59 protein-coding genes are annotated in these 57,671 nt (G+C 31.9%); 16 read left to right on the plus strand and 43 right to left on the minus strand.

The genetic code is table 11. From position 1 onward, the window contains the following. Positions 1 to 400: 400 nt before the first annotated feature. The 10 genes from CD035_RS01730 to CD035_RS01775 form a co-directional block, all read right to left on the minus strand. Positions 401 to 1,051 carry a KinB-signaling pathway activation protein gene (locus CD035_RS01730; RefSeq protein ID WP_048540107.1) on the minus strand — a complete coding sequence of 217 codons (651 nt, stop codon included), beginning with the start codon at positions 1,049 to 1,051 and terminating at the stop codon, positions 401 to 403. A 15-nt stretch (positions 1,052 to 1,066) separates the two neighbouring features. Next, complete coding sequence (locus tag CD035_RS01735; RefSeq protein WP_048540105.1) at positions 1,067 to 2,128, minus strand: Mrp/NBP35 family ATP-binding protein; 1,062 nt, start codon at positions 2,126 to 2,128, stop codon at positions 1,067 to 1,069. A gap of 129 nt (positions 2,129 to 2,257) precedes the next feature. Further along, positions 2,258 to 3,727, minus strand: coding sequence for an MDR family MFS transporter (locus CD035_RS01740; RefSeq protein WP_048540103.1), 1,470 nt, complete (start codon positions 3,725 to 3,727; stop codon positions 2,258 to 2,260). A gap of 70 nt (positions 3,728 to 3,797) precedes the next feature. Beyond that, on the minus strand, positions 3,798 to 4,265 hold the full coding sequence (locus tag CD035_RS01745) for a SepA family multidrug efflux transporter (RefSeq protein WP_048540101.1): 468 nt from the start codon (positions 4,263 to 4,265) through the stop codon (positions 3,798 to 3,800). A gap of 32 nt (positions 4,266 to 4,297) precedes the next feature. Then, on the minus strand, positions 4,298 to 5,638 hold the full coding sequence (gene sdrM, locus CD035_RS01750; protein WP_048540099.1) for a multidrug efflux MFS transporter SdrM: 1,341 nt from the start codon (positions 5,636 to 5,638) through the stop codon (positions 4,298 to 4,300). Positions 5,639 to 5,641: 3 nt separating this feature from the next. Then, a complete protein-coding gene (locus tag CD035_RS01755) occupies positions 5,642 to 7,231 on the minus strand; it encodes an amidohydrolase (protein ID WP_048540097.1) in 1,590 nt (529 codons plus the stop codon). Positions 7,232 to 7,341: 110 nt separating this feature from the next. Next, positions 7,342 to 7,743, minus strand: a complete 402-nt coding sequence (locus tag CD035_RS01760) for a TipAS antibiotic-recognition domain-containing protein (protein WP_048540096.1) — start codon at positions 7,741 to 7,743, stop codon at positions 7,342 to 7,344. Between the two features lie 130 nt (positions 7,744 to 7,873). Next, the gene (locus tag CD035_RS01765; protein WP_048540094.1) at positions 7,874 to 8,116 is read right to left on the minus strand and encodes a hypothetical protein; all 243 of its coding nucleotides are present in this window, start codon (positions 8,114 to 8,116) and stop codon (positions 7,874 to 7,876) included. Between the two features lie 9 nt (positions 8,117 to 8,125). After that, the gene (trhA, locus tag CD035_RS01770; RefSeq protein WP_048540092.1) at positions 8,126 to 8,824 is read right to left on the minus strand and encodes a PAQR family membrane homeostasis protein TrhA; all 699 of its coding nucleotides are present in this window, start codon (positions 8,822 to 8,824) and stop codon (positions 8,126 to 8,128) included. 14 nt (positions 8,825 to 8,838) lie between these two features. After that, positions 8,839 to 10,026 (minus strand): UTP--glucose-1-phosphate uridylyltransferase, encoded by a 1,188-nt coding sequence (locus CD035_RS01775; RefSeq protein WP_048540090.1) that lies wholly within the window; start codon positions 10,024 to 10,026, stop codon positions 8,839 to 8,841. A gap of 180 nt (positions 10,027 to 10,206) precedes the next feature. Here CD035_RS01775 and CD035_RS13855 point away from each other — a divergent pair, with 180 nt between their 5' ends. Then, the gene (locus CD035_RS13855; protein ID WP_167388692.1) at positions 10,207 to 10,359 is read left to right on the plus strand and encodes a hypothetical protein; all 153 of its coding nucleotides are present in this window, start codon (positions 10,207 to 10,209) and stop codon (positions 10,357 to 10,359) included. A 50-nt stretch (positions 10,360 to 10,409) separates the two neighbouring features. On the opposite strand, the gene CD035_RS01780 is transcribed toward CD035_RS13855, so the two are convergent. Further along, positions 10,410 to 10,901: a metal-dependent hydrolase gene (locus tag CD035_RS01780; RefSeq protein WP_048540088.1), complete on the minus strand. Its 492-nt coding sequence runs from the start codon at positions 10,899 to 10,901 to the stop codon at positions 10,410 to 10,412. A 276-nt stretch (positions 10,902 to 11,177) separates the two neighbouring features. Then, a complete protein-coding gene (locus CD035_RS01785) occupies positions 11,178 to 11,906 on the minus strand; it encodes a hypothetical protein (protein WP_048540087.1) in 729 nt (242 codons plus the stop codon). A gap of 157 nt (positions 11,907 to 12,063) precedes the next feature. Between CD035_RS01785 and hutG the strand changes: the two genes are divergently transcribed. After that, on the plus strand, positions 12,064 to 13,053 hold the full coding sequence (gene hutG / locus CD035_RS01790) for a formimidoylglutamase (protein ID WP_048540085.1): 990 nt from the start codon (positions 12,064 to 12,066) through the stop codon (positions 13,051 to 13,053). A 3-nt stretch (positions 13,054 to 13,056) separates the two neighbouring features. Beyond that, positions 13,057 to 13,968 (plus strand): EamA family transporter RarD, encoded by a 912-nt coding sequence (gene rarD, locus CD035_RS01795; protein WP_103354167.1) that lies wholly within the window; start codon positions 13,057 to 13,059, stop codon positions 13,966 to 13,968. A gap of 60 nt (positions 13,969 to 14,028) precedes the next feature. Here rarD and argF read toward each other — a convergent pair whose 3' ends face one another. After that, a complete protein-coding gene (argF, locus tag CD035_RS01800; RefSeq protein WP_048540081.1) occupies positions 14,029 to 15,030 on the minus strand; it encodes an ornithine carbamoyltransferase in 1,002 nt (333 codons plus the stop codon). Positions 15,031 to 15,256: 226 nt separating this feature from the next. Here argF and CD035_RS01805 point away from each other — a divergent pair, with 226 nt between their 5' ends. The 3 genes from CD035_RS01805 (at position 15,257) to CD035_RS01815 (ending at position 16,729) form a co-directional block, all read left to right on the plus strand. Continuing rightward, the gene (locus CD035_RS01805) at positions 15,257 to 15,523 is read left to right on the plus strand and encodes a SunI/YnzG family protein (RefSeq protein ID WP_025904965.1); all 267 of its coding nucleotides are present in this window, start codon (positions 15,257 to 15,259) and stop codon (positions 15,521 to 15,523) included. A gap of 145 nt (positions 15,524 to 15,668) precedes the next feature. Next, positions 15,669 to 16,391 (plus strand): SDR family NAD(P)-dependent oxidoreductase, encoded by a 723-nt coding sequence (locus tag CD035_RS01810; protein ID WP_048540079.1) that lies wholly within the window; start codon positions 15,669 to 15,671, stop codon positions 16,389 to 16,391. Positions 16,392 to 16,402: 11 nt separating this feature from the next. Beyond that, complete coding sequence (locus CD035_RS01815) at positions 16,403 to 16,729, plus strand: heme oxygenase (RefSeq protein WP_048540077.1); 327 nt, start codon at positions 16,403 to 16,405, stop codon at positions 16,727 to 16,729. 55 nt (positions 16,730 to 16,784) lie between these two features. Here the strand turns inward: CD035_RS01815 and CD035_RS01820 are convergent, their stop codons facing one another. Next, complete coding sequence (locus tag CD035_RS01820; RefSeq protein WP_048540075.1) at positions 16,785 to 18,143, minus strand: YjiH family protein; 1,359 nt, start codon at positions 18,141 to 18,143, stop codon at positions 16,785 to 16,787. A 359-nt stretch (positions 18,144 to 18,502) separates the two neighbouring features. Here CD035_RS01820 and CD035_RS01825 point away from each other — a divergent pair, with 359 nt between their 5' ends. Further along, the gene (locus CD035_RS01825) at positions 18,503 to 19,660 is read left to right on the plus strand and encodes an MFS transporter (RefSeq protein WP_048540073.1); all 1,158 of its coding nucleotides are present in this window, start codon (positions 18,503 to 18,505) and stop codon (positions 19,658 to 19,660) included. A gap of 44 nt (positions 19,661 to 19,704) precedes the next feature. On the opposite strand, the gene CD035_RS01830 is transcribed toward CD035_RS01825, so the two are convergent. From CD035_RS01830 to CD035_RS01875, 10 genes are all read right to left on the minus strand, one after another. Beyond that, positions 19,705 to 20,217, minus strand: coding sequence for an Asp23/Gls24 family envelope stress response protein (locus CD035_RS01830; protein ID WP_048540072.1), 513 nt, complete (start codon positions 20,215 to 20,217; stop codon positions 19,705 to 19,707). 61 nt (positions 20,218 to 20,278) lie between these two features. Further along, the gene (locus CD035_RS01835) at positions 20,279 to 20,506 is read right to left on the minus strand and encodes a DUF2273 domain-containing protein (protein ID WP_369919472.1); all 228 of its coding nucleotides are present in this window, start codon (positions 20,504 to 20,506) and stop codon (positions 20,279 to 20,281) included. Between the two features lie 21 nt (positions 20,507 to 20,527). Beyond that, positions 20,528 to 21,067 carry an alkaline shock response membrane anchor protein AmaP gene (gene amaP / locus CD035_RS01840; RefSeq protein WP_048540111.1) on the minus strand — a complete coding sequence of 180 codons (540 nt, stop codon included), beginning with the start codon at positions 21,065 to 21,067 and terminating at the stop codon, positions 20,528 to 20,530. 179 nt (positions 21,068 to 21,246) lie between these two features. Beyond that, positions 21,247 to 22,263: a FecCD family ABC transporter permease gene (locus tag CD035_RS01845; protein ID WP_048540071.1), complete on the minus strand. Its 1,017-nt coding sequence runs from the start codon at positions 22,261 to 22,263 to the stop codon at positions 21,247 to 21,249. Then, positions 22,260 to 23,264 carry a FecCD family ABC transporter permease gene (locus CD035_RS01850; RefSeq protein ID WP_048540068.1) on the minus strand — a complete coding sequence of 335 codons (1,005 nt, stop codon included), beginning with the start codon at positions 23,262 to 23,264 and terminating at the stop codon, positions 22,260 to 22,262. Before CD035_RS01850 ends, CD035_RS01845 begins: the two co-directional genes overlap by 4 nt. Positions 23,265 to 23,278: 14 nt before the next feature. Then, a complete protein-coding gene (locus tag CD035_RS01855) occupies positions 23,279 to 24,082 on the minus strand; it encodes an ABC transporter ATP-binding protein (RefSeq protein ID WP_048540067.1) in 804 nt (267 codons plus the stop codon). A gap of 207 nt (positions 24,083 to 24,289) precedes the next feature. Continuing rightward, positions 24,290 to 25,126, minus strand: coding sequence for a YitT family protein (locus CD035_RS01860; RefSeq protein ID WP_048540065.1), 837 nt, complete (start codon positions 25,124 to 25,126; stop codon positions 24,290 to 24,292). A 671-nt stretch (positions 25,127 to 25,797) separates the two neighbouring features. Continuing rightward, positions 25,798 to 26,751: an L-lactate dehydrogenase gene (locus CD035_RS01865; RefSeq protein ID WP_048540064.1), complete on the minus strand. Its 954-nt coding sequence runs from the start codon at positions 26,749 to 26,751 to the stop codon at positions 25,798 to 25,800. Between the two features lie 23 nt (positions 26,752 to 26,774). Beyond that, a complete protein-coding gene (locus CD035_RS01870; RefSeq protein ID WP_048540063.1) occupies positions 26,775 to 28,373 on the minus strand; it encodes an L-lactate permease in 1,599 nt (532 codons plus the stop codon). A gap of 284 nt (positions 28,374 to 28,657) precedes the next feature. Next, a complete protein-coding gene (locus tag CD035_RS01875; protein WP_048540061.1) occupies positions 28,658 to 30,379 on the minus strand; it encodes an ABC transporter ATP-binding protein in 1,722 nt (573 codons plus the stop codon). 185 nt (positions 30,380 to 30,564) lie between these two features. Here CD035_RS01875 and pbp4 point away from each other — a divergent pair, with 185 nt between their 5' ends. Both pbp4 and CD035_RS01885 read left to right on the plus strand, forming a co-directional pair. Continuing rightward, on the plus strand, positions 30,565 to 31,932 hold the full coding sequence (gene pbp4 / locus CD035_RS01880) for a penicillin-binding protein PBP4 (protein WP_048540059.1): 1,368 nt from the start codon (positions 30,565 to 30,567) through the stop codon (positions 31,930 to 31,932). A gap of 88 nt (positions 31,933 to 32,020) precedes the next feature. Further along, a complete protein-coding gene (locus CD035_RS01885) occupies positions 32,021 to 32,770 on the plus strand; it encodes a M50 family metallopeptidase (RefSeq protein WP_048540058.1) in 750 nt (249 codons plus the stop codon). A gap of 204 nt (positions 32,771 to 32,974) precedes the next feature. Here CD035_RS01885 and CD035_RS01890 read toward each other — a convergent pair whose 3' ends face one another. Next, positions 32,975 to 33,625: a metal-dependent transcriptional regulator gene (locus CD035_RS01890; protein WP_048540055.1), complete on the minus strand. Its 651-nt coding sequence runs from the start codon at positions 33,623 to 33,625 to the stop codon at positions 32,975 to 32,977. 144 nt (positions 33,626 to 33,769) lie between these two features. Between CD035_RS01890 and CD035_RS01895 the strand changes: the two genes are divergently transcribed. Genes CD035_RS01895 through mntC form a run of 3 tightly spaced genes read left to right on the plus strand, consistent with a single transcriptional unit; the run spans position 33,770 to position 36,232 of the window. Continuing rightward, on the plus strand, positions 33,770 to 34,483 hold the full coding sequence (locus CD035_RS01895; RefSeq protein WP_048540053.1) for a metal ABC transporter ATP-binding protein: 714 nt from the start codon (positions 33,770 to 33,772) through the stop codon (positions 34,481 to 34,483). Continuing rightward, the gene (locus CD035_RS01900) at positions 34,480 to 35,304 is read left to right on the plus strand and encodes a metal ABC transporter permease (RefSeq protein ID WP_048540051.1); all 825 of its coding nucleotides are present in this window, start codon (positions 34,480 to 34,482) and stop codon (positions 35,302 to 35,304) included. Before CD035_RS01895 ends, CD035_RS01900 begins: the two co-directional genes overlap by 4 nt. A 10-nt stretch (positions 35,305 to 35,314) precedes the next feature. After that, complete coding sequence (gene mntC, locus CD035_RS01905) at positions 35,315 to 36,232, plus strand: manganese ABC transporter substrate-binding lipoprotein MntC (RefSeq protein ID WP_048540049.1); 918 nt, start codon at positions 35,315 to 35,317, stop codon at positions 36,230 to 36,232. Positions 36,233 to 36,391: 159 nt separating this feature from the next. On the opposite strand, the gene CD035_RS01910 is transcribed toward mntC, so the two are convergent. The 8 genes from CD035_RS01910 to CD035_RS01945 are packed head-to-tail and all read right to left on the minus strand — an operon-like array spanning position 36,392 to position 42,853. After that, positions 36,392 to 36,883 (minus strand): Na+/H+ antiporter subunit G, encoded by a 492-nt coding sequence (locus CD035_RS01910; RefSeq protein ID WP_025906003.1) that lies wholly within the window; start codon positions 36,881 to 36,883, stop codon positions 36,392 to 36,394. Continuing rightward, positions 36,861 to 37,154, minus strand: coding sequence for a monovalent cation/H+ antiporter complex subunit F (locus CD035_RS01915; RefSeq protein ID WP_078355149.1), 294 nt, complete (start codon positions 37,152 to 37,154; stop codon positions 36,861 to 36,863). The genes CD035_RS01910 and CD035_RS01915 overlap by 23 nt, the downstream gene beginning before the upstream one ends. Further along, positions 37,154 to 37,636, minus strand: a complete 483-nt coding sequence (locus CD035_RS01920) for a Na+/H+ antiporter subunit E (protein WP_048540046.1) — start codon at positions 37,634 to 37,636, stop codon at positions 37,154 to 37,156. Before CD035_RS01920 ends, CD035_RS01915 begins: the two co-directional genes overlap by 1 nt. Positions 37,637 to 37,638: 2 nt before the next feature. Continuing rightward, positions 37,639 to 39,135, minus strand: coding sequence for a Na+/H+ antiporter subunit D (locus CD035_RS01925; protein WP_048540044.1), 1,497 nt, complete (start codon positions 39,133 to 39,135; stop codon positions 37,639 to 37,641). Continuing rightward, the gene (locus CD035_RS01930; protein ID WP_048540042.1) at positions 39,128 to 39,475 is read right to left on the minus strand and encodes a Na(+)/H(+) antiporter subunit C; all 348 of its coding nucleotides are present in this window, start codon (positions 39,473 to 39,475) and stop codon (positions 39,128 to 39,130) included. The genes CD035_RS01925 and CD035_RS01930 overlap by 8 nt, the downstream gene beginning before the upstream one ends. Continuing rightward, positions 39,472 to 39,897: a monovalent cation/H+ antiporter subunit B gene (locus tag CD035_RS01935; protein ID WP_025906014.1), complete on the minus strand. Its 426-nt coding sequence runs from the start codon at positions 39,895 to 39,897 to the stop codon at positions 39,472 to 39,474. The genes CD035_RS01930 and CD035_RS01935 overlap by 4 nt, the downstream gene beginning before the upstream one ends. Next, a complete protein-coding gene (locus CD035_RS01940) occupies positions 39,884 to 42,283 on the minus strand; it encodes a DUF4040 family protein (protein WP_048540041.1) in 2,400 nt (799 codons plus the stop codon). Before CD035_RS01940 ends, CD035_RS01935 begins: the two co-directional genes overlap by 14 nt. Before the next feature lie 18 nt (positions 42,284 to 42,301). After that, positions 42,302 to 42,853: a tyrosine-type recombinase/integrase gene (locus CD035_RS01945; protein ID WP_048540039.1), complete on the minus strand. Its 552-nt coding sequence runs from the start codon at positions 42,851 to 42,853 to the stop codon at positions 42,302 to 42,304. 136 nt (positions 42,854 to 42,989) lie between these two features. Between CD035_RS01945 and CD035_RS01950 the strand changes: the two genes are divergently transcribed. After that, positions 42,990 to 43,199, plus strand: coding sequence for a DUF1659 domain-containing protein (locus tag CD035_RS01950; protein ID WP_025906021.1), 210 nt, complete (start codon positions 42,990 to 42,992; stop codon positions 43,197 to 43,199). A gap of 31 nt (positions 43,200 to 43,230) precedes the next feature. Continuing rightward, complete coding sequence (locus tag CD035_RS01955) at positions 43,231 to 43,446, plus strand: DUF2922 domain-containing protein (RefSeq protein WP_048540037.1); 216 nt, start codon at positions 43,231 to 43,233, stop codon at positions 43,444 to 43,446. A 54-nt stretch (positions 43,447 to 43,500) separates the two neighbouring features. Here CD035_RS01955 and CD035_RS01960 read toward each other — a convergent pair whose 3' ends face one another. Then, entirely contained in the window at positions 43,501 to 43,830 is a 330-nt protein-coding gene (locus CD035_RS01960; RefSeq protein ID WP_048540035.1) for a MarR family transcriptional regulator, read from the minus strand. 263 nt (positions 43,831 to 44,093) lie between these two features. Here CD035_RS01960 and CD035_RS01965 point away from each other — a divergent pair, with 263 nt between their 5' ends. Further along, positions 44,094 to 46,274 carry an AraC family transcriptional regulator gene (locus CD035_RS01965; protein WP_048540033.1) on the plus strand — a complete coding sequence of 727 codons (2,181 nt, stop codon included), beginning with the start codon at positions 44,094 to 44,096 and terminating at the stop codon, positions 46,272 to 46,274. Positions 46,275 to 46,353: 79 nt separating this feature from the next. Here CD035_RS01965 and CD035_RS01970 read toward each other — a convergent pair whose 3' ends face one another. From CD035_RS01970 to panD, 9 genes are all read right to left on the minus strand, one after another. Next, the gene (locus tag CD035_RS01970; RefSeq protein WP_048540032.1) at positions 46,354 to 47,316 is read right to left on the minus strand and encodes an LCP family protein; all 963 of its coding nucleotides are present in this window, start codon (positions 47,314 to 47,316) and stop codon (positions 46,354 to 46,356) included. Positions 47,317 to 47,563: 247 nt separating this feature from the next. Beyond that, on the minus strand, positions 47,564 to 47,854 hold the full coding sequence (locus tag CD035_RS01975; protein WP_048540031.1) for a hypothetical protein: 291 nt from the start codon (positions 47,852 to 47,854) through the stop codon (positions 47,564 to 47,566). 418 nt (positions 47,855 to 48,272) lie between these two features. Further along, the gene (locus CD035_RS01980) at positions 48,273 to 49,124 is read right to left on the minus strand and encodes a MurR/RpiR family transcriptional regulator (RefSeq protein WP_048540030.1); all 852 of its coding nucleotides are present in this window, start codon (positions 49,122 to 49,124) and stop codon (positions 48,273 to 48,275) included. A gap of 5 nt (positions 49,125 to 49,129) precedes the next feature. Continuing rightward, positions 49,130 to 50,566 (minus strand): PTS transporter subunit EIIC, encoded by a 1,437-nt coding sequence (locus tag CD035_RS01985; RefSeq protein WP_048540028.1) that lies wholly within the window; start codon positions 50,564 to 50,566, stop codon positions 49,130 to 49,132. Positions 50,567 to 50,585: 19 nt separating this feature from the next. Beyond that, positions 50,586 to 51,470 (minus strand): N-acetylmuramic acid 6-phosphate etherase, encoded by an 885-nt coding sequence (gene murQ, locus CD035_RS01990; protein WP_048540027.1) that lies wholly within the window; start codon positions 51,468 to 51,470, stop codon positions 50,586 to 50,588. Beyond that, entirely contained in the window at positions 51,471 to 52,520 is a 1,050-nt protein-coding gene (locus CD035_RS01995; RefSeq protein ID WP_048540024.1) for a MupG family TIM beta-alpha barrel fold protein, read from the minus strand. It lies immediately after the preceding gene. A 552-nt stretch (positions 52,521 to 53,072) separates the two neighbouring features. Then, positions 53,073 to 55,502 carry an MMPL family transporter gene (locus CD035_RS02000; RefSeq protein WP_048540022.1) on the minus strand — a complete coding sequence of 810 codons (2,430 nt, stop codon included), beginning with the start codon at positions 55,500 to 55,502 and terminating at the stop codon, positions 53,073 to 53,075. A 186-nt stretch (positions 55,503 to 55,688) separates the two neighbouring features. Next, positions 55,689 to 56,048 (minus strand): DUF1304 domain-containing protein, encoded by a 360-nt coding sequence (locus CD035_RS02005; protein WP_048540020.1) that lies wholly within the window; start codon positions 56,046 to 56,048, stop codon positions 55,689 to 55,691. A gap of 12 nt (positions 56,049 to 56,060) precedes the next feature. Further along, positions 56,061 to 56,444 (minus strand): aspartate 1-decarboxylase, encoded by a 384-nt coding sequence (gene panD / locus CD035_RS02010; protein WP_025905023.1) that lies wholly within the window; start codon positions 56,442 to 56,444, stop codon positions 56,061 to 56,063. A 194-nt stretch (positions 56,445 to 56,638) separates the two neighbouring features. Here panD and CD035_RS02015 point away from each other — a divergent pair, with 194 nt between their 5' ends. Then, the gene (locus tag CD035_RS02015; protein ID WP_048540018.1) at positions 56,639 to 57,472 is read left to right on the plus strand and encodes an aldo/keto reductase; all 834 of its coding nucleotides are present in this window, start codon (positions 56,639 to 56,641) and stop codon (positions 57,470 to 57,472) included. Positions 57,473 to 57,671: the final 199 nt, after the last annotated feature.

The following is a 57,671-nucleotide window of genomic DNA, read 5'->3' on the forward strand; positions in this document are numbered from 1 at the left end:
AAGCTCATTTTTGATTGGTTAAGCCAATCACTCTGAAGTACTTTCAGTACTCAAATATTGGAATTAACGTTGACATATTGTCATTCAGTTTTCAATGTTCATCTAATTTGCGTCTAAACAATATTGTACTAAAAACAATGTTTGTTTTCAACTAATTTTGTTAACTTATTTTTAACACGTTTATAAATATATAACATTTATTTCGTATTAACAAGAGTCAATTTTACACTTTCAAGAAAAAGTTTTGATAACTTTTTTCGTTGTTGTGCTGTCGTTTTCAGCGACTTTTATATAATATCAAGCGAGATTTTAAAAGTCAACACTATTTAGCATCTTTTTTAACAAAAAATTAAAAAGCACAAGATTAAGGTGTAAATAGAATTTAATCTTGTGCTTTTTATCATTTCTTCAATGATTTACTGTCATTATTTAACTTTGATTTCTTTGCTTTTCTCTCTTCAAGAGACAACGCATTATATTTAGGTAATGTAATTAATTGATAAGCATTACATAATAATAATCCAAAGATTGTAAGATAAATCCAACTTGTATCTTCCACTCTTAAAAATGGTATAAGTTCTACAGTTGTCATAACAACCATAAAAAACATAGATGGAATCCATAAATTCTTTTTAGATTGTTTGTTTTTTATATTACTTGTGATGATTGCAAAAATAACAACAACTATTGGTAGCCATATAAATGATATGATTTGATCTGTTCCACCAAATCTTAAAAATCTAAAATACACTAAATCAAATATAGCAAATACAGTTACAACGATTTGTACATGTGGCCATATCTTTCCAAAGATACCTATGCCTAATTGATTAATGAATAAATAGATGAAATATGCAAGCTGACTTATAGTTGCTACAAGTAGTCCTACAACTAAGAACCATATTGAAGCTGCTATAAACTCACCTATTTCTCCAGCAAATAAATATTTCGTTACTTTATCATATCCAAAGATAAGTGACGCAATATATGTCACAACTACACCTATTAAAAGTGTATTTCTGTAAAATTGAATTAAATATTTTAAAGTCACTTGCTTACCTCCGCACTAATCTTCCTCTGTTATATTAATGATATTCTTAGCAATTTGACTATAAACTTTACCTAAATCTTCATGTTCTTTATAGATTGAAGGTGAAAAGTTATTTTCATCCCACTCAGGTTGACTTAATGGAAGTTCACCTAATAACGTCGTTTGAAGTTCTTGTGCTAATTTTGCACCGCCGCCTTTACCGAATACATATTCTTTATTTCCTGTTTCTTTACTTTGGAAGTAAGACATATTTTCGATTACACCTAAAATAGAATGTTCTGTATGTTTAGCCATTGCACCAGCTCTTGCCGCAACAAATGCTGCAGTAGGATGAGGTGTCGTTACAATAATTTCTTTGCTTGAAGGTAACATTGTATGTACATCTAAAGCTACATCACCAGTACCTGGTGGTAGATCAAGTATTAAGTAATCTAATTCTCCCCATTTAACTTCTGTAAAGAAACTTGTGATCATTTTTCCTAGCATTGGACCTCTCCAAATGACAGGCGCATTTTCTTCGACGAAAAATGCCATAGAAATAACTTTAACACCTTCACGCTCAACAGGAATAATTTGTTCGCCCTCGACTTCTGGCTTTTCTTGTATGCCCATCATATCTGGAACACTAAATCCATAAATATCAGCATCAACAAGTCCTACTTTCTTACCTTCTCTTGCAAGAGATACAGCTAAGTTAACAGCTACTGTTGATTTACCAACACCGCCCTTACCTGAAGCAATCGCAATAAATTCTACTGGATTATCTTTAGATAATAATCCTTCTATAGTTTGTTCTTCCATTACACCTTTGAATTTTTCTAATGCATCATCAGATAATTCGTCAAATCTTATCCCAACAGTTTTCGCACCATTCTCTTTTAAGAGATCTACAATTTCCATTTGTAAATCAAGTTGTGGTTGCCCACCTAGTTTAGCTATGGCAACTTTAACGCTCACATGTTCTTTTTCTTCTTTAATGCTAACTTCAACTATGCCGCCTGTTTCTTTAAGTGGTACATCTACAATCGGATCATATAACGCTCCCACAAGTTCTTTAACCTGTTCTACTGATAACAAAATCTACGACTCCCCTTCTAAAATAATTATCTACTTATCATTATATTAAGTGTAACAAAAAATTTAAACATACAGGTAGTTTATTGTTCAAAAAAAGGCTGAGATCATAATCTCAGCCTTTAAATCTACTTATTTTGAATGATTAGGTATTCTTGTGTTGCGATGTTTATTTTCTGATTTAATAAATATAGATAAGACAACTCCGAAAAATACAATAACAGTCAATACTAAGAAAGCAATATTGATACCGTGAATCATTGCTTCAGATTGTAATATCTTCGCAGTATTACCAGCATTGGCATGTTCTAATTGTGTTTTTGAAGGTTCAAAATTCTTAGCACCAATTGACATAATTGTTACTAATATACCTGTACCAATTGAACCAGCGATTGTTCTTAGTGTATTCATCATCGCTGTACCATGAGATAACACTTCGTTTGGAATTGCATTTAATCCTGCAGTATTAACAGGCATCATAATCATAGAAACACCAAACATTCTAATTGAATAAACAACTATTAAATACAATAATGACGTACTATCATTTAGAAATGCAAGCATGAACGTTGTCACTGTAATGATTGTAAAACCTATGATTGCCAACCATTTCGCACCATATTTATCGAATAAACGACCTGTCACAAGTGACATAACACCTGTAATGATTGCACCTGGCAACAATAGTAAACCAGAGATTAATGCTGAATAACCTCTTGCATCTTGCATATACATCGGCATTAATAAAGATGGTCCTATTAAAGATACCATTGAGAACACACCAATGATTGTTGTTAGTGCAAATGTTTTATACTTGAATACTCTTATATTTAATAATGGGGTTTCTAATTTTAACTGTCTAAATACAAAGATTACTAACGTTACAATACCAACAATTAAAGTAACGATAACAATTGGTGATGTGAATCCTAGAGATCCTGCGCTACTGAACCCATATAATAAAGATCCAAATCCTACTGTAGATAGAATAATAGATGGTACATCTAAGTGAACATCTTTTGGTTTAGAAATATTCGTTAAGTATTTCGCACCAAAAGCTAATGCTACAACCGCGAATGGAATGATTGTGTAGAATGGACTTCTCCAACTAAAGTTATCAACGAGATAACCAGACAATGTTGGACCTAATGCTGGGGCGAATGAGATAACGAGACCTGCCATACCCATCGCAAAACCACGTTTCTCTTTAGGGAATAAATTAAAGAGTACAAATTGCATAAGAGGCATCATAACACCTGCACCCATTGCTTGAAGTACTCTTGCTAACATTAATATTCCGAAGTTAGGCGATAAAGCGGCAACTAACGTACCGATTGTAAATGATAACATCGCCATTAAATAAAGTGGTCTTGTATTAAATTTATCCATTAAAAATGCTGTAGCCGGTATCATAACACCGTTGACTAACATAAATCCTGTCATTAACCATTGACCTTGGTTGGCATCGATTTTTAAATGCACCATGATTTCAGGTATTGCTGTATTTAATAAGGTTTGGTTTAAAATCGCCACAAAGGCACTTACTAACATAACAGCTACTACTAAATTTCTTTTACCTTTTGAAATGTCCTGAACATTCATGGTTTCAACTCCTTCCAAATATACCTTTGCTATTATGCACTATTTTATTTCGGAAATCAAAATAAATGTTTCATCGGTTTAAATTTTTGCTATCTGGATAGAAAATTTCAGTACATATATATAGAACAGTGATAATGACTAATATCACCCAAAACTCAATTTTAATTTGTGAATAATATATATGTACTGTGAAATAAAACATAATTGTGCTAACAGTTATCGTTAATAAATGAAAAGTCATGCCCTTGAAATACGGATTATCATTCAGTCTATTTTTAAATCTATCTAATAAAAATTCTATAGCGACAAGTGTAAAGTACCCAAACAATATATAACTACCATAATAGAACAAATTATCTATCATACTTTTATTGTAATTGAATTCCGCTAAGCCATAATAAATTAAAATTCTGCTTAATCCAAACATACCAAAAGAAAGTAGTACAATAAAAATTGCACCAGACAATGTGAAAATACTTATTATAATCAATATGGACAATAAATGAAAAATATCAAAACGCTTATTTTTTCTTTTCATACATTGTGACTCCCTCTAAATATGTTTTACCTTTAAAAACTTTTTCTTCTCTTTTCTTTAAATATAATTGACCAAATAATTGTCAATATAATGACTACTAACATAATATACAACATAATATTTTGAACACCATAACTTAAAAATGAAATATTCAATACATATATTGAAGAAACGATTAAAGATCCTGTTGTACTACCAATCGTCTTAAATAATGTATAAATCGACATCATAGAACCTAGTTGGTGATGTGGCGCTTCTTCTTGAACAACGACAACATCTTTTGTATATACTGTACCAAAAGATACTCCCATTACAAAAACAGCAAATGGTATGATTACAATCCATTCGACGCCTGTTAAAATAGCAAAGCTACCAACAAACATTGCCAGGAAAGCTAACATATAAATAAATTTCAATTTAAGTTGATCTAATCTGCCAAGTACAAACGTGATAAACAACCAACCTACCGACATTGGAAAAATGATTAAACCACTTTGTAATGGTGTAAAGCCTTGTTCATTTTGTAAATAGATTGGCATAAAAATAGTGTAGCCCATTAACATTGTTGAATAAATCATATCTGTAAACAACACGAGAATGATTTTTCTATTAAATGCTTCAACGGGTACAAATGGATTTCGCATACGTGTCTCCACTTTATAGAGTAATACGACAAATCCAACTAATAATATGAAGCAAATCACACGTACAATAAATGGTATATGTTCTGCAACGATTAGTAAAAAGCTTGCGACTACGCCATAAAATATAAATAACCCTTTATAATCTAATTTAGTTTTCTCTACTTTCTCTTGTTCAAAATTAAAATACTTAATAACCAACCACATTGAAACTAAAGCTATAGGTACGTTGATATAAAATAGAAAGCTCCAGTTTAAAGATTCTAATATTGCGCCACCTAACAGTGGTCCTACAATACTAGATATCCCCCAAACACTACCAACAATACCCATCACTTTATATCTTCTCGGAATTGGAAAAGCAAGTTTAGGTATAACTTGACCTAAAGTCATCATGACACCTGCACCTAAACCTTGGATGATTCTAGAAATGACAAGCAACGGGAAACTATGTGTCATTTCACTTAACCCACAAAATACACTTCCAATAATAAATACAGATATCCCTAATAACACCACTAACTTAATATTAATTCTCTTTACAAGTTCACCAACTATTGGCGTCATAAACACAACCGCTATTAAATATACTGTAAAGATTAATGCAACTTCCGTATCAATATTAAAGTCTTTTTGCATTGTTGGTGTCGCTAAAGATACGATTGATGTTTCTATAGCACTCATAAACATAATAAGTACTAAAGCCAACACAATTCCTTTGTTCTTAGTCATAATTCACGCTCTTTCGTATACAATATTTCCGTTAACAATTGTTAATTTAGCTTGAATTTGTGCTAAATCTTGACGGTTAACTTTAAATGGATTTTGATCTAACACAGTGAAATCCGCTTCATATCCTACTTTAATTTTTCCAGTACGGTCAGTTGTTTGACCAATCTCACTCGCAAGCGTTGTATATAACCGTAACGCATCAAATACGGATAGTGCTTCTTCTATGAAATACGCACCTTCTTCACCGTACGTTTGTCTATTAACTGCCGCATGAATACCTAGCATCGGATTCGGAGTTTCAATCGGTGCATCTGAACCGCCACCTATTATAATACCTAAGTCTAACATTGACTTGAATGGATATAAATATCTAGCTCTTTCTTTGCCTACTTTATCTTGAACCCATGGAAAATCACTTGTAATAAATTGTGGTTGTACATCACAAATCACTGGTAAATTCGCAACGCGTTGTAATAACGCTTCATTTAACGTACTAATATGAATTAATCTATCTCTGAGTCCGTTCTGCACAGGATATTTTTCTATTGCATCCAATACCATTTCACAAGCTTTGTCACCAATCATATGAACTGCTATCGCACCATTATATTTTCTTGCGATTTTTACTTTTTCTTCGAGTTCTTCTTGAGTAAATATCGCAAGTCCATAATTTGTTCCAGTCGGATCATTAGAATAAGGTTCTTTCAACAATGCTGTACTGCCACCAAAAGCACCATCTGCATAAAATTTCATAGCATCAGGTTCTATCCATTTATCAATAAAAGTCGCTTGTTCTTCCATCATTTGTTCATAAACACTAAAGTGGCGTAACAATCGTACTCTAAATGGCTTTTGATCTTCACCTGGTCCTACAACTGTTTTATAAGCATTTAAGACATCTTTATAATCTTCGTAATATCCTAAATCTTCTGTATGCGATCCTGTTATACCATATTGATATAAATATGTAATCGCGTTATTTAAATGTTTAGTAAGAGACTGTTCATCTTCATTTGAAGCTAATTCTTCAAATGGTTCCATAGCTGTATCATATAGCCAACCAGTCAGTTCACCTTCTTGTTTTTCATATGAACCACCGTCAGGATTTTCTACATCATTTGTCATATCTAAAATCTCTAATGCTTTTGAATTTACGATTGCTGCATGTCTACATACTCTTTTAACAATAACCGGATTATTTTTGCATAACGCATCTAAATCAAATTTATTAAGTCTAATGCCATTTAATAAATTTTCATCATAACCTTCAGCAACTAACCATTCACCTGGTTGTAATGTTTGGGCTTTCTGTCTAATTTTTTGTTTTACATTTTCAATATTGGTCTCACCATTTAAAATGACTGATGATAACCAAACACCAGTCCCCATAACATGAATATGTGTTTCAACAAATCCAGGAAACATCGTTCCACCTTTTAAATCGATTGTTTCATAATCCGTTGTTTGAAGTTGGTTTAAATCTTTTTGTGATAAAACAGCTTCTATCATACCATTGTCTACAATTACACCTGCATATGTATCATCTGGTTTTTCCATTGTATATATTGTTCCGTTCTGATATAACTTTTTCATTCGATTCAGCCCCTTTATACATTCAAGTTTATTCTAATTCTACATATTTAATAGTAAAAAAGACACCGATAAAATCGATGTCTCCTATTTTAATTTTATAAAGTTAATTTTTATTGTATGACATGCTTAACGGCAGCAACTAATGCTTCCGTTCTTTCTTCACCAAAATATGCTTTATATCTATCATCTGCATCATACATATTTATGATTTCTATGTGTTTCTCTTCTGTATAATTTGGCCAACTATATGTTAACCATTCTCTGTGTAACTTAGTCACTTCTTCTTGTCTTTCCAATGTTGCTCCTTGGTCTACAATATTATCAAGTTCTTCTACTAGTTTCTTTTCAATTTGATTTTTACCTTTAATTTCATCTTTGGTCATATCGAGAAACTGATCATCAGTCTGGTCAATTTTATGGCCGCTTCTATCTTCAACTGTTTCTCCCTGAATCTCTTCGTTAATATTTAGCTTGTCACGATCGAATGTTTCAAAATCTCTTTTTTCTGACATTATGATTTCCCCCTATTCATATCGTATAACATTTAATATTATCTATTTACCCGTTTTGCAAAAAAATAACAAAAAGAGCGGGATAGAAATCTCAATATTCTAAAGAGATTACATATTCCGCTCACTATTCTTATTTCAATCGTCTTTGTTCACCTTTTTTAAGATGTTCATTAAACGTTTGTTTATTATTTCTACGTTGGTGTTTAATCAGTAATACAAATGCATATATTAATATTAGACCGAATATAAGTGAAACAATGCCCATAAACTGTAAACCATTTTGTTTACCGCCACTAAATACAAAGTAATAAAAGAAATAGCCTTGAATTAAAATAATAATTGTAAGAACCGTATAATACAAACGATAGTTCATCTTATCCTCCTACATAAAGTACATAATTGCTAGAAAATGAAATACTGAAGCAATCAAAATGAAGAAGTGCCAAATCATATGGAAGTACTTTTTATCTTTTTGAGCATAGAACCAAGCACCTACTGTATAACTAAGACCACCAAATAAAATAAACAACATAAATATTAACGATGTCTTATTGATAACTGATGGTAACATGAGAACACCCATCCAACCCATGATTAAATACATCGCTAAACTTAATTTATGATTAACGTTCTTAGCTGTTGATTTATATACAATTCCCCAAATTGTAATCCCCCATTGGACTGCCATAATAAGCCAACCTAACCAGCCGCCAACTAAAGATAATGCAATAGGAGTATAAGTCCCACAAATTGCGATATAAATCATACTATGATCAATAATTCTCATAATGTATTTCTGAGGTGATGAAGATGACATTGAGTGATAAACAGCAGATGATAAAAACATCAGCATAATACTGATAATATATATAGATACACTCGTCGATTTAAGTGCACCATCACTAATATAACTTTCTACTGCTGCGTATGGTAAGAAGAATAACAGAAAGAAAGCAGGGACACCATGTGAAACTGCATTTCCGACTTCTTCGCCAAAGGAAAGTGGCATAATATCTTTGAAAGCTTCTTTAACTTTCCCATTTTTTCTAGGATGAGACTTTGTATAGTTGATTTGTTCCATTCATATACCTCTTTTTATAATAGTTGATTGTTCTCTAAATCTCTTTGAGCTGTTTCAATACTGTCTTGTCCTTCTTTATTCTTTAAAGGACTAAATTCTTTCGTTCTATCTACTTGTAGTGTAGCAAATGTGTCTGCATATTGGAAAATATCAAAATAAAACAGTTCGAATTTCAATGACTCTTCTTCTACAACGCTGAAGTCTTCATCTAATTGTTTTAACTTCTTAACTGCTAAATGATACGGCAATGGTTTAGAAGCCGCTTCTATAAGGAAATCTAATTTAAATACATGAATACCTATATTAGCATTCTCTAATTTATCAACATCATCTTCAGATAGCTCAGAATACTCTAATACACGTTTTTTATCATCTATTGATACAAGGCGACCAACTTTTTCACCACTATGTGCTTTAATAGATTTAGTTGTTACATCACTATTATGCTCTACTGTAAATCCAACAAATTCAGGATCCAGAACTTTTACGAGCGCGTTATCAATGTTGTTTAAAAATAAGTATTCCACGCCATTTTCTTTCATTTCAGCAAGTAACTTTGTTTTCTCTAGAGATTTGAATACACCACCATTACCATTAGGTGTACGCATCACTCTTTTATTTGTATCTAAAATTAATTGACCATCTGTTGTTAAAGATACAATGTGATCTTGCTTGAAGAAGTGAATATAATTTTCATCGTAATCAAAGTATTTATTCTCTAAGAAAAATGACAGCGTATCTTTATGATTTACGTCACTTGTCATAATATACCAATGAATAGGTGTACCAATTTCTTCTTTTAATTGCTTTAATTGTTCTGCTTGTCTTTCGAATAAACTTTTGTCATTAAACGAGAACGTACCCTTTGGTCCTTTATGACCTAATCTTGTACCTTGCCCACCAGCCATTAATAATACCGCAAATTTACCATCTTTAATCGCTTGTATCCCAAGTGAACGGTAAGATTTCAGTTGTTCTTCTGAAAGTTGATCTTTAACTTCAAACTCAACTTGTTCTATATTATCTGCAACATCTATTGTCTTTCTATTTATGTATACATCTTGATATAGTTTATCTATTTCATCTAAATCTAATTGATTAATATCAGATTCTAATTGTTCTTTCTCACTTTGGCTCATCACTTTAGTATATTCTAAAATGTGATTTTGACCATGTTCTATTAGGTTTGTTTCATCTAGCATTATAATACCTCCGAAAATTTGACTCATTCTTATTATACGACTTTAGAACGATTTGTCTAAAAATATCATAAAAAATTTATAATTAAAATGATTATTTCAAAATTAAATGGGTATTTATAATAATGTGTTGCTTTAAACACAAAATATCCCTATATATAATAGGCCAAGGAGGATTTTATTATGAGTTTAGGAGATAAGTTTAACGATGCAAAAGACAAAGCAGTTGAAAAAGGTAAAGATCATGTAGAAGAGAATAAAGACGAATATACTGAAAAAGGTAAAGACTTCGCTAAAGATAAAGGCGAAGATTTAAAAGGTAAATTCGGAAAATAACATAATGTTTAATGGAAGCTAAGACACTACCTTTTGTCTTAGCTTCTTTTTTATATAAACAATCGATAAATATCTTTCCACCATAAAACGACCGTGATAATGGTAAATGCAGATGATAGACTTAAATCCATAACACCGCCCGTTCTAAATACAATGGGTAATTTAACTGAGACATTTAAAGGATAAAATAGTTTAACGCCTCTTGGTGTTAACATATCTAAAATAATATGCGATAACATACCTAATATAATCGAAACTAAATATGGTTCTGGTGCGGATATGCTTCTCAATCCCCAAAATATTAAAAATAGAAATAATAATGAATGGGTAAACGTTCGGTGTCCAAAAATTAATCTAACAATAAAACTAATAGGAAATATTTTCTTGCCTAGATTACTTTTGAAATGACAAATATCTGGGACCAAACTTGCTACGCCACACAAACTTACAATCGTAAATGAAGTAAAAATATCTTCTCCATAATAAATACTTAATGATGACCCGATGAATATACCGCAAGAGAGATGTGTTTTTCCTGTCATATTAATGTTTCCTCTTTTCAATTACTTTATTTTATTTTACCATAAAATACCGAACAAGTATACGAACACTTTGTGACTTTATAGTGATATACCTCACATAATTACAATTCAAATGACAAAATTGTGAAAAGAATCACATAAGTATTGATTTGTTATTAATCCCTGTTAAACTATAGTTGTAAGTCATATTAAACATAACCCTATACCATTGTTGAAATAACCCCCTTATTTCACAATTAAAAAAACGTTCATCCTTCGCGATGAACGTTTTTTTATTTAGCTTGCTTTATTTAATTGCGTTTCTTGATGATAATCACTTTGAGTGGTTTCATTGTTGCTTGATTGTTGAGCGCGATTTTGACTTTGCCCTTCTCTATTTGTATTCTCATCTTGTTGGTTCGTGTTTCGAGAAGGATCTGTTTGATTATTATCCTCTTCGTATGGTTCATTACTTTGTTCATTTGATCCTTGATTAGAATCTTCATTTGTGTTTGAGTGTTGTTGATCATGATGACCTTGATTATTTTGATCATTTTCTTTAGGTAATGAACAGCCATCATCATTACATAAGTAACCATCACGTGATAAATTTTGCCAAGCTCTCGTAAATTCTATTGTATTTTCTGCTTTATCACATTCCGCTTGAGAGTTACCTTGATTTAATAAACAATTTCTAGCTACTGTATAAGCTTCTGTATCAAACGTTTCAGTTTCATTGTGATTGTTTGGTTTAACACCATTTACATTTTCTTCTACTGGAATTTCATCTGTAGATTGTTGATTGTTATTATCATTTTGTTCGTTCTGATTATTATTATTTGGTTTTGATTTTTCTTCTTTAGTTTTAACATCTTCACCTGTCGATTCTGCAGTTGTTTTTTCTTCAGTAGTAGTCGTTTCAGATGATTTTTCGTTATCATTATGTTCATTATTCTTAGAAGTTTGGTTGTCACATGCTACTAGAAATAATAAGCAAACTGTTAAGAGACCATAAATCCATTTCATAGAATCACTCCTCGGCCTTTTTGCTTTTTCTTTCTTACTATTCATTAAAGACACTTCTTTCTTATAAAATAATTAAGCATTTAATAAAACATAAGAATATCATACATGATAAACTAACATTAGTAAAAACTATTGTAACATGTAGGAGGTATTAAATATGTATAGAAATGTTAAAAAGGATGAGTGGACAGGTAGAACAGATAGTACAACATTGCGTTCTGCTTTTAGATTTCATCAAATCGTTGATTCAATTCATATTGAGAAAGAAGACATTACACCAAAGAAAGAATTCGAAAATCAAGTTAATATGGCACTTATAGGTTTTGAATGCGATGAAGGTGTTTCTAGAAATAATGGTCGATCAGGTGCTGTAGATGGTCCTAAACATTTTAGAAAAGCCTTAAGTCCTTTACCAATACATAATGAGTATTTACATTTAACTGACTACGGAGATATCATTTGCCACAAAAATAAAATGGAAGAAGCGCAATCAGAACTTGGAGATAAAATCTCAAACATATTATTACATAATGACTTTACAGTTATTATCGGTGGTGGTCATGAAGTATTATATGGCCATTATTTAGGCGTAAGAAAAGCCAACAAAGACAAAAAAATTGGCATCATCAATATAGACGCACATTTTGATATGAGAGATTACGATGAGAAACCATCTTCTGGCACAATGTTTAAACAGATTTTAGATCAAGACGATCAAGTTGGTTATTTCGTGCTAGGCATTCAGAAAAATGGTAATACAAAAGCACTCTTCGAAAGAGCTGATGAATACGGTGTCCAATACATTCGTGAAGATGAGCTTCGTAGCCATTTATCAATAGAGACTATTACTTCTATTAATTCATTTATTGAAGGATATGACGAAATCCTCATTACATTATGTACAGATTCGATAGATGTAAGTTATGCGCCTGCAGTAAGTGCACCTTGTATTATGGGCTTACAACCTCAAATTGTTCAAACAATTTTACAATTAGTTACAAACTCAAACAAAAGTTCAAGCATTAGTATTGCTGAACTATCACCAAGATTCGATATAGATAATCGAACTGCAAGATTACTTGCTAATATTGCATCGAATATTTATCACGATCAAGCAGAAGTTATTCAATCACAGTGGGAGTCCTAAATCATGTCAGAATTTAAAAAAGGTATTATTTATGCAATATTTGCATATATTATTTGGGGTGTCCTACCAATTTATTGGAACCTCGTAAGTGAAATTGGACCATTCGAAATTTTGGCACATCGTATTATATGGTCAGCAGTATTCATGTTATTACTGCTATTATTTACAAAACAATTTCCAATGTTCAAAGCAGCAACGATTAAATTATTTAAACAAAAGAAAATGCTATTCGCTATTATCATCGCTGGTTATATTATTACAGTGAACTGGGGTACATTTATCTGGGCTGTTAATAATCACCATGTACTACAAGCAAGTCTTGGTTATTACATCAATCCGTTAATGAGTATTTTCCTAGCTTTTATTTTCTTAGGAGAACGATTCTCAATAGCTCAATGGGTAGCTATACTATTAGCATTTGTCGGTGTTATTTATATGACTTTTCAAGTTGGCGAATTTCCATTCGTTTCAATATTACTCGCAACATCATTTGCGCTTTATGGGTTAATCAAGAAAGTTGTAGATATCGATGCATTTAGTAGTATTACGATAGAATGTATCGTAACATTACCAGCAGCACTTATTTATATCTTCTACTTATCACAACATAATGCCGTTACATTTGGTATGAACAGTTCAAGCGGATGGTTATTACTTTCTGGTGCTGTTACAGCTGTTCCATTAATTTTATTTAGTGCTGGAGCAAGAAGAATACCACTATCATTAACAGGCTTTATACAATATATCGGTCCAACTATCATGTTCTTTATCGGTATATTCTTGTTAAACGAACATTTCGATGTTGATCAATTTATTACATTCATATTTATCTGGGCAGGTATTATCATATATAGCTACAGTAAATATGTAGAACTTAATCGCAATAGAAAAAAATTAACAAAAGAAGCTAGCTAAAAAACAATAGAAGCAATAAATAAAGGGTGAGACATTTATTGATGTCTCACCCTTTATTTATTAATATATATCGCCACAAGTTGTAGCTAATAATGCTTTAATTGTATGCATTCTATTTTCTGCTTGTTGGAATACTTTCGAATAATCTGATCTAAATACGTCATCTGTCACTTCCATACTTGTTACACCAAATTTTTCGAAACAAAGCGCGCCCATTTCAGTATTCAAATCATGAATAGCTGGTAAGCAATGTAAAAATAAAGTTTCATTTTTACCAGTTAAATTAATTAAGTTTTGATTAACTTGGTAATCTTTAAGTAATTCAAAGCGTTCTTCCAATTGTTGTTCCTCACCCATTGAACACCAAACATCTGTATATATGATATCACTGCCGTAAATACCTTCTTGGATATTATCTGTAATTAATATCTCACTTCCAGATTCTTTACTAAATGACAATGCCATATTTTGAACTTCTTCATTTGGTTGGAGTGATGATGGTGCAACAATATGAATATTCACACCTAAAATTGCACTCGTAACGAGCAACGAGTTCGCAACATTATTGCGTCCATCTCCTATAAACGTCAAAGTCTTTCCTTCGTATGTACCAAAGTATTCTTTAATTGTCATAAAGTCTGCTAACATTTGTGTAGGATGCCACTCATTTGTTAAGCCATTCCATACTGGTACGTTCGAAAATTGAGCTAAATCTTCTACTGTCTTTTGTTCAAATCCTCTAAAAGCAATACCATCAAACATGGATCCAAGTACGACTGCTGTATCTTCAACAGATTCTTTCTTACCTAACTGTAAATCATCTTTACCTAAATAAGACACACTTGCACCCATCTTAGTTGCAGCTACTGTGAAAGCTGAACGTGTTCTCGTTGATTGCTTTTCAAATAATAAAGCGATATGTTTCCCGTTTAAATAACGGTGTGGGATCTGATGCTTTTCTTTGAATTTTAATTCCATTGCCAAATCAATAAGCGATTCTAATTCTCCTTTAGAAAAATCAACTTCTTTTAAAAAACTTGTCTTGTTTAATTCCTTTAACATAGATAACTTCGTCCCAATGAAACCAGCTCCTCATTTATTTATAAAGATAATATTACAACATAGCATTCTGTTTGTAAATAGTTATTCAATATATTGCATAAAAATACTATCATCAATTAGTATGACATAATAATTAAAAAATATAACACATTTTCTCGTTTTTCTATTGAAAACGGATACATAATGCGTTATGATGTAGTCATCAAACAAAAGGATGTGTTTAGATATGGCAATGAGAGTATCAAAGGACAATAATCAAGTTCATATTCAATGGAGAGTAGCGGACATTACAATTCCAAATAATGAAATTAAAAACATTAAAGAGGATCAAGATATTCACGCTTTGTCTAATGAAGCCCAAGATCATATCGTAAGAATTGGCTCAACTTTTGGCAAAACAAATCGTGTGATTATCGAAACAAATGATAAAGAATATATTATTTATACACATGCTGATAAGAAAGTTTACAACGAACTTACTAAAGAAGCTTAAGTTCAAACTTTCAGGCATTTTAAATAAACACCGCGAAGTCATATAAAGCTGACTTCGTGGTGTTATTTATATGGCATTTTCAAATTGAATTATTATGATACATTTTTAAAGCATGCTAACATATAAGAAAGGAGTGATGATCAATATGTTAAGAGACTTAAAAGGGCTCAATGCAGTCATTACAGGTGGCTCTAAAGGTATCGGTAAATCAATCGCGATTGCATTAGCTCACGAAGGCGTCAACGTTGCAATTGCAAGTAGAAATATTGATACTTTAAAAGCAACAGCCGATGAACTTAAACAATATGACGTCAAAGTATTTTATAAAGAAACTAATATTGCGCACCAAAAAGATGTGCAACGTTTTATAGAAGATTCATATCATGCATTAGGCTCTATTGATATCGTGATAAATAATGCAGGTATTATGAAGAACAATTCATTTTTAGATGTAAGTGAATCTGAGTTTGATCAATTATTCGAAACAAATGTTAAAGGTATATATTACGTTTTACAAGAAGCATTACCACATCTCGTAAGACAAAAAAGCGGAGATGTTATTAATATCGCTTCAATGTCTGGTTTAAAAGCCAGTGCAACAAGCAGTATCTATTCTGCTACTAAATATGCAGTAATTGGTATGACTGAAGGTATTATGCAAGAAATGAGAAAACATAACATCCGAGTATCATATTTAACCCCTTCAGCTGTATTAACAGACTTAATTGGAGAAACACAATTACAAGAAGATACAATGACGCATCCAGAAGATATAGCAGACGTAGTCATATCACAATTGAAACTACAACCAAGAACATTTATGAAGACAGCACAAATCTGGGCTACTAACCCAACACCAAAAGAATAGGAGAGATAACAATGTATGTTGTAACAAATAGAATTAAAATGAAAAAAGGTTATGCAGAAAAATTAGCACCAATGTTTACTAAAGGTGGCGCATTACAAGAAATGAAAGGTTTCATAAAAGTTGAAACTTGGAACATGCAAGACATTGATGACAATGACGAATTACATGTAAATATGTGGTGGGAAGAACTAGAAGACTTTGAAGCATGGAAAACGAGCGATGCATTTAAACAAGCACATAGTCGCGGTGGAGACAGTAATAAAGACAAAGGTGAATCACCAATGTTAGGATCTAAAATCGCAATCGCTAAAGTCGAAACAACAATCGATCCAAAATAATAGTATAAAAACGGACAAACTGAACTATTTAAGTTCATTTTGTCCGTTTTTTAATTTAAAAGAAAATATGAGCTAATATTACAATTATCGGTAATGCAATAATTGTACGCATAATATAAATCATGAAGAGTTTCCCTAGGCTTACTGGTATTTTCGAACCGAGTATAACGCCCCCTACTTCTGATAAATATATTAATTGTGAAATACTTAAAGCACCTACGATAAATCTTGTCATATCACTTGGTACATTACTAATAAGTAATGATGGTAAGAACATATCTGCAAAACCGATTAATAATGTTTCAGACATTTCTTTTGCATATGGTATTTGCATTAATTCTAATAATGGTACAAATGGTGCACCTAAAATACTAAATGTTGGTGTATATTCAGCAACAATAGTTGCTAATGTACCGATTGTCATAACGACTGGTAGTACTGCTAACCACATATCCAATACAGTTTTCACACCATTGATAATGAATTGTTTAAAGTCAGGTGATTTTACAGCTTTTTGAGTTGCTTGTTCAAATCCCCATGATATTGGATTATGCGTTTTTGGAATAGATTCATTTAATTGTTCAGTACTTCCGTTTGAATACTTATCTGGAATTTGTTTAAGTGGCCAAATTCTAGGCATTATAAAAGCTGCTACAACACAAGCTAAAATAACGGATAAATAAAATTTAAAGAAATAATCCATTAAGCCAATTGTTTGAGCAATGACAATTGCAAATGTGATGGATACAACAGAGAATGTTGTCGCAATGACAGTTGCCTCTCGACGTGTATAAAAGCCTTGTTCATATTGTTGACTTGTAATCATTACGCCTACAGTTCCATCACCAATAAATGAAGCTAGATTATCAACAGTTGATCTACCAGGTAATTTAAATACTGGTCTCATAATTGGCGCAAACATTGGCCCTAAAAACTCTAATAAACCAAAGTCCATTAATAATGGAAGGAATAAACCTGCAAAGAAGAATACTGCAAGCAATGTTGGTAATAAATCATTGTAAACCATTAATCCAGTATTTTCATTTACAACTATACCAGGTCCAAAATCGAAATAAATGAATATTGCAAATATCGCACCTATTATTCTAATTACGACCCAAATCCAATTGACGTTAAACAATTCGTTCGCTATAGATCTCTTAGTAGAAGTACTGAATATCGTAGAATAGATTAATGTCATTACTGCAGAGAAACTAATTAAAAGCATTATAATTAGTCCAGCATAGTCACCTATCCAATCTAAAGCTGTATTTGCAAGGTATGCAACAGGTAAACTTGTTTCTTTCTCCCCTTTATCGTCAGTTACCGTAACGGGAACTAAAAATAAATATATTCCTAGCACTGATAATATAATAAACTTTAACCTTCCTACTAAAACGCTCGTCTCTTTCATACTTTCTCTCCTTTTCGCAAGACTAACTATACACAATAATTAATAAATATTCAATACTATTCATCTCTAATTGTATTATATATTTTTATGTAAGCGCTGTCATCAAAAATAATAGATTTATTAATTAAATTTATATATATAACATTAAAGAAATCTTACTTCTATATTATTAATATTTTAAATATTCAAACTACTGTATAAATCCCGTATTATCATATTGAACTAACGTGCTTACTTAGCATTTTTATACAATTAATCTTGAGTCGCTTTTATATTGTTCGGGTATTAAATTTTATCTGTATTTTTACAAATCACACTGTTATAATCATGATTATATGTCAAAGAGAAGGAGTTATATGATGTCGAAACCTCGATTAATTACATTTATGTTAAGCGTATTTGTTGTGGGAATGGTTGAACTAATGATTGCAGGTATACTTACTTTAATGAGTAAAGATTTGAATGTATCAGAAGCAATTGTAGGACAACTTGTAACAGTTTATGCATTAACATTCGCAATTAGTGGTCCCATACTTGTTAAACTCACTAAAAACGTCTCACCAAAGACTATATTATTAGTAAGTATGGCTATATTTATTTTAGGAAACGGGATAATTGCGATTTCACCTAACTTTACAATACTAGTAATAGGTAGAATACTATCTTCAGCGGCTGCTGCAATTATTGTCGTGAAGATTTTATCTTTAACTGTTGTGTATTCAAATCCAAGCGAACGCGGGAAAATGATTGGACTTGTTTATACTGGTTTCAGTGCAGCTAACGTACTTGGTGTTCCTCTAGGCACTAAAATAGGTGATTTAGTAGGTTGGAGAATGTCATTTGTATTTATATCTACAGTAGGGATTATTGCACTTATACTTATTATTTTTAATGTAGCAAGTAATAAAATAGATACAGTAGAATCTTCTAATCAAAGCCAAGATTACAAAGTCGTTCATCCGTTAGAAATTGTAAAATATTTAAGCATAACTTTCCTTATATTAGCGGCAAATTATGTTGTCGTAACGTATATTAGTCCGTTACTATCTGTGTATGGATATGATTTAAATATCGTATCACTTGTACTACTCGTAGCTGGTATCGGTGCAATTATTGGTACTTCATTAGGTGGATATATTACAGATGCATTAGGCAGTAAAAAGTGGCTATTAATTTCATTAAGTACTTATACAGTACTAATGCTTGTATTTGAACAATTCTTACCTATACTTGTTATTACATTAATAGGCGTATTTGCTTGGAATATTGTCCAATGGGGATCAAATCCACCTATCCAAATCGGTATCATCTCTCAAATTGAAGGAGATACAAGTGCGGCAATGAGTTGGAATATGTCTAGTTTAAATGCAGGAATAGGCGCTGGTTCATTATTAGGTGGTATATTTGTATCATACTTTAATGTTGTATCTAGTCTATATGTAGCTGGTGCATTGAGCTTCATTGCATTCCTAATTTGTTTAACGATTAAGAAACAACCAAAGACTCAAAAAGCATAAAAAAAGCGAGTGAGATATTTATCTCACTCGTCTTTTTTTATACTTTATTGTAATTCTTTATTGCTTTTTGATTGGTTTTCTTCATCTGATGATGCGTTCTTTTGTTCGTATTCTTTTCTACTCATAACATCATCAACGTGCATATTTACTTCAACAACTTCAAGTCCAGTCATATGTTTAACTTGCTCTTTAACTAAGTCCGCAACTTTTTTGAAGATTTTAGGAGCTGATTCGCCATATTCTAAAATTACTTTTAAATCTACAGCTGCTTGTTTTTCTCCTACTTCAACAGAAACCCCTTGAGTTACGTTATTTCCAGATGTGAAACGATCAGTTAAGCTAGAAGCAAAGCCGCCTTTCATATCTAAAATACCTCTAACCTCTCTAGCAGCAATTCCAGCAATTTTTTCTACTACTTCATCTGAAAATGATAATGTATTTGAAAATTGTTGCTCTTGAGCTTGAGCTTGTTGTTGTTGAGCTTCGCGCTCTTGTTCATTTACCCCTGTTTGTTCATTGTAACTACTTTTTACTTTGTTGTTGTCTACGTTTGCCATAATAGATTCTCTCCCTTTAATTTATAATTTGTTTATTTGCATTATTTATATTGTAAGCAGTCTAACTTATTCTATTTAAGAAATTTAAGAACTGCTGTGTACAATCTTTAATATACCCCAACCCTACACCTATTAAACATAGGACTAGGATTAAAACTGTTTTCCAAAAACCAATTGTTAAAAATAGTACTGCTAATATTAACATTGCGATAAAACCAATAATTCTCCATTTATATTCTTTAATAAAATTAATGAATTGATTTGGATCTTGATTTTCATTTGGCATAATCGGAACCTCCTATCCTTAGTCTTATAAAACTCTTGTGTCACTCGATTTTTGATCTCTGACATTAATCTCAATATTTTTTACAGGTATTTCTGAGAAATGCTCAACATTTTCCTTAATATCTGATTTAATTCGATCCGTTAATGTTTGAATTTGGCCTGTATCTGAAACCACAAAGAAATCAGCTTTGATTGTTGCATAAGATTTATTTTTCTTATTATACAGTTTAGAAATAACATTTGGTTGACGTACTTCATCGTATTTTTGAATAGTACGATAAACACATTTTTCAACTGAATTTCTCGTAATATAAATGTGACCATCCTCATAGTCACGATGTAAGCCTGGCTTTTTATGTGTTGGTTTAAATGTTGCAAAGAACATCAATATACCAAAGAATATTAATACGCCTGCACAAGCAATCAACGTTGGTTCAAACCAATTATATTTTAATAATTCTTGTTGATAGCTCTTAATTTGGCTAATATCCAAGTACATAAAAAGAAGCGTGCCTACAACTACTATTATGAATAAGCCTAGGAAAAAATTCTTTAATCTTCTCACTGGCAACTGCACCTCCTATGTAAAGTTCTATTACTACTCATAGTTATACCCCTAAAACGATTTTGAAAACTAAATTTTTTAATTTAAGTAAACTTTTTTGGAACATGTTAATAAATCTTAAAATTTGTAGTAATTAAAAACTAAAAAACTCTCTTCCATTATAGAAAGAGAGTTCATTATTATATATGCGTTGATTTTTGCATTAAGTATAAGAAATAGGGAGCACCAACTATTGCAACGATAATACCTGCTGGAAGTCCGTTAGGTTCTAATACAATTTTACCAATTGTATCTGCTACAACAAGTAAAATCGCACCGTTTAACACTGCAATTGGTAAATATAATTGGTGTCTCGGTCCAACAATACTTCTTGCTATATGTGGTCCCATTAAGCCGACGAAACCAATTCCGCCTGCTACTGAAACTGCAGCTGATGATAATACAACAGCTAAGAATACAAGTAGTATTCTTTCTCTATTATTATTAATACCGAAAGAAACGGAAATTTGTTCATTCGTACTTAATACATTTAATACATTTGCTTTATAGAATAAGAATGGCATGACAATAGCTAACCATGGGATAAATGCGAACACAAACGGCCATTCATCTCCCCATATATTACCTGCAAACCATCTTGCGATAAATTCCATTTGATCTTGATCAAATGTAGACATAATTGTAATAGATGCACCACTCAGAGCAGTAGATAAACCTACACCTATTAAGACCATTCTTACAGGGTTTATACCTTCTCCACGTTTATGACTGAATATGAAAATAACCATTGCAGTTGCTAAACCGCCGAGCATACTTACAATTGGTAATACATATACAAAATCTCCTGCTTTTATCGTACCAACAACAAGAAATAGTGTAATCATAAACCCGCTTCCTGCATTAATACCAAGAATACCTGGTTCTGCTAAAGGATTCTTCGTAATACTTTGTAGGATTGCACCACTTAGTGCTAAACTTGCACCTGCAAGTATTGTGATGAGCATTCTAGGCATTCTAAATTCAAATAATACCATTGTATCTAGTTCATTACCTTGTCCAAAAATCGTCTTAAAAAATTGTGTAAAGGACATATTAAATTCACCAGTTGTCATAGCAAATCCCATAGAAGCAATAAGTGCGATAACTAATATAATAAATGTAATACGCTGCTTTTTAATTATTTTAGGATGTATCATAATATTTTACCGTCCCTTCTTACAAGATAAAGGAAGAACGGCACACCGATAATTGAGATAACAGCTCCAATAGGTGCTTCTCCTAACATTCTTGCAATCATATCTGCAAATAACAGGATAAAACCTCCAAGAACTGCTGATAAAGGTATCACACGTTTATAATCAGTTCCAACCATGAATCGAACAATATGTGGCACCATTAATCCGACAAATGCGATTTGTCCAACGATTGAAACCGCTATACCTGCTAGGAACATTGTAGCAATTAGACTCGTGTATCTAACAAATGTACTATTTTGACCTAATCCTTTTGAAAGTGTATCACCTAAACTAAGTATTGTAAGTTGTCTACTCATGATAATAAGGACAATTAAAATAACAATAACAATCGGTGTAGAGATCATAAGTTGTTTCCAAGTTGTACCACTTACACCACCAACACTCCAGAATGTTAATGTTTGATTTAATCTAAATATTAAAGCAATCCCTTCACTTGCAGCTGTTAAAAGCGCAGATACTGCAGCACCAGCAAGTACTAATCTCATTGGGCTGAACCCACCTCGTTTAGATGAGCCTACACTCATAACGAGTATGCCACCTATACCAGCACCTACAAATCCAGCAAGCATTAATGTGAAATAACCTGCATTAGGTATAACGGCTAAAGTTAAAGCAAGCATCATACTCGCACCAGCATTAAGCCCTAATAAACCAGGGTCAGCTAAGCCGTTACGTGTAACACCTTGCATGACAGCACCGGATACAGCAAGTGCCATACCAACAATGACAGCACCTATTTCTCTCGGAATTCTTATTTCTCTTAATATATTATGTTCTTCTATTTTTGGATTATAATGAAAAATCGCATCATAAACCACTTGTATCGAAGTCGTCTTTGCACCAAATAAAAATGACAGAAGTAAAACAGCTACAAGTAACATGATTGTAACTGTTAGTATAATGGGATAGCGATTAACTTTTAATGATTTAGTCTGAGTCATTGAGTTGCCATCCTTTATAACTTCGTATAGTGCTTACATAATAAATTATATGTTACAAGCATTGGTTTTCCAGTTCGTGGGTCTGTAGAGAGCTCTGCATCAATATTGAAGACTTCTTCCAATATTTCATTTGTTAAAACTTCTTCTGTTTGACCTTGTGCAACAATTTCACCAGATTTCATAGCAATTAAATGATCTGAAAAACGAATTGCTTGGTTAATATCATGTAATACCATAATAATTGTACAACCTTGTTCTTTATTTAATTCTTGTACAAGCTCTAAAATTTCTAATTGGTGTGAAATATCTAAATAAGTAGTTGGTTCATCTAAAAAGATGATATCTGTTTTTTGTGCGAGAGCCATTGCAATCCAAACACGTTGTCTTTGACCACCACTTAAATCGTTAATCGATCTATATTTAAATTCATGCGTACCTGTTACATTTAAAGCCCATTCAATTTCCTCTTTATCTTGTTTTGATAATCTACCGAAACCTTTTTGATGAGGAAATCTACCATAAGATACGAGTTCTCCAACTGTTAATCCATCTGCAACATCAGGAGATTGTGGCAAAATAGCAATTTTTTTAGCTATTTCTTTAGTTGAAGTTGAATGTAAATTCTTACCATCTAACAATACTTGACCTGTTTGTACATTTAATATACGACTTAAAGCTTTTAATAAAGTAGACTTACCACAACCATTTGGTCCAATTATAGAAGTCACTTTGCCATCTGGTATTTCAAGATTCAATTCATTAACTATTAATTTTTCACCATAACCTATTGAAATAGCTTCTCCCGTTAAACGATTCATAAAGAACCCTCTTTCCATTAAAATTAACTCTATTTATATGACATTTTCATTAATTGTATATATCTGTAAATGATAATCATTATCATCTTTCACATTCATGTATTATAGCATTTAATAGTATCTTTTTCTATCATTTTCTGAACATTTTCGTATTCCGTTCACAAAAAGAGGTTGGAACACTTAACGTATTCCAACCTCTTAACATTATTATTCATCTACTAAAAATCCATTTCCAAGAACGTCTCTTACGTCATGGACAACGACAAATGCATTTTCATCAAATTTTCTAATCATGCGTTTTGTTCTAGAAAGTTGTGTCTTCGCAATAACGACATATAAGACATCTGTATCTTTCTTAGAATAATAGCCTCTACCATTTAGAATCGTACAACCACGACCAATTTGTTCATCAATCATTTTAGCGATTTGATCGGGATTTTGAGAAATGATTGTAACGGCTTTTTTAGGATTTAGACCTTCAATTACAAAGTCCATCACTTTTGTTCCTACATATAATGAAATCACTGTAAGTAACGCTTTTTCTAAAGGCATTACAGTAAGTGAGAACATCACGACGATAAGGTCAAAGAATAATAGAGCATATGATGTATTAACGTCTAAATACTTATGCGCTATTCGAGCAAGAATCGTCGTTCCAGCAGTCGTACCACCAGATAATACAATTAGTCCTATACCTAGACCAACCATGAAACCACCAAAGATTGTATTAATTAAAATTTCATTCGTATGCACAACCCAAGAGTCAGTTAGACCTAGAAATACAGAAATAGCAATAACAGCTATTATCGTATAAACAGTACTTCTCTTGCTTAAAAATTTATAACCTAACGCAATTAAAATAGCATTTAAAATAAACGTAGACCATGCAGGTGAAATGTCGAATGCATAAAGTAAGATTAAAGAAACCCCAGTTACGCCACCTTCACCTAAATTAGCAGAAATGATAAAGGCATTAACACCCGTAGCAAAAATAAAAGACCCTGCCAAAATTAATATCATATCTCGTAAAATTCTATTTTTCATGACCTTACCTCCTCTATATTTTTTAACAGACATATAGATACTACCACAATCCTCAAATCCCCTCAACATGCCGATTCTAAATAGAAGACGAATCATATAATGGATGTATAACGATGATGTGAAGAAAGTAGTTTGAATTGAGTGAAGTGATGGAGGAGAGAGAAATAGGTGATGTCTTGGCTTTACTAGGAAGTTAAGCTATGACTTAGGGAATCTCTTGGCTTTATTCAGGACTTAAGCCATGACTTAGGGAATCTCTTGGCTTTACTAGGAAGTTAAGCTATGACTTAGGCTATCTCTTGGCTTTATTCAGGCGTTAAGCCATGACTTAGGGAATCTCTTGGCTTTATTCAGGACTTAAGCCATGACTTGGGTGATGTCTTGGCTTTACTATGAAGTTAAGCTATGACTTAGGCTATCTCTTGGCTTTACTCAGTCGTTAAGCCATGACTTGGACTATCTCTTGGCTTTATTCAGACATTAAGCCACAACTCGTGTGTTTATTCCTCCTTTAACTCACATCTTCCACTATCTTATATCTTCAATCTCCTTCATATTCACATTCGCCACTTAATTCAAACTGTCACCACCAAAAAAGTACCGACAAAATCGTTTCTAGATTTTGTCGGTACTACTGTCTTCGTATATTAAATCCCTGATATATCTTCCTCTTAAAATTCTTTTTCAAAGGGTTCTTGTATATCTTTTAACACTTTAACAGAGTTATCAAATAATGATTTTTCTTCTTCATCTAATGGCATTTCGATAACTTCTCTAATGCCTGATCTGTTTATAAGTGCTGGTACGCCTATATATACACCTTCATGTCCATACTCGCCTTCTAAATATGCAGACACTGTTAACACCACATCTTGGTTGTTCAAAATAGCTTTTGTAATACGCATTAACCCCATTGCTACTCCATAATAAGTTGCACCTTTTGCTTCAATAATTTCATATGCTGCATCACGAGTTTGTACAAATATTTCTTCTACTCTATGTTTGCGTGTTTCATCTTTTTCAATAATACTTCTTAATGGTTTACCTGCAATATTGGCATGAGACCAAACTGGTAATTCTGAATCACCATGTTCACCAATAATATTTGCATGAACACTTTGTGGTGCGACATCGAATTCTTCACTTAATAAATATCTAAATCTTGCTGTATCTAATATAGTACCTGATCCGATTACACGTTCTTTTGATAAACCTGAGAATTTCATAGTTGCATATGTTAATACATCTACTGGGTTAGTTGCAATTAAGAATATACCATCAAATCCTGAATCCATAATTTCAGTAACGATTGATTTGAAAATTTTCATATTTTTTGCTACTAAATCTAGTCTTGTTTCACCTGGTTTTTGAGCTGCACCTGCACAAATCACAACTAAGTCTGCATCATGACAATCTTTATAATCACCTGATTTAACTTTAATTGGTGAAGGACCATATACTGTACCATGATTTAAATCCATTACATCCCCGATTACTTTCTTTTTATCTAAGTCTATGATGACAAATTCATCACAAATACCTTGGTTTATCATTGAAAATGCATAACTTGAACCTACTGCACCATTACCTACTAATACGACTTTTTTACCTTTGAATTGTTTCATTATAATCGCTCCTCAATTTATATTTATAAAATTATTGTTAAAATAAATGTCCATATACAGATGAATATTAAGAATCCTACGCTATATTTCAAAGTCATTTTGAGCAATTCAGACTCTTTACCAACTTCTCTAACAGCAGCTGTTGCAATTGCGATAGATTGTGGTGAGATTAATTTAGCTGCTACACCACCTGCTGTATTTGCAGCAACTAACAATGGTCCACTTGTACCAATTTGACTAGCTACTGATGCTTGAATTGGTGCAAACAATGTGTTGTTATTTACAACTGAACCAGTCATGAATACACCTATCCAACCTAATACTGGAGATAGTATCGGGAAGATGTTACCAGCTTTTGCAATACCTTGTCCCATTGCACCTGTAAGTCCACCATAAGTTGTAATTTTCGCGATGGCTAAAATAAAGCAGATTGTCAAAATTGGTAACCAAAGTTCTTTAATTGTTACGCCTAATAAATTAAAGGCATCACTGAACTTAAAGTGTTTCGAAATGAGTATTGTGATCACTACTGAAATTAATATTGCAGTACCTGTTGCACTAAATATGTCGATTTTTAATGTAATCAGTTTATTTGTAATTTCATTAAATGTTCCTGGAATATTTATATTCCATACTAATGAAGAAAGTAAACCACCTTCAGCAAATAAAGCTTTGAAAAATGGTGCACTCCATATCATGACAAAAATCGTTAAAATATAGAATGGGCTCCATGCATACATAATGGATTTAACAGAATGTTTCTTTGTTTCCAATACTTCTTGATCTGAAACTCTGAAAATATTTTGAGGTTGGTAATATTTTGAGAAAATTGCTAATGCAACCATTGATAATAATGGTGGTATAATATCAGCCAATTCTGGACCTTGGAAATACGTAATCAATATTTGTAAGCCAGTATATGTTGTACTTACAACAAGTATCATCGGTAAAATTTCTTTCACACCTTTAAATCCATCTAATATCATGACAAGTAAAAACGGAATAAAGAAGTTCAGGATTGGGAGTGTAAGTGTTGAAATCTGTGATACTTCAAGCGCTGAAATATTACCGTGAAGACCTAAACTATCTATAATACCAACTGGAATACCTATAGCACCAAAAGCGCCTGCTGCTCCGTTAGAAATTAAACAAAGCATTGCTGCCTGTAAAGGTTTAAAACCAATTTGAATTAACAATACACTACATATTGCGATAGGGACACCAAAACCAGCAGCACCTTCTAAAAATGCATTAAAACTAAAACCTATTAATAATAATTGGATACGTTGGTCTTGAGAAATACCTGAAATACTATCTTGAATGATACTAAATTGTCCTGTACCAATTGAAACTTTGTATAACCATACTGCCATTACGACAATATAGCCTATTGGAAGAATACCTTGAAAGAATCCTTCTGTTATAGCACCAATCGCCACAGTATGTGGTAATTCGAAGATAAATGATGCAATGAGTAAAGTTACAATAAGTGTCGTAATAGATGCATAAATACCTTTCATTTTAAAAACTGTTAAACATAATAGAAATAATATAATCGGTATACTAGCAACAATTGCTGATAGTGTAACGTTGTCTAATGGATTTATATTATTTAGTAGCACAATGAACAACTTCTTTCTTATTTTTATTTTTCAAGATGCGCATCTTTAACTTTTGTGATTCTTTTCACAATGTAAATATAGCACCTCAATTTCTTGAGGTCAATAGGTTTTACGCATATTTTGTGAAAATATTCACGATTTATTTACTACTGGTTTTTTGATTTTTATTGAATCCTTTGCTCTATCTAAATGGTTGCGTTTTCATTATTTCTCATATTTTTTTAATTTTTTATAATAAAAACAAGATCCTGAAATATTTTTCTAGGATCTTGTTCAATACTATATTATTCAGTTAAACTTTGCGTATTTACAAAATGTCTATACTTTTCATGAGATGCTAATAATTCTTGATGTGTACCTACACCTGTAATTTGACCTTTATCTAAAAATACAATTTGATTCGCTTTTTTAATCGTAGCAAGTCTATGTGCGATCACAATAGTTGTGCGATCTTTCATTAATTCATTTAATGCTTGTTGAATGTAGAATTCACTTTCACTATCTAAATTAGCTGTCGCTTCATCTAATAGTAAAATATCTGGATTCTTAATGAAACTCCGTGCGATATCTATACGTTGTCTTTGCCCGCCAGATAATTTTGTACCTCTTTCACCGATTTCTGTATCAAACCCTTGTGGAAATGCCATTATAAAATCATAACATCGTGCCATCTTCGTATAGTGTACAAGTGTTTCTTCTTCTACTTCTGAATAGACACCATATGTTAAATTATCTCTTATCGTCCCTGACATCATTGCATTAGATTGCATAACATATCCAATTTTCTGTCGCCAATATTTTAAAGATATATCATCTATTGGTTGGTTTCCGTATAATATTTGGCCGTGATCGATTGGATAAAGTCTTTCAATTAAACTGAACAGCGTACTTTTTCCTGAGCCAGAAGGACCAACAAATGCCGTAACTTCTGCAGATCGAATAGATAAAGATAAATCTTTAATAACGGAATGAGCTTCATATCCAAATGAAACATTTTCAAATGTAATATCTTGATGATTCGTAATCGGTTGATTATGATCATCGCCTCTTTTTTCAGCTTCTTCTTGATAAATCTCATAGATACGTTCACTTGCGCCGACAGCTTTCTTATAATCCGTTAAAAACATTGAAAAATTCAAAATTGGCGCTGATAATTGCACGACATAGAATATCATTGCGACCAAAGTACCTGCAGTAATCGCTCCACTCGAAACTCTAATACCACCAAAACCAAGTATCACAGCTACTGTTAACGTCATAATAACGCCTGAAAGCGGGGAAATAATTGCTCTGATTTTAGCTTCTTTTAAACCAAGATCATATATGCCTAATAAAGTTCCTTTTGTTTTTTCGAGTTCTTTTTCTTCTGAAGTTGTCACTTTAACTAATTTTATTTCAGTCAGCACTCTTCCTAATATACCGCTGAATCTAGATATCTCAGTTTGTGTGTCTCTTGAAATTTTACCCATTTTTCGTCCTAAAGGTACCATTATTCCTATAAATATGGGTAAGATTAGAAATGTCATGAGCGTCATTTGCCAATCTAAAATAAATAACATCACTATCGAACCAATAAGTGTTAACAATGATGGTAATACGCTAGGTGCTTTTTCAGAGATAAATAAGTTAATCACATTCGTATCATCTGTAATTCTACTCATCAATTGTCCACTTTCATTTTTGTCAAAGAAACTCATTTTCAAATTGATTAAATGCTTCCAGAGCTTTTCCCTAATTGAATAAATTGTTTTTTCACCAATCTTGCTTAGTAAATATGTCCCAATACCACTCAAGACTGCATTTACTAAAAATACGCCTATAAATAGCCAAACCATTCTTAAATCTAAACTTTCTGCATTAAATGTATCTACTAATTTCCCAGTAAATAATGGTACAAGCAAACCACTAAGACTACCTAAAATTGAAAGTGTCATAGCCGTAAACACTAATTTTTTAGGCCAGTCTACCTTTTTTAGTAAATAAAGCAGAGGATTTTGTTTTGTCATTTTAATAACCTCTTCACTAAAGTTAATGATATAGTTATATTTTACAGCATTGAGATTATACATACCAAATTTAAAATATGTTCACAAAAAATTAACGTTCATTTGTTATCTTATTGTAGGGTAGTTAATTAATATATGTTAGAATGATATAGTTAATTTTAAAAATAAATAAAGAGGTCTTATCCATGAAAAAAAGTCTATTATTATTTTTTGCATTACTTATATTGAGCATACCGGTAACTCAAAATGCTTATGCAGCGGATAATCCGAAATCACCAACACAAGTAGCCAATGAGAATGGATACTCACTCGGTGAAATCTATGAACCTGAAGGCGCTATTAACTATAGTTCTGAGACTGGTCAAATTATGTATGAATATAAAATAGATGCTAAATGGTATCCAGCAAGTATGTCTAAATTAATGACATTATATTTAACTGAGAAAGCAATCAATAGTGGTAAACTTGATAAAAATGCTAAAGTTAAAATGACGGATGAAGAATATCGTTTATCTACATTACCAGAATTAAGTAATACAAAATTGTATCCAGGAGATGTATATACAATCTCTGAACTTATGCAAATAACCGTTTCTAACTCTTCAAATGCAGGTGCGATGATTTTAGGAAGAGAAACGATGAAAGCTGAGAACTTAGCTTCTGCTAAAAAGATAGATAAAAAAGATAAAGACTCCAATAAAAATACTGCATCTAAACAACAAAAAAAGGATTTAGATTCTGACTTTGTTGACTACATGAATGAAACAGCAAAGAAATTAGGTATGGAACATACAAAATTCTACAATGCCAACGGTGCTTCTAATAATTTATTATTAGAATATAAAGCAAAACGATATCAATCAGATGAGGATAATTATTCAACATCTAGAGACTATGCAATTTTAACGCAACATCTTGTAAAACAGTATCCTGATATTTTAGAATACACTAAAAAAGTTGCCCCTACTGTTCACTACGTTACATATTATACGTATAATCATTCACTTGAAGGTGCAGATATGTCACTTAAAGGTACAGATGGTCTAAAAACGGGTTCTAGTGATACAGCGGACTATAACCACAGTCTTTCTACTAAGAGAGATGGATTAAGAATTAACCAAATTCTCTTTGGTGCCGGAGACTATAATAGTGTCGGTGGTGAGAAAGAACGTAATATGATGGGTAATAGCTTGATGGAAAAATCATTCAAAGAATATGAATGGAAAAAAGTATTATCTAAAGGGACTCAAAAAATTAATGGCAAGAAATATTATGTAACAGAAGATTTATATGATGTCGTTCGTAAAGGCGTAGATTATAAAGTTGTACTTAAAGATGGACGTGCAAGCATTGATTATAACCGATCTTATATCAATGATAGCTATGGTCCACCATCTGTAAAAGTAGAAACGCCAAGTAAACATAAATTTAACGAAACAAAGAAAAAAGTAACAAGTACTGATAATAGACCTATTATTATGACAGCATCTATTTTACTTGCTATCGGTATTATCCTTTTATTAACTTGGTTAATCAAGCGTAAGAAAAAATAATAACGGATATTAAGTCTTAAGTCCGACAACAAAAACGTCACTTTAGTGTAGAATAGTCTTAAACTATTCAATACGAGGTGACGTTTTTTTGATTCAATTTTTACCGAATTTTCTATCAGAACCAATTAATTTATCCTTAACAATGATAACGATCATCGCGCTTATATATGTATTTGTTCATCATAGAAGACAACAACCCATTTTAAGTTTAATCGATATTATTCTAGGATATTTTCCAATACTCATCCATGAGATGGGTCATGTTATAGCAAATAAACTATCAGGTGGTAAGCCTAAAGACCTCGTAGTTGTTTGGCGTCGTAAAGAGCGTATGGAAACCGGTAGACAAGGTTACGCCGTTACTGGTTCTAAATCACGATTAAATCAATTTATAACGACTTTATTCGGTTATATCATGCCGCCAATTATGTTGATTTTAGGTGTGTGGCTTAAACATCACACATTCGGACCTATTTTCTTAATCATTCTTCTGATTATGTTTTTATTCTATGTCATATTAACATCTAAGAAATTTATCCCAAGTATCATTCTCGTCATTATTGCACTAGCTTTATATGAAGTACTGTCTGCACCGAATATACATGACTTTGGACAAATCATTACGTATATTTATCACATTAGTTTAGGAACATTATTAGGTGAAGTCGCACAATCAAGTATTACAATATTCCTATTAACATTCTCTCGTTCAAGACAAGAATGGGATGGTAGTCAGTTAAAACAGCTCACTAAAATTCCAACTATTTTCTTTAGTGTCATATGGATAGCAATTAATGTATATGCGGTTATGTATACTTTTAATATTTTATGGCCATAGATATTGGAACTTTTAATATGAAGTCTTCGCGTAGTATAATTCGACTTTATACTTTACTGCACGATATCTCTTAGTCTTCGTGCGTTATATTCTGATTTTGCACCTTAGCGCACGATATCTCTTAGTCTTCGTGCGTTATATTGTATCCATTAACAAAAAACCAGCAGAAATTCATTCGTTTGAATTTCTGCTGGTTTTTACTTATTAAGCTGTTTTTATACCAAACAAATATGATGCATTTGTTTCGCTTATCATAATTGTTTTATCTTTAAGTTTAAGTTCTATGAGTTGGTTTAAGCTATCTTTATTGCTAATTGTTACTACATCTCCAATATGCAATTCTTGATTACTTAAATAATCTAGGAGATTCACGTAATCCATTACACGTTTAATTTCAACGTCATCTCCAATTTCAAACTCATTTAATGATGTGTTATAAATTTCTTCTAGTTGATTCTCTCTTGGAATAATACCACCATGCGGACAAGTTGTTGGGTAACCCATTAACTTATCTATCTTATCTATAAAACGGTCAGATACACGATGTTCCAGTATTTCTGCTTCTTCGTGAACCTCATCCCAAGTATATTCAAGTTCTTCTATTAAGAATCGCTCTATTAGTCTATGTCTTTTAATAATATTTGTTGTATGATCTAAACCCTTTTGAGTTAATTTCACACCTTTATATGGACGAATATCTACATAATCATCCTTTTTCAAACGTAACATCATTTCACTTACTGATGAAGGTTTAATATTTAAATCTTGCGCTAAATTCTTATTGGATACGTAATCTGTTGTGCCATTTAATCCAAAAATCGCTTTTAAGTAGTCTTCTTGTTCTTCAGTCAACATCTACTCTGACCTCACTTTTATTATCGTATATTTATTGTACCACGATTTATTTTTACAGGCTATCTCTTGACTTTAGATAATTTTCTAATATAATCAAATTATAGTTTAGGTTAACCTAAACTTATTTTTAGAAAAGGTGATAACATGTTGCAGGTAAAAAATTTGAATTTATATTTAGGTCAACAGCACATATTGCATGATATTAATTTAACAATTAAATCTACAGGTGAATTAATTGGCATAATGGGACCAAATGGTGCAGGAAAATCTTCATTTATTAAATCGATTTTGGGTGAATTTAAGGCATCAGGTGAAGTTTATTGGCAAGATAAACCGATAAACCAACAGTTGAAACAGTTAACGTATATTCCTCAAAGAAATCAATTAGATCTAGATTTCCCTATCACTGTTCAAGATAGTTTGTTAACAGGCTACTATGCTACATCAGGTTGGTTTAGACCGTTAAAAAAGGAAGCTTATCAAAAAAGGGATCAATTAATGTCAGAGTTACAACTAACTGAATTAAAGGATAAGACATTAAATCAATTAAGTGGTGGTCAATTACAACGTGTTCTTTTAGCAAAGTCTTTAATGAAAGACAGTGATTTATTATGTCTCGATGAACCATTTGTCGGCATTGATTTTAAGAGTGAAGAAATCATGATAAACATGCTTAGAAGATTAAAGTCAGAAGGAAAACTCATCATCATTGTTCATCATGATATTCAAAAAGCCAAATTATATTTTGATAGAATCATCCTCCTCAATCGAACTATTAAATTTTTTGGCTCAGCATCTGAAGCTTTAACAGAACACAATATTAAAGAAGTATTTCTAAAGGAAGGCGTTACACCATGATTAATGAATTTATCTCATCCCTAATACAATATAATTTTTTAAGTCGAGCACTGATTACTGCAATTATAGTTGGTGTTGTCTGTGGCATTGTAGGTAGCCTCATAATATTAAGAGGTTTATCTTTAATGGGTGATGCTATGAGCCACGCTGTACTACCTGGTGTTGCAATAAGCTATGTATTAAACATCCCAATGTTTATAGGAGCCTTGTTCACGGGTATGTTAACGAGCTTTCTGATAGGTTATATTGCCCAACACTCTAAAACTAAAAATGACGCAGCTATTGGTATTATCTTTACTGCATTCTTTTCCCTTGGAATTATTATCATAAGTCAAATTAACTCCTCTACTGATTTATATCATATTTTATTCGGGAACATACTAGCAGTAACTTCAAGTGCATTTTATACAACGAGTATTGTCAGTCTGATTGTTATCGCTTGTGTCATATTATTTTACAAACCCTTGCATTTATCAACATTTGACCCTATTGCAGCTAGAATGAGTGGTTTAAATGTAAAATTCATTCATTATTTTGTCATGATGCTATTGGCGCTCGTAACAGTTGCTAGTTTACAAACAGTGGGCATTATACTTGTCGTTGCACTACTCATTACACCGAGTTCAGCTGCATTTTTAATAACTAAATCATTAAAATCAATGATGATTGTCGCAAGTATTATCAGTGCAATATGTGCGGCCTGTGGCATGTATGTTAGCTACCTTTATAACTTACCAAGTGGCGCGTGTATCGTATTAGTCTGCTGCTTTGTATATATGATTACATTCACCATACATAAAATGAAAATGAAATTTGCTTAGGAGGTTAAACATGAAAAAGTTATTTATGCCTTTACTCGTCGTTATTATTTTATTAAGTGCTTGTAATGCGTCGTCTTCAAATGACGATAAAAATTTAAAAGTTGTAACAACAAACTCAATATTAGCTGATATGACAAAAGAAGTAACAAAGTCTGACGCAAAAGTTACAAGTATCGTTCCTATTGGACAAGACCCTCACGAATATGAAATCAAACCTAAAGACGTCAAAGCTTTAACAGATGCAGATGTCATTATATATAATGGTTTTAATCTTGAAAGTGGAAATGGTTGGTTTGAAAAAGCATTAGAACAAGCAGGTAAAAAAATCTCAGACAAAAATGTTATTCAAGCAACTGAAGACGTTACGCCTATTTATTTAAAAGGTGGAGAAGGCGATAAAAATAAAATCGATCCACATGCTTGGTTAAGCATTGAAAATGGTATAAAATACGTAAATACAATTGAAAAGCACTTAAGTGATATAGATAAAGATCACAGTAAACAATTTAAAGATAATGCTGAGAAATACACGAATAAATTAGATAAACTACATCATAAAATGATGACAGCATTCAATGATATTCCTGAAGATAAACGTGCTTTTATAACAAGTGAAGGTGCATTTAAATACTTTGCGAAAAGCTATCATATTACACCAGGATATATATGGGAGATTAATACAGAAAAACAAGGTACACCAGACCAAATGAAACAAGCCATTAAATTTGTGAAAGACCACGATTTAAAATCATTAGTCGTCGAAACAAGTGTTGATAAGAAAAGTATGCAGACATTAGCAGAAGAAACAAACCTCAACATTAAAGATGAAGTATTTACAGATTCAATCGGTAAAAAAGAATCTAAAGGTAACTCATATTACAATATGATGGAACACAATGCAGAAGCTATTCATAACAGTATGAAATAATGAAAAAAGAGGTCGAGATTTAATCATCTCGACCTCTTTTTTGTGTATTTAACTATCATTATTCTGAATTCTGGTAATTAGAACTCGTATCCTTACGGACATTTCTCAGAATTCTGTCCCTAACGACACCCATAACATACACTTCTCAAACAATATCTATTATTTTAATGTTGGATCATCTTTTTTCATGACTTGTTTATATTTACTAAATGTTTCTTTATCATTTTTAGAAAATGCTTCGTTCATCATTTGTCTTTTTTCGGCTCTTCTTCTTCTGTCTTTTTTTGTTTCTTTACGATCATACCTGAAGTTTAGTGAAGTACCTTTTTTAGTAAATTCTTTCATATACATATATGATCCTGAATTATAAGCTGCTCTAATAATCATATGCCCTGCTACTGGAGATGTTAAATATAAGAACAATATTGTTAATAATGTACGGACACTAAAGTATTCTTGTGTCACTAAGAAATATATAAACACACCTGTCAAAGTAAGCAACACAGATAATGTAGAGCTTTTAGTAGCGGCATGACTTCGAAGAAATGTATCTCTAAAGCGTACAATTCCTATCGCACTAATGAGCGCTGCTATTGAACCTAACAATATTGATAAAGCGGCAATTAAACTAACGATCTCGCTTAGATTCAAAGACACGACCCCCTTCTATGAAACGTGAAATACCTACTGTACTCAAGAAAGAAAGTATTGCGATAATTAAACTCGCTTCTAAATAACTGAATGTATCATAAATAATGCTTAATACCCCTACTACGGAAACTAGAATCGCACCGATAGCATCAAAAGCAATGACTCTATCTGCGGTAGTAGGACCTATGATCATTCTGAGAAGTACGACAACAATGGAAATACCATATATAACAAGCGCTGTTTTGATAATTGCTAAAATGATAAATGACATTATTTAAGCACCTCCCAGATTAGTTTTTCGTATTTCTTAATTTGCTTCGTTAAAATTTCTTTTTCTTTATCTGAAATATCAATTGCATGTATAAAGAATCTTCTACCATCAGGTGAAAGTCTAAGCACGACGGAACCTGGTGTAAGCATAATAAGCAATGTTAACAATGTAATCGCCCAATCTTGTTTTAACGTTGTTTCATAAGTTACAAGACCTGGATTAACTTTGTTCGTTTTAAATAAAATATAATTGATTGTTGTCATACTTGAAGTCACAAGTTGATAGTTATAAACACATATAAACTTGAAGATTACCCAAACCTTTTTCAAGTAGAAGACATGTCCGAAGAATCTATGCATTAAATAAACAATAAAGATACCAATGAGATATCCACCAACAAAGGTTGATAAATGAAATTTATCTTCATCTTGGAACAGCGTCCATAAGAAGGCGATTAAAATATTTAATAACAACTGTGCCATTATTACTTCGCCTCCACTTCTACGTTTGGAATAATTTCTTTAATATATGACTGTTCATGTATGTTAAATTGTGCTGCTAATTCTGAAATGTTTAATACATATTGTGATGCAATACCTAATAATATGGTAGCTACTGTTAATATAATCATCGCGTATAATTTATGTTTAGAAAGTGGAACTTTGTCAACTTTAGGAATATCGTTTCTACCGAAGTACATCACTAAGAAAATTCTTAGTAAACTGTACATTGCGATGACACTTGTAATTACCATCACGATGACACCAATTGTATAACCATTATCTAAAGCACCTTTAATAATTAATAATTTCCCAGGAAATCCACTAAATGGTGGTACACCACCGATTGATAAAATCGTGATAAAGAATATAATCCCTAGACTCGGATAATATTTAATTAATCCACCAAATTGATCATAATATCTCGTGCCAGATAATAATACGAAAGTACCAATGATTAAGAATAGTAATGTTTTGATAATCATATCGTGACTGACATAGAATATTGCGCCCGTGATGCCATCACTATTATTTGCACTTAAACCGAGAACAGCAAATCCTATTGATAAAATAACTTGGTACGCTGCAATCTTTTTAATATCTTTAAATCCTAATACACCGATACTGCCGATGATCATTGTGATGATAGCCATGATATATAAAAGGAAGTGTGTAACTTCTGGCTTTTCATCGAACATCAACACCATAACTCTTATCAATGCATAAACTCCGACTTTAGTCATTAGGCTGGCAAACAATGCTGCTAACTCAGTGTTTAAAGCTGCATATGCTTTCGGCAACCACATAAACATGACTAAAGCTGCTTTACCACCAAAGACAAAAATCATAATAACTGCTACTAAAGTAACGGTCGTTGGTTGATTGCTTTCAGTAATACGCATTGCGATATGTCCAAAGTTCAAAGTACCTAACGTTCCATATAAATATGCTACACCCATTAAGAAGAACCAAGAACTGACAACGTTAATAACAACATAGATAACACTCGCTCTTAATTGTTCAATAGATTGTCCAAGTGTTAATAATACAAATGATGCTAATAACATAATTTCAAACATAACGTATAAATTAAAGATATCTGCCGTTAAGAAGCTTCCGTTTACACCTGTTAATAAAAATAGTATAAAAGATGGTAAGAAATATCTATTTGCTACTCTTTCTCGCTTACCAAAACCAAAATATATAATAACTGTTACAACAAAACAAGAAACAGTTGTAAATAGAAGTGCCAATTCATCTCCGACAAATTGTATACCAAATGGAGGTTGCCAATCACCAAAGTTAATAACGAGTACTTTATTTAAACTGACTTCTACCAGAAGCCATGCTGTGATGATTGTTGTGATTGCTAAACTCGTTATCGCGATACGTCTTGTTAAAGCTAAACGTTCTTTAAAGAAGAACAATATTAATCCAGTAATTAAAGGTACGAGTAATGGTACTAATATTAAATTATTCATCTACATCTTCATCCTCACCGCGTAACGCTTCTATTCTATTTACTTTCGTCAACTTAAATGTTCTATATATAAGCACGAGTAAAAATGCTGTAACAGCAAAACCAATAACGATAGCTGTTAAGATTAATGCTTGTGGTAAAGGATCGACATAATCTTTTCCTTCTCCATTAATAAGTGGAACATTATTTCCACCAAACTCGCTCATTGATAAAATCATTAAGTTTGCTACGTGTGTATAAATTGCTGTACCAATAACAATTCGAATTAAGTTCTTAGACAAAATCATATATGTTCCTACAAACGTGAGTACGCCTATTATAATGACAAGTATTAAATTCAACTGTTATCACCACTTATCGCAAGCATGATTGTTACAACAGCCCCTACTACAGTAAGTAGTATGCCGAGCTCGAATAGTGTAACGCTTGATAAATGAATCTCACCTAACAACGGCCAAGTCATATAGCCATCTTCATGTGTTAGCATCGGATGCCCAAAGAACATAGGAATAATACCTGTACCAATTGAAATGAGACATCCAATAATCGTAACTGCTCTAAAGTCTAATGGCATAGATTGAACGACTGTTTCCACATCAAAAGCTAAAAACATTAAGATAAAGGCTGAGCTAAAGACGAGTCCACCTATAAACCCACCACCTGGGTTATCGTGACCAGCAAGAAAAATATAAAATCCAAACGTCAATATTATGAATATAGCAATTTTAGATATCGTTTCTAATACAACATCATTTTCTTTCATTTGGCTCATCCTTTCTTATCTTAAATTTAACTAATGTAAATATGCCTAATCCTGCAATTAATATAACGATCCCTTCAAGCATTGTATCTAATGCTCTAAAGTCTCCTAGAATACCATTGACGATATTTTTAACACCTGCTAATTCGTATGCATTATCATAGTAGAATGAAATTTTGTCGAACAGACTATCTTGTTGCATCATAATAACAAAGACAACAACAAAGACTGCCATTAATAAAGCAATTGTTAATTTCACAATTTCACTGATAACATTTGGTGTATCCTTCTGAACATTTGGTAAATGATAGAAGACTAATAAGAATAATACTGTCGTAATCGTTTCTATAACAAGTTGAGTTAAAGCTAAATCAGGTGCTTTCATAAATATGAATACGACCGCGATTGAATATCCGATGACACCATTTAAAATTGTCATTGTCATTCTTTCTCGAATAAACATTAATGCTGTTGCAGTAATCACAATATTAATTAATATAATGATTTCAAATGTTGTCGCTTCAGTAATATGGTAATAAGCAATATCATAAATACCTACTTGATAAATACCATATCCCATAATGACAAAGAAGATTACATAGATAATGTGTAAATATTGGTTCAGTTTATTATTCATAATACCTTGAATTGAAAATGTACTGATACGATCTAATGCATCCATACCTTTCGTATATAGCGTATTGATTTCTAAGTTTTTAGAAATCTTACTATAAATAACATCCCATTTTGGCACGAGTATAAGAAGAGTCCCAATAATGTATATGCCAAGTGTTAAGAATAATTCCACTGTAAATCCATGCCATGCTTTAATATGTGGTAAATGAGCCATAATCTCGCTATCGTGGAAGATATCTCTTAATGCTGGTCCAATTAGATATTCTCCTAGTACATTTGGTACAAAGAAAATGATTGGAACAAACAATACGATAATCATTGGTGAGATTAATAACCCGCCGCCATCATGACGCGGTACTTTCGGTAATTGCTCTTTTTTAAGCTTACCGAAAAATGGTTCTTTAATGAGTTTAATACAATATACAAATGTAAATATACTGCCGACAAAGCCAGCTAATATCATCACGGTAGACATCGTTTGATTAAAGATATCTGTGTGACCTGTTTCTACTAAACTCGTAAAGAACTTCTCTTTACTTAAGAAACCATTAAATAAGGGTATACCTGCCATAGATAGTGCACTGATTGTCATAACGATTGCAGTTATTGGCATGATTGTTTTTAATCCGCCAAGCTTTTTAACATCTCTTGTTCCTGTTTCATGGTCGATAATACCGACACCCATAAATAGAACACTTTTGAAAATCGCATGATTTATTAAATGGAATATTGCTGCAAATAAACTCGCTAAAAAGATTTCATTATCTGCTTTAAAATTACTATTTAATGCTAATAACCCTAAACCGATCATCGTCATAATCATACCGAGCTGACTGATTGTTGAATAGGCAAGCATGGCTTTTAAATCTTTCTTGTTAACTGCAAAGAATGAACCAACTAATAACGTCACTAAACCGATTGTGACTACTGTATAAACGACCCATGTACTTTGACCGATAATTGGTGTAAATCTTAATAATAAATATAATCCTGCTTTAACCATTGTTGCTGAATGTAAATAAGCACTGACAGGTGTTGGTGCTTCCATTGCATCTGGTAACCAAATATGAAATGGAAATTGTGCAGATTTCGTGAATGCTCCGAGTAAGATTAAAATGACTGCAAGTACAAACCATGGTGATTCATAAATTTTATCAATCATACCGACTTGTTCAGTAATTGTATTCGTACCCGTAATGCTGTATAGCAAAATCAAACCTACTAACATTGCCATACCGCCAAACACTGTAATTAAGAATGATTTCAAAGCACCTTCTTGACTCTTTCTACGTTGATACCAATATGAAATGAGCAAGAATGAAGAAATACTTGTTAACTCCCAAAATGTATACAACAATATCGTATTATTTGAAAGTACGACACCTAACATTGCTAACATAAACATTAACAAATACGTATAAAATCTTGGAAGATTCTCTTTTTCATGGGAAAGATAATAAATGGCATATAAGAAGACACCTGCACCAATTAATGAAATAAGTAGTGCAAAAATTAAAGATAGACCATCTAAACGTAAATCTAAATTAACATCTACAAGTGGAATCCACTCTTGGAAATAAGTAATACTTTGGCCAGCATATATCGTCTTAATCTGACTTAAGAAATATATGGAACTTAGAACTGGCGCAATTAAACTTAGCCATCCAGCAAATCGGCTAAACTTTGTATTCATCGTCATGAGCACGATCGAAATCACAACGATAATCATTAAAAACAGCCATATTAAAGCCATACATTGACCCCTTTCTCTCTATATATTAAGTTCAATTGTCGTTTCTTTTTTTATTGTCGTGACATCAATGAATTTTAAAGTTTCTATTAAAGATTGATGTCCGAGGTATTTTTGAATAATCGAAACAGATACCCCTGATTTGAAGGCATGATATGCAAAAGTCTTTCTTAACGAGTACAACCCGATATTCTTCAACCCTACTTCTTCAGCTGCAACATGTATAATTCGATAAGCTTGTTGCCTTGATAATTGTTTTTTTGTTTTGATGGACATAAACACAAAGTCATCTCTTTTTAATCCTTCTTCATATATAAAAGTGGATAAACTTGATCTCAAATGTAACGGTATAACAACTTTAATTAAATCCTGTTCGTCATTTATCCAATCTTGCTTTATATCATTGTCCTCATCAAATAAATCTTGGACCGTTAAATTAAGTAGCTGGTTTACTTTCATACCCGTATGAATAGCTAAGCTAAACAATAAATAGTCTCGTTCACTATGTGATTTCAATACTTCATACATTGCTCTAATGTCATCTTTATTCTTAATTGGAGATACTTGTTGCATAAATTTGGTCCATCCTTCCTAATTAAGGTACATATTAATAATAATATATATTTGAGTAACATGAAAGTAATTTATACATTTTTTTGTCGTTTTTACATACTTGCTTCGATATATAAAGTGAAAGGAGGTTTTAATCATGGAAACAGTTAAAGATATCAACATCATTTTATTGCATCAGTATTTAGATGAAGCTTCTAAAGTAAAAACTGTTCAACGTAAATTTAATGCAATTAATTTAAATGTTACACCCGAACAAGTTAAAACTTTTAAAGGCATTATCGAAACATTAAGTGACGAGAAATTTAAAGATGCATATATCGTCAAAACAATACAGATAGAGAATTAATGCTATCTAAAAAGATTTAGGAGGTGAAAATATGAAAAGAGTATTAGAATTAACATTCAAAACATCTTTAGATAAAACATTCACATTACAAATTCAAAATCCAAAAGCAGACTTATCAAGTGATATCGTTGAAAATGCGATGAATAAAATTATGAATCTTAACTTATTTAACTTAAACAAAGGTGAGCTCGTATCAATCCATTCCGCACAATATATCGAGCGCAGCACACGCCAATTGATTAAATAAATATACTAGAGTAACAGAAAAGGCAAGGACATTAATTTTGTCCTTGCCTTTTTCTTATATATCTTTAACAAGTGTTTCGTATTTTTCTTTATGTGATGCATCCATAAAATAGTAAACTTTTCTTTCGTCGAGATTACTTCTATATTTATCGATTAAACCTTTTCTATATAATTTTGCTAAGTTTGTACCTATATTAGAAGGTCTTGTTGTTAACTCTAAAAGTTTTCCACTAAGAATTTCTTTGATTGTAATTTCTTTTGCAGTATATATTTCTTCTAAAATAATGAAATCCACGAGTGATAATTTCTTTTCATTTTTTAATGTTGTCAATTTATTCTCATAGTCGATCATTTGTTGAATGGTTTTGTTGAATGTTTCTATCAAGTAAAGCCCTCCCAATTTAATTTTCCCCGATTTTTAATAGTTCACAATACACAAATTACATTAATTATTATTTTAACGCGTTTTAAATTCATATTTTGATTAAATCGATTAACATATTTGATTTATTATGAAGTATCTTCTCCATTTTATTAAATTAGGTAACATTTACATACGATTTTTGATATCATATTGTTAAATAAAGAAATATATTGACGAATTTTGATGTTTTATTCCATAATTTGTCTATATTTAGAGGTGATTATTTGTACAATTATAAGATTTCACTCCATAAAGAAAGTATCATTAATCCGAAGTTACTTGGATTTGGTGCTTTATGTTTTGTTTTAGAAGGTCACACAGAAGTTACATTAAATCAAACGACTTATGAATTTAATGTCGGTGACCTATTTTATCTTCAAGATAACGATAATTATTTGCCGATTATTAATAATGGATTAGTCGCTATACTTCATATTAGTTATGCAATGATGGAGAATTTAAGTGGAGAAGAAGCATTTGTCTTTAGGATTCCACGTACGACGAAGACAAATGAATTAGATAGATATAAGCATGAAATTAAAGAATTATATATTAGAGCCATACTTGCAAACTTAACAAACGTTAAAATTAGATGTAGTAATTACGTTGTTGAAATTTATAAAATCATGTTTGAACGTTTTCAAGTGGATACTAAAAATTATGGTCATATTGAAATTGAACTCAGTAGCCTTATTTATAAAGTAAAACAATATATTGATCAAAATTATCACGAAAGATTATCACTTAATAGTGTCGCGAGTCATTTTTATATTTCTCCTGAACATCTATCTAGAGAATTCTCTAAACAAATGGGTACTACATTCATACAATATTTAAAAGAAAAAAGACTTTTTCAAGCGACATATGCACTACTGTTCACTCAGTTTAAAACAGAACAAATCGCAAATAGTCATGGCTTTTCTAGTTATCATAACTTTAATAGACAATTTAAAGAACAGTTTCATGTAACGCCTAATCAATATCGTCTTCAATATAGACGTCATAAAAAAGATAAAGAAAATGAAGTGATTTCTAAAGAGGAAAAAGCTTCATTGATTTCGAAATTACAAAAATTGATGCATAATAAATCGTTTGTTCATGAATATAAAAGGATGGCATTTAGTGATGTACCTTTTAAGACACTCTCAGCAAATCATAAGACATATTTACATATCGGTGATGTTTATGATTTTTATACACCTTTTCTTGGAGAAATTTTAGAAAATGTAGAGAAAATGACGGATACGCCGATTATTGTCATTCACTGTTCTATGAAGACTTTCTTTAGTGAAGAACATCAAAATCATTATAAACAAAATTTAGCATTTTGTTTAAGTATGTTTTCAGATACGAGAATTATACCTGCCATAAAAATATATGATATTGATTATGGCGACGACAGCTTTAAAAACGACTGGCATGAATTAATAGATGCCATTTATAACTATTTCTATAATAAGAACGGAGAAATCTTCTTCGATGTAGATTATAATGATATTCATCATATTAACAAGCAAATTAGAGAAACAAAGATGAAATTACCTGATATACATATTGGATTAAATGCGCCAAATCCATTTATGCATATATATGAAGAATTAGAGATCGATTTCTCGCAATATGAAGACATTGATGCCTTTGCATTAAGTTATAACTTTAATGACTTGTATAACTTAAATGAGATCAACAATTATGATATCGCAGATATTACAAAACAATATACTAAACAACTCATTCAAAATATGGCTTATTTAAAATCAAAAAATAAACATGTTATTCCTATTGAATGGAATATATTAAACGGTGATACGTATACAAGTAAAAGCTTTTATTTTAATGCATCAATTATGTTAAAGCATTTAATGAGTATTACAAATTACATATCTGGTATAGGATTTTGGTTAATGGAAGAATCATCTGCTAAATATTCAACCATCGATCAACCTTTATCTTTATATTTAAAATATCACTGTAAAAGTCCAACGAATTATTTATTATCTATACTGAGTCATTTTAACGGTCATGAATTTTCTGAAGGTCCAAACTATATTAAATTTGAAATTCATAATAAAATATTCTATTTATTATTTAACTATGAGCTGTACCACCCACATGATATCAACTATCAAAATAATATCGGGATTATACTATCTTATCGAGACATTCCATTCAATAATTTCAGAGTCACTAAAATTACTTTCGATCAAGACAATGGAAATATCTTTAAAGCTATTAGAAAGTTAGATCATACTCATGGTAATTTGGACTTCTTAAATACAGTATTATTAGATAGATATTGTTCACCAGATATAGAAATGGCAGATTATAATACAAATAAAATTGACGAAACTTATTTCTTAAAGACGAACGCTGTACAATTATTAATTGTACAAAATAGAGGATAGAGAAACACATATTAAAACAAACGAAATAAATATTCAAAAAAATCTTGGGCATCGAATGGATGTCCAAGATTTTTTATATTTAATCTAATTCTAAGTTAGTACGATAATTATCTACGACTTCTTTCTTGCTTGAATCGCTAGGTACAAAATAATACAATCCATCATCTAGAATGGCATCTTGACCTTCTAATTGATTTCTATCAACATTATCTAATGCGTCACTATATTTAGATCTTAAGCTATTGATTTGTGAAATTTTTAAATCTGTTTGAACATTATCGCCTAATGTATCAAAGATTTGGTTGATTTTCGGTAATGAACCGATACTTACTAATTCTTTTGCTAATGCTTGGATAACAAGTTGTTGTCTTTCTTGTCTACCAAAGTCTCCACCAGCACCATCTTCTTTTCTACTTCTAATAAATGCTAAAGCTTCGTCTCCATCAAGTTTATACTTTTGGTCTTTAACATATGAATTGCCTTTAACTGTAAATGTTGCATTACTTTTAACGGTTACGCCACCTGCTTGGTCTACTAATTCTTTAACACCATCCATATTAATTGTCGCATAGTGGTCAATCGGTACATTCATTAATTTCTCTAAAGAATTAATTGCCATTTTTGGTCCACCATATGCATATGCATGGTTAATTTTCTCGACAGAATCTCTGCCTACGATTTGAGCTCTTGTATCTCTAGGTACACTTACCATTACAGTCTTTTTCTTATCAGGGTTGATGGATAATAGTAATATTGAATCTGATCTTTCTCCGCCACCTTCTGCTGCTCTTGTTGAATCTGAATCAATACCGAATAATGCGATAGATATCGGATCGCCATTCGTATCTACTGCTTTCTTTCTTAATTCTGATTTATCTCTGTCTAATGGATTATGTATTGAATTACCTAATGCAAAGAATTTATAGACAAAAAATGCGCTCACTAATAAAAATACGAGTAATAAAATAATAATGATTGTCGTTACTATTTTGAATGCTGTTGACTTCTTTTTCTTTGTAGAACGCTCATATTGGTTTGCCACGTGTTCTCAGTCCATTCTATTTTTTTCTTTATTATACATTTATTTATACCACATTTCCATATTGAACATAATTATGTGCACAATTTAAATAATCCTGTAATGAATATTTAAATTATACAAAGATTCCATACTTATTTCTGGAAAATCTATACATTATATGATAGAGTATTATTATAAATCTACAACGTTACTTGTTTTTTAATTTTTATGACATATTAAACGGGAAAGAGGATGAGATTCGGCGATCTCATCCTCTCTTTTTGCGTCTATTTGTTTTAGATTTAATAACTTTTGTTTTTATATTAAACTCATCTGGATATCTAATTCTGACAACATCCCCATAAAATAACCTTTGTTCTCCATACCTTGTACATAAAGATAACTCAGGATATACTTCTTCTACTTTTGCAATATAATTATATGACTTATCTCTTTTCAATACATCAATATAATAACCAGGTTTAATACCTTTATCTGTTCCTGCATTAATAATAAATGACGTATCATCTAATATTCTTATAATTTCCACTTGTTTCATGATTTCACGCTAACTTTCTTTAATTCTTATTATATGAAATGTGATGATAAGCGCTTAGATGACTGCTACTATTGTTTCATAGAGTTGAAGAATATTTATATAATTTGTCTTATGCCATTTCTTTTTCTTTAGGATATATAAACTTTTTACATTATTAATATCACTACATTACATTTTTTGGCAATAAGATTATTAGTTAAATTGTACTATTTTTTTATTGTTTTTTCAATATAATACTTAATTCAAAGAGACTGGGACATAATGGAATGTCTCAGTCTCTTTTAGTATCTTGGCAGTAGATGACTGAGTTGAAAATGCACTTGTAGCAAGCTTTTTTCAACTCTAGTCATCCTTGCCGGGGCGAGACTACGAAATCTTTTTTTCAAGTTAGATTTCTGTCTCGCTCCCTTTGATAATCCTATTCTAGATACAATTCTACTGCATCTCTTGTTTTACTCATTGTTACGACATGTTCATCATAATTTCTTGATAAGTAACTATAGAAAAGAATATCTATAGTCATAAGTTGAGATATAAGAGAACTTGTCGCTGCTAACCTCAAACTTTTTTCAGAACTTGCGTCATGAATTAAATATATATCAGAAGCTTTTGCTAATGTAGACTGTTCTGACTGTGTTAAACCAACTATTTTTACACCATATTTTCGAGCTACTTTTGCTAAAGATAACGTCTCATGATTCTCGCCTGAATTGGATATACCTATCAGAACACAACTATCACTATGTGAAGCAATGGCTGTCGCTAAAAAGTGTGTATCTAATGAATGAATCACTTGTTTACCTATTCTAGTGAACTTCTGATACAAATCTTGAGCAACCAAACTTGAAGCACCGACACCAAATACGATAATCGTATCTGTATCGTATAATTGATTGACAACCTGCTCAATATGTTTACTCGAAATATTCTTTTCGGTCATTTCAAGTGTATGAGAAGCTCTTGTAATAAGCTTCTTACTAATTGAGTCGACTGTTTCATCTTGTTTAATTTCTTGATAAATACTTTGTTCATGTTGCGGTAAATATCTAGAAATTGCTAACTTCAAGTCTGTGAACCCTTTAAATTCAAGTTTATGTGTACATCTAATAACAGAAGCTGCACTCGTATTCGTTAATTTGCCAAGTTCTTTAGCGCTCAAGTTAATTGTTTTTTCAGGATGTTCAATAAAATATTCTGCAATACGTTTTTCATGTTTCGTTAAACGTGGCATTTGTTCTTTTATAAATATGAGTAAATGTTGATGTTCCATATGATTTAATCCTCTTCTAATTCTTGTGGTGCCGTCATTTCTTTATTTGTTCCAAATAAATATGTGGCAATGAATCCTCCAAGATATGCTGCAAGCAATCCTGCGATATATCCTAAATACATATTATCAGAAATAAGTGGAATAAGTGAAACGCCACTCGGTCCAATTGCTGATGCACCGATATGACCAATGCCACCGATAACTGCACCACCAACACCGCCACCTATACATGCTGTAATAAATGGTCTACCTAAAGGAAGTGTTACACCGTAAATCAACGGTTCTCCAATGCCTAAAATACCAACTGGTAATGCACCTTTAAGTAAGTTGATAATCTTTTTATTTTTTCTACATTTAAACCATAATGCAAATGCTGCACCTACTTGACCTGCACCAGCCATTGCTAGAATTGGTAAGAGGTAAGTTGCACCAGATTGATTAATCATTTCAATATGAATCGGTGTTAATACTTGGTGTAAGCCAAACATTACAAGTGGTAAGAACGTTGCACCTAGTACAAATCCACTAAATGCACCACCTATATTTAGAACCCAATCTATTACGCCTAATAAGCCATTTGAAATAAATCCGGCAATTGGCATGATTAAGAAAATTGTTCCTAGTCCCATAATAAATAGTGTAATCGTTGGCGTGACAATGATATCTACCGCACTCGGAACGACTTTGTGTAACCTTTTTTCAATTAAAGATAAAATCCAAACTGCAATGATAACTCCAATGACACCACCTTGACCGGCAGCTAATGGTTCTCCATTAAAAATATTTTTAAGTGGACTTTCTGGATCCATACCCGTCAGCATGGTTGTACCACCAATAACACCACCCAATCCTGGTGTCGCACCAAATTCTTTTGCAGCATTAATCCCCACATAAATCACGAGATATGCAAAAATACCATTTTTAATGATATCGAATATTAATACGAACTGTTCCCATGTCGCACCATCTATTGTACCTGCTGTTAACATATTAGATAGTACTGCAGAAATACCACCAATTAAACCTGCACCAACAAAGGCTGGAATTAATGGTACAAATATATTAGCAATAGATCTTAATACTTTTTTAAATGGTGTTTGATTCTTCTTATTAATACTTTGCTTAAACAAATCCGCTTCTTTTTCAACTTGTTCTTTATTAGATGCTTTATGCTTTATATCTTCACCTAAAGGAACCCCTATAATTGAACTCATTTCATTAGCTACTTTATTAACAGTACCTGGTCCAATTACAACTTGAAGCATATCATCTTCTACTACACCCATTACGCCCTTTATATTTTTTAAACCTTCGACATCGACTTTACTGTAATCCACGATATTCATTCTGACACGCGTCATACAATGTATCACTTTGTCTAAATTATCTCTTCCGCCGACTTCTTTAAGAATATTTTGTGCAATCTCTCTTTCTTTTGACATAGCCTACACACCCCTTAATTTACGTGTTTCTCACAAACCCCTTAGCTTGTTTAAGTCTTACTAATGCTTCCTCTTTAGAAATTCCATGCATCCCCATTACAATTGCAACTTTCACTTGTTCATCACTTTGATTGAATAATCTCTCACTATCTTCATCCGTTGTTTGCAATACTTCTTGAATCATGTTTACAGCTCTTTGCTTTAATTTTTTATTAGTTGGTTTTACATCAATCATTAAATTCTCATATACTTTTCCTATACCAACCATAGCCCCTGTTGATATCATATTAAGAATTAATTTTTGAGCAGTACCAGCCTTCAATCTTGTTGAACCTGTCAATACTTCAGGACCAACATCTACTTGGACCGGATAATCTGCATGTTTACCAACTTCAGATGCTTTGTTGCATGTCACACAGCCAGTAGGTACATTTATACTTTGTGCGTATCTTAAACCACCTATTACATATGGTGTTCTACCACTGGCAGCTATCCCGATAACCGTATCATGTTCATTAATATTTAAGTCTCTTAAATCTTGTTCTCCTAGACTTTCATCATCTTCTGCACCCTCAACAGCTACAGTCATCGCACTTGGACCACCCGCAATAAGTCCTACGACAACATCAGGTGTTACACCAAATGTTGGTACACATTCAGCTGCGTCTAATACACCTAATCGACCACTTGTACCTGCGCCCATATAAATTAATCTTCCACCATTGTTTAATCCGTTAATAACTTGTGTAATTAATTGAGCAATTGCATGATTTTCTTCTTTAATAAACTGAGCTACTTTTTGATCTTCGTTGTTCATAACATCAACAAATTGCTCAGGTGTTAATGTGTCTAACTTAGACGAGTGCTCATTTCTTGATTCTGTCGTTAAACGACTGATATCCATTTATTCTTCCCCCTTCACAAACTGAAAAGCTGTACCTGCATCAATTAAATCTATGCATGGTATATCTTGTTGGTATACATGTCCAATAACATTAACAGCTTCATGACGCTTTAAATCTTTATTGACGATTTGTAATTCATTCATATAGCGACCATACTTGTTATTATCTAAAGTAATCGCACCCCTTGTTCTTGCAACCGTGTTTTCAGGTAATATTTCAGATTGAAACATTTGCCGTCCTTCTTCTGCTCTAATCACATCTCTTGCTTTGTCTTTTCTATTATGAAAAATTCTCCCAATATAACTTTCTAAATGCTTTGTTTCAGATTGCACATGAAGTGACACGATTCCTTTATTAAAGAAGTTGTTGAATTGATTAATCGTTGTTGTATCGATACCTGTATCCCCTATACATATATCATCTACTCCTAATGCCGCTAATTCATGAGCAGCAATTAATGGGTGGCAATATCTATGATCTTCTAATGTAGGTAAGCCTTCATATACCGGACCTCTAAATACCGTACCTGTTACAAAAGCCATAATTGAAATATCCGGGAATGATGTCTTTAATTTTGTGTTTTGCTTTATAAAGTAACCTTTATCCAGTCCAGTTTCAGGACGTGGGTAATAATTATGCGCAACCATAATACGAGACATATCAATATCTTGATCTTTAAGTTCATCCAACAAACTAATAGCATCCGTACTAGCATTACAGACAATTTTAACTTCACTTAATAATGAAATAATATCTGGAATCGCTAGAGAAATATCTAACCTTATATAATCAATACCTAAACCTTTTAATACATCAGGTTGCCTATAAGAAAGGCCAAGGTTTTGAAAAGCATGAGGACTCGCATCAGCTATAATCTCAGCTTTATCACCTACAAGTAACTTTAATGCTTTTAACCTATCAAAATACAATTCCGAATTCTCTTCAGGAATTTGAAGAGAAGTAAACACATAGTTGAAACCATGATTTAACATCGTTTCAATATATAATTCATCAAACGCCTCACCTAAATATACCGAAAACCCTAACATAGCAACTCACCCCTATTGGAATCGTTTACATTATCTCATTTTTGAAATATTATTTCAATAGTTAAAAGTTTATATGAATATTTGCGAAATCTCGTTACAGAATGTGGGGATTGTAGGTAAATTTGAAAGTAATGGGCTATCTCTTGGCTTTATTCACACTTTAAGCCAAGACTTGGGCTATCTCTTGGCTTTATTCACACTTTAAGCCATGACTTCAGCTATCTCTTGGCTTTACTCAGCACTTAAGCCATGACTTGGACGATCTCTTGGCTTTACTCAGCACTTAAGCCATGACTTGAGCGATCTCTTGGCTTTATTCACACTTTAAGCCAAGACTTCAGCTATCTCTTGGCTTTACTCAGTAATTAAGCCATGACTTGCTCAATCACTTGGCTTTACTCAGCACTTAAGCCATGACTTGAGCGATCTCTTGGCTTTACTCAGTAATTAAGCCAAGACTCTATTTAAATTTAATACATTCAATCTCTAAGATTACTCCCCACCCAAAAAAACGCCGGAACTTCTGCAGTTCCGGCGTTCTTCATTATTCTATTATTTCTTATTTATCAAACGTTCTACTAATTGGTTTACTTGTTCGATATTTTTAGTTTGTCGATTCAATATTTCTACGATCTCTTGGTTGTCTTTGTTTGTTTTAATATCATCTTGAGTATTATTTTCTTGCTTGTAACGATGTTGACGCAATGCTTCATATAATACTTCATCTTTATTTGTTTCATCTATCTTATCGTATATTGCTTTTGTTTTTGGACTTACTTCTATTGTTGTCGCATTTGTATTGTCTGCACCTGCTTCTTCGGCAACTTGATTATTCTCACTTAATGCATGTCCTTCTATATCGATTTTAGGTAAAATTGAATTTAGCCAATTTGGTATATACCATGATGCTCTACCAAATAGTTTCGTCAATGCTGGAATAATTGTCATTCTTACGATAAATGCATCGAATAAAACACCGAATGCTAATGCTATACCCATCGATTTAATCATAACATCATCTTGGAATACGAAGCTGATGAATACACTGAACATAATGAGTGCTGCTGCGACAATAACCGGTCCACTTTCTTTAAGACCAACTTTAATGGACTTCGTATTATTCATTGTACGTACATATTCTTCATGTACACGTGACATAAGGAATACTTCGTAATCCATGGCTAAACCAAATAACAAACCTATTGTGATAACTGGTAAGAATGCTAATAGCGGACCTGTTGTATCTACCCCAAACAGGCTACTCATAAAGCCATCTTGCATGATAAGTGTTGTGAATCCTAAAGTCGCTGCTAATGATAATACAAATCCCAGTACTGCCTTTAAAGGAATAATAATTGATCTAAATACAACCATTAATAATATGAAGGCTAATAATATAATAACACCTGCAAATAACGGTATCGCATCGTTAAGTTTTTCAGACATATCTATATTAATAACACTTTGACCTGATATTTCTGTATCTAAATCATATTTGTCTTTAGCATCTTTATTATAATCTCTTAAATCATGAACTAAATCATATGTTGATTCTGCATTTGGACCTTTTTCAGGAAGAACTGTCACAAGTGCATAGTCTTGATCTTTGTTCAATTGAGGTGGTGTGACAGTTTTAACATTTTTAATATCGTCTACATCTTTCATCAAATCTTGTAAATCATTTTGTAATGCTTTTGGATTATCTTTTTTATCAGAAGTATCTACAAGCATGACGATCGGACCATTAAAGCCTTCTCCAAAATCGTCAGAAATAATATCATATGCTTTCTTCTCTGTAGAATCATTTGGTTTCATACCATTATCTGGTATACCTAAACGCATATGTGTCACCGGTAGTGCTGCTGCAATTAAAATGACAAATCCAATGATTAAAGCAATCCACGGTTTACCTACTACAAATTTTGACCATGATGTATCCAAACTTTCATTTGAATGTATTTTACGTTTTTTCGGATGAATTTGTTTATGGAAGACACTAATTAATGCTGGTAGTAATGTAATCGCACTGAGTACAGCAAAGATAACACTTAGTGCTGATGCAAATCCCATTGTAGCTAAGAAATCAATACCAACTAATGCTAAACCACAGACAGCTATGACAACCGTAACCCCTGCAAAGATAACGGCACTTCCGGCTGTACCTAATGCTAATCCAATTGCTTTAATATGATTTTTCTCAGTCTTAATAATTTGTCTATATCTAAATAAAATGAATAAAGCATAATCAATACCTAACGCTAGTCCAATCATAACTGCTAATGATAGCGTAACGTTTGGAATATCAAATGAATACGTAAGTAAAGCGATTGTACCAATACTAGAACCAAGTCCGATAACCGCACTTAGTATTGGCATGCCTGCAGCAATAAATGATCCGAAAGTCACAAGTAACACAACGAAAGCAATTACGATACCAATAGCTTCAGAAGCGCCACCAATTTCAGTATTCGCAGTTAAAGCATTACCTGTTAATTCAGTTTGAATATCGTCATCATCTTCTAAAGTTTTAACAGCATCTTTAACTTTCTCAACGGAATCTGATTTAATAGAAGTTTGAGATACTTTATAATTGATATCTGCAAAAGCAGTTGTTTGATCTTTATTAATTTGTTTATTTTTATAAGGATCTGTCACTTCTTTAATATCATCATCTTTATCTTTTACATCTTTTAAAGCTTTTTGAATATCTTGCATAACTTTTTGATCCGTTATGCCTTTTTTATCTTCACTTTTAAAGACAACTCTTATATTTGCCTTTTCACTATCTTGATTAAATTCTTTCTCAATCTTTTCATTCGTGTCGATCGATTTAATACCACTCATTGTAATATCGTTGTCAAATGTGGGTTTATTAATCGTTAATGGCGTCACGATTCCAGCTAATAAGATGACCCATATAAATATTGTTAACCACTTATGTTTAGCAATAGAAGAACCCAATTTGTATAAAAAGTTCGCCAAAAATATTTCCTCCCTTAAATCTACTATATAGTTTATGCATACAGTGTATACAGCATAACGTTTATACTAACACCTGTAATGTTCCCTAAAAAGAGATAAAATCCCAAATGTGTATACTTTGTCTACACTTTTCAAAAATTGTAGAAAAGCTGTTAACAAAACGTTCACATTTGGGATTTCTTAGATCTATATTAATAGTAGAATTAATGCAAGAATTGCTGGTCCACCTTGTTTTAAAATAATAGACTTTGAACTTGTAAGGCTGCCATATATGGCAGCTAATATAATGAATATTAACAGAACCGCTACAAACTCTTTAGGATTACTTGATAAAAAGGCACCATAAAATAAAGATAATGCGAGCAAACCATTATAAATACCTTGGTTTTTAAGTAGTGTTTGAATATTTTTATCTTTTAACACTTGTTGCTTTATATTAAATGTTTCTGCCGTTTTTTTAGAAGTTGTAGCGATTGTTTCTAAATACATAATGTACAAATGTTCAACTGCTACAATAACGACAAAAATCGTTGCTAGAATACTCACCTTAAATCTCCTCTATAGAATTATTTGACTTTCCTTTTCATGAATCATTTCAATAATTTCATTCTTTTCATTCATAACTGCTACTTTCGGTGCATGTGATCTCGCTTCTTCATCTGTTACTTGAACATAATTCATAATAATAATCACATCATCTACTTGTACAAGTCGTGCCGCAGCACCATTAAGACAAATTTTACCGCTTCCTCTTTCACCTTCAATAACATATGTTTCAAGTCTTGCACCGTTGTTATTATTAACAATCGCAACTTTCTCATTAGGCAAAATATCTACCGCATCTAATATGTCTGCATCTATTGTTATACTACCTACGTAATTTAAATTAGCTTCTGTAACTCTCGCACGATGAATCTTCCCGTTCATCATTGTTCTTATCATGAAATTCATCTCCATATATATTTTTAATTTATAAATTTTGATACTCGTTATTATCATACAATGATATTTTAATCCGTCAACTATTAAGTTTGAATATTACTTTTTTGTACCTATGGAACTAAATAGTGCGTACTTACATTTTATTTTATTTACAATTATACTATTCCATACAATATTAAAAAGGAGTTTTGAGCATGAATTACACAACATTTCATAATGGTAATACTATGCCTAATGTTGGCCTAGGTGTTTTTAGAGTGGAAAATGATGACACAGCAAAAGATGCAGTTAAACACGCAATTATTTCAGGTTATAGAAGTATTGATGCAGCATTTATATATGGAAATGAAAGTAAAGTTGGAGAAGGTATTGTAGAGGGAATTAAAGCAGCAAATATCTCAAGAGAAGATTTATTTATAACTTCTAAATTATGGTTAGAAGATTACGGTAAGGAAAATGTTAAACGAGCATATGAAAAGTCATTAAAGTTATTAGGTCTAGATTATTTAGATTTATATTTAATGCACTGGCCAGGTACAGATGAAAATCTTATGATAGACACATGGTCAGGTCTAGAAGAATTATACCAACAAAAATTAGTTAATAATATCGGTGTAAGTAATTTCAATATAGTTCATTTAGAAAAATTATCAAACAAAGCGACATATAAACCCGTCTTAAACCAAGTAGAATTTCATCCATACTTAACTCAATTAGAACTTAGAAATTATTTATATAGAAATGGCATAAAAATGGAATCTTGGTCTCCTCTAATGAATGCAGAAATATTAAAAGATAAAGTCGTTAATCATATTGCCAAAGAAATTAACAAAACACCTGCACAAGTCATTATACGTTGGAATATAGAACATGGTGTCATCACAATTCCTAAGTCTGTTACACCATCACGTATAGAAGAGAACTTTGAAGTATTTGATTTTAATTTAAATGATGATCAAATACAAATGTTGGACGCACTTAATGAAGATAAACGCATTGGACCAAATCCTTCAGAATTTAATGGTTAAGTAAAATAACTATAAACTTAAATATATACTTTATTAATCTATATTTTAAAATCTCGGACAATTGTTCGAGATTTTTTATTTTTCATAATTGAATACTTCGATTTCACACAAGATAATTATTGATTTATTTGTATTATACAATTATTTTTATAACTTTTTATTTTAATAAATTACATATGATTTTTCACTTATTATATTG

The organism is Mammaliicoccus sciuri, assembly GCF_002901825.1.
GTDB classification, from domain to species: Bacteria; Bacillota; Bacilli; order Staphylococcales; family Staphylococcaceae; genus Mammaliicoccus; species Mammaliicoccus sciuri.

What these genes read in the sequence shown, in the direction of transcription:
- CD035_RS01740 (WP_048540103.1), bottom strand. Translation starts at nt 3,727, where the DNA reads ATGAATGTTCAGGACATTTCAAAAGGTAAAAGAAATTTAGTAGTAGCT.
- CD035_RS01745 (WP_048540101.1), bottom strand. Translation starts at nt 4,265, where the DNA reads ATGAAAAGAAAAAATAAGCGTTTTGATATTTTTCATTTATTGTCCATA.
- sdrM (WP_048540099.1), bottom strand. Translation starts at nt 5,638, where the DNA reads ATGACTAAGAACAAAGGAATTGTGTTGGCTTTAGTACTTATTATGTTT.
- CD035_RS01755 (WP_048540097.1), bottom strand. Translation starts at nt 7,231, where the DNA reads ATGAAAAAGTTATATCAGAACGGAACAATATATACAATGGAAAAACCA.
- CD035_RS01760 (WP_048540096.1), bottom strand. Translation starts at nt 7,743, where the DNA reads ATGTCAGAAAAAAGAGATTTTGAAACATTCGATCGTGACAAGCTAAAT.
- CD035_RS01765 (WP_048540094.1), bottom strand. Translation starts at nt 8,116, where the DNA reads ATGAACTATCGTTTGTATTATACGGTTCTTACAATTATTATTTTAATT.
- trhA (WP_048540092.1), bottom strand. Translation starts at nt 8,824, where the DNA reads ATGGAACAAATCAACTATACAAAGTCTCATCCTAGAAAAAATGGGAAA.
- CD035_RS01775 (WP_048540090.1), bottom strand. Translation starts at nt 10,026, where the DNA reads ATGCTAGATGAAACAAACCTAATAGAACATGGTCAAAATCACATTTTA.
- CD035_RS13855 (WP_167388692.1), top strand. Translation starts at nt 10,207, where the DNA reads ATGAGTTTAGGAGATAAGTTTAACGATGCAAAAGACAAAGCAGTTGAA.
- CD035_RS01780 (WP_048540088.1), bottom strand. Translation starts at nt 10,901, where the DNA reads ATGACAGGAAAAACACATCTCTCTTGCGGTATATTCATCGGGTCATCA.
- CD035_RS01785 (WP_048540087.1), bottom strand. Translation starts at nt 11,906, where the DNA reads ATGAAATGGATTTATGGTCTCTTAACAGTTTGCTTATTATTTCTAGTA.
- hutG (WP_048540085.1), top strand. Translation starts at nt 12,064, where the DNA reads ATGTATAGAAATGTTAAAAAGGATGAGTGGACAGGTAGAACAGATAGT.
- rarD (WP_103354167.1), top strand. Translation starts at nt 13,057, where the DNA reads ATGTCAGAATTTAAAAAAGGTATTATTTATGCAATATTTGCATATATT.
- argF (WP_048540081.1), bottom strand. Translation starts at nt 15,030, where the DNA reads ATGTTAAAGGAATTAAACAAGACAAGTTTTTTAAAAGAAGTTGATTTT.
- CD035_RS01805 (WP_025904965.1), top strand. Translation starts at nt 15,257, where the DNA reads ATGGCAATGAGAGTATCAAAGGACAATAATCAAGTTCATATTCAATGG.
- CD035_RS01810 (WP_048540079.1), top strand. Translation starts at nt 15,669, where the DNA reads ATGTTAAGAGACTTAAAAGGGCTCAATGCAGTCATTACAGGTGGCTCT.
- CD035_RS01815 (WP_048540077.1), top strand. Translation starts at nt 16,403, where the DNA reads ATGTATGTTGTAACAAATAGAATTAAAATGAAAAAAGGTTATGCAGAA.
- CD035_RS01820 (WP_048540075.1), bottom strand. Translation starts at nt 18,143, where the DNA reads ATGAAAGAGACGAGCGTTTTAGTAGGAAGGTTAAAGTTTATTATATTA.
- CD035_RS01825 (WP_048540073.1), top strand. Translation starts at nt 18,503, where the DNA reads ATGTCGAAACCTCGATTAATTACATTTATGTTAAGCGTATTTGTTGTG.
- CD035_RS01830 (WP_048540072.1), bottom strand. Translation starts at nt 20,217, where the DNA reads ATGGCAAACGTAGACAACAACAAAGTAAAAAGTAGTTACAATGAACAA.
- CD035_RS01845 (WP_048540071.1), bottom strand. Translation starts at nt 22,263, where the DNA reads ATGATACATCCTAAAATAATTAAAAAGCAGCGTATTACATTTATTATA.
- CD035_RS01850 (WP_048540068.1), bottom strand. Translation starts at nt 23,264, where the DNA reads ATGACTCAGACTAAATCATTAAAAGTTAATCGCTATCCCATTATACTA.
- CD035_RS01855 (WP_048540067.1), bottom strand. Translation starts at nt 24,082, where the DNA reads ATGAATCGTTTAACGGGAGAAGCTATTTCAATAGGTTATGGTGAAAAA.
- CD035_RS01860 (WP_048540065.1), bottom strand. Translation starts at nt 25,126, where the DNA reads ATGAAAAATAGAATTTTACGAGATATGATATTAATTTTGGCAGGGTCT.
- CD035_RS01865 (WP_048540064.1), bottom strand. Translation starts at nt 26,751, where the DNA reads ATGAAACAATTCAAAGGTAAAAAAGTCGTATTAGTAGGTAATGGTGCA.
- CD035_RS01875 (WP_048540061.1), bottom strand. Translation starts at nt 30,379, where the DNA reads ATGACAAAACAAAATCCTCTGCTTTATTTACTAAAAAAGGTAGACTGG.
- pbp4 (WP_048540059.1), top strand. Translation starts at nt 30,565, where the DNA reads ATGAAAAAAAGTCTATTATTATTTTTTGCATTACTTATATTGAGCATA.
- CD035_RS01890 (WP_048540055.1), bottom strand. Translation starts at nt 33,625, where the DNA reads ATGTTGACTGAAGAACAAGAAGACTACTTAAAAGCGATTTTTGGATTA.
- CD035_RS01895 (WP_048540053.1), top strand. Translation starts at nt 33,770, where the DNA reads ATGTTGCAGGTAAAAAATTTGAATTTATATTTAGGTCAACAGCACATA.
- CD035_RS01900 (WP_048540051.1), top strand. Translation starts at nt 34,480, where the DNA reads ATGATTAATGAATTTATCTCATCCCTAATACAATATAATTTTTTAAGT.
- mntC (WP_048540049.1), top strand. Translation starts at nt 35,315, where the DNA reads ATGAAAAAGTTATTTATGCCTTTACTCGTCGTTATTATTTTATTAAGT.
- CD035_RS01915 (WP_078355149.1), bottom strand. Translation starts at nt 37,154, where the DNA reads ATGTCATTTATCATTTTAGCAATTATCAAAACAGCGCTTGTTATATAT.
- CD035_RS01920 (WP_048540046.1), bottom strand. Translation starts at nt 37,636, where the DNA reads ATGGCACAGTTGTTATTAAATATTTTAATCGCCTTCTTATGGACGCTG.
- CD035_RS01925 (WP_048540044.1), bottom strand. Translation starts at nt 39,135, where the DNA reads ATGAATAATTTAATATTAGTACCATTACTCGTACCTTTAATTACTGGA.
- CD035_RS01935 (WP_025906014.1), bottom strand. Translation starts at nt 39,897, where the DNA reads ATGAAAGAAAATGATGTTGTATTAGAAACGATATCTAAAATTGCTATA.
- CD035_RS01940 (WP_048540041.1), bottom strand. Translation starts at nt 42,283, where the DNA reads ATGGCTTTAATATGGCTGTTTTTAATGATTATCGTTGTGATTTCGATC.
- CD035_RS01945 (WP_048540039.1), bottom strand. Translation starts at nt 42,853, where the DNA reads ATGCAACAAGTATCTCCAATTAAGAATAAAGATGACATTAGAGCAATG.
- CD035_RS01950 (WP_025906021.1), top strand. Translation starts at nt 42,990, where the DNA reads ATGGAAACAGTTAAAGATATCAACATCATTTTATTGCATCAGTATTTA.
- CD035_RS01955 (WP_048540037.1), top strand. Translation starts at nt 43,231, where the DNA reads ATGAAAAGAGTATTAGAATTAACATTCAAAACATCTTTAGATAAAACA.
- CD035_RS01975 (WP_048540031.1), bottom strand. Translation starts at nt 47,854, where the DNA reads ATGAAACAAGTGGAAATTATAAGAATATTAGATGATACGTCATTTATT.
- CD035_RS01980 (WP_048540030.1), bottom strand. Translation starts at nt 49,124, where the DNA reads ATGGAACATCAACATTTACTCATATTTATAAAAGAACAAATGCCACGT.
- CD035_RS01985 (WP_048540028.1), bottom strand. Translation starts at nt 50,566, where the DNA reads ATGTCAAAAGAAAGAGAGATTGCACAAAATATTCTTAAAGAAGTCGGC.
- murQ (WP_048540027.1), bottom strand. Translation starts at nt 51,470, where the DNA reads ATGGATATCAGTCGTTTAACGACAGAATCAAGAAATGAGCACTCGTCT.
- CD035_RS01995 (WP_048540024.1), bottom strand. Translation starts at nt 52,520, where the DNA reads ATGTTAGGGTTTTCGGTATATTTAGGTGAGGCGTTTGATGAATTATAT.
- panD (WP_025905023.1), bottom strand. Translation starts at nt 56,444, where the DNA reads ATGATAAGAACAATGATGAACGGGAAGATTCATCGTGCGAGAGTTACA.
- CD035_RS02015 (WP_048540018.1), top strand. Translation starts at nt 56,639, where the DNA reads ATGAATTACACAACATTTCATAATGGTAATACTATGCCTAATGTTGGC.